This is a genomic window from Nocardiopsis sp. LDBS1602, assembly GCF_035818715.1.
Taxonomy (GTDB): Bacteria; Actinomycetota; Actinomycetes; order Streptosporangiales; family Streptosporangiaceae; genus Nocardiopsis; species Nocardiopsis alba.
Map to the genome: position 1 here is coordinate 230687 of NZ_JAYLVW010000005.1, position 57671 is coordinate 288357.

At 67.0% G+C, this 57671-nt stretch carries 40 protein-coding genes, 1 tRNA gene, 4 pseudogenes and 2 other annotated features (2 of these 47 running past the window's edge); of the genes and pseudogenes, 27 read left to right on the forward strand and 18 right to left on the reverse strand.

What is annotated here, in order from left to right; translation table 11 throughout:
• Positions 1-236, forward strand: partial view of an MFS transporter gene (locus U9J66_RS17895; protein WP_014910854.1) — the final stretch only. It extends 1108 nt beyond the left edge of the window; only the last 236 of its 1344 coding nucleotides appear in the window; the start codon falls outside the window, past its left edge; it ends in the stop codon at positions 234-236.
• Positions 233-1198 carry an ornithine cyclodeaminase family protein gene (locus U9J66_RS17900; RefSeq protein WP_326338198.1) on the forward strand — a complete coding sequence of 322 codons (966 nt, stop codon included), beginning with the start codon at positions 233-235 and terminating at the stop codon, positions 1196-1198. The genes U9J66_RS17895 and U9J66_RS17900 overlap by 4 nt, the downstream gene beginning before the upstream one ends.
• 131 nt (positions 1199-1329) lie before the next feature.
• On the opposite strand, the gene U9J66_RS17905 is transcribed toward U9J66_RS17900, so the two are convergent.
• Positions 1330-2190 (reverse strand): DUF3592 domain-containing protein, encoded by an 861-nt coding sequence (locus U9J66_RS17905; protein ID WP_326338199.1) that lies wholly within the window; start codon positions 2188-2190, stop codon positions 1330-1332.
• A gap of 176 nt (positions 2191-2366) precedes the next feature.
• Here U9J66_RS17905 and U9J66_RS17910 point away from each other — a divergent pair, with 176 nt between their 5' ends.
• Positions 2367-3461, forward strand: coding sequence for a hypothetical protein (locus tag U9J66_RS17910; RefSeq protein ID WP_326338200.1), 1095 nt, complete (start codon positions 2367-2369; stop codon positions 3459-3461).
• A 21-nt stretch (positions 3462-3482) separates the two neighbouring features.
• On the opposite strand, the gene U9J66_RS17915 is transcribed toward U9J66_RS17910, so the two are convergent.
• Entirely contained in the window at positions 3483-4478 is a 996-nt protein-coding gene (locus U9J66_RS17915) for a bile acid:sodium symporter family protein (protein ID WP_326338201.1), read from the reverse strand.
• A 76-nt stretch (positions 4479-4554) separates the two neighbouring features.
• Between U9J66_RS17915 and U9J66_RS17920 the strand changes: the two genes are divergently transcribed.
• The gene (locus U9J66_RS17920; RefSeq protein WP_237449991.1) at positions 4555-5436 is read left to right on the forward strand and encodes a LysR family transcriptional regulator; all 882 of its coding nucleotides are present in this window, start codon (positions 4555-4557) and stop codon (positions 5434-5436) included.
• 51 nt (positions 5437-5487) lie between these two features.
• On the opposite strand, the gene U9J66_RS17925 is transcribed toward U9J66_RS17920, so the two are convergent.
• Positions 5488-5859, reverse strand: coding sequence for a MerR family transcriptional regulator (locus U9J66_RS17925; RefSeq protein ID WP_161111442.1), 372 nt, complete (start codon positions 5857-5859; stop codon positions 5488-5490).
• Positions 5860-5914: 55 nt separating this feature from the next.
• Here U9J66_RS17925 and U9J66_RS17930 point away from each other — a divergent pair, with 55 nt between their 5' ends.
• The 4 genes from U9J66_RS17930 (at position 5915) to U9J66_RS17945 (ending at position 11713) form a co-directional block, all read left to right on the forward strand.
• Entirely contained in the window at positions 5915-7090 is a 1176-nt protein-coding gene (locus U9J66_RS17930) for an MFS transporter (protein WP_326338202.1), read from the forward strand.
• A 551-nt stretch (positions 7091-7641) separates the two neighbouring features.
• Positions 7642-8502 carry a TIR domain-containing protein gene (locus U9J66_RS17935; RefSeq protein WP_442789859.1) on the forward strand — a complete coding sequence of 287 codons (861 nt, stop codon included), beginning with the start codon at positions 7642-7644 and terminating at the stop codon, positions 8500-8502.
• A gap of 50 nt (positions 8503-8552) precedes the next feature.
• Positions 8553-10535: a hypothetical protein gene (locus U9J66_RS17940; protein ID WP_326338203.1), complete on the forward strand. Its 1983-nt coding sequence runs from the start codon at positions 8553-8555 to the stop codon at positions 10533-10535.
• Between the two features lie 14 nt (positions 10536-10549).
• Positions 10550-11713 carry a hypothetical protein gene (locus U9J66_RS17945; RefSeq protein ID WP_042284229.1) on the forward strand — a complete coding sequence of 388 codons (1164 nt, stop codon included), beginning with the start codon at positions 10550-10552 and terminating at the stop codon, positions 11711-11713.
• Between the two features lie 44 nt (positions 11714-11757).
• Here U9J66_RS17945 and U9J66_RS17950 read toward each other — a convergent pair whose 3' ends face one another.
• The 4 genes from U9J66_RS17950 to U9J66_RS17965 all read right to left on the reverse strand — a co-directional run bounded on the left by U9J66_RS17950 (position 11758) and on the right by U9J66_RS17965 (position 16924).
• Entirely contained in the window at positions 11758-13023 is a 1266-nt protein-coding gene (locus U9J66_RS17950) for a helix-turn-helix domain-containing protein (RefSeq protein ID WP_326338204.1), read from the reverse strand.
• A gap of 173 nt (positions 13024-13196) precedes the next feature.
• Entirely contained in the window at positions 13197-14750 is a 1554-nt protein-coding gene (locus U9J66_RS17955; RefSeq protein WP_326338205.1) for a cation:proton antiporter, read from the reverse strand.
• Between the two features lie 196 nt (positions 14751-14946).
• Positions 14947-16161 (reverse strand): MFS transporter, encoded by a 1215-nt coding sequence (locus U9J66_RS17960; protein WP_161112478.1) that lies wholly within the window; start codon positions 16159-16161, stop codon positions 14947-14949.
• Positions 16162-16318: 157 nt separating this feature from the next.
• Complete coding sequence (locus U9J66_RS17965; protein ID WP_326338207.1) at positions 16319-16924, reverse strand: TetR/AcrR family transcriptional regulator; 606 nt, start codon at positions 16922-16924, stop codon at positions 16319-16321.
• A 687-nt stretch (positions 16925-17611) separates the two neighbouring features.
• Between U9J66_RS17965 and U9J66_RS17970 the strand changes: the two genes are divergently transcribed.
• The gene (locus tag U9J66_RS17970; protein ID WP_326338208.1) at positions 17612-18757 is read left to right on the forward strand and encodes a DNRLRE domain-containing protein; all 1146 of its coding nucleotides are present in this window, start codon (positions 17612-17614) and stop codon (positions 18755-18757) included.
• Between the two features lie 423 nt (positions 18758-19180).
• Here U9J66_RS17970 and U9J66_RS17975 read toward each other — a convergent pair whose 3' ends face one another.
• Positions 19181-20587 carry a GH1 family beta-glucosidase gene (locus U9J66_RS17975; RefSeq protein WP_042284270.1) on the reverse strand — a complete coding sequence of 469 codons (1407 nt, stop codon included), beginning with the start codon at positions 20585-20587 and terminating at the stop codon, positions 19181-19183.
• Positions 20588-21210: 623 nt separating this feature from the next.
• On the opposite strand from U9J66_RS17975, the gene U9J66_RS17980 reads away from it, so the two are divergent.
• The 3 genes from U9J66_RS17980 (at position 21211) to U9J66_RS26085 (ending at position 23437) form a co-directional block, all read left to right on the forward strand.
• A complete protein-coding gene (locus U9J66_RS17980; RefSeq protein ID WP_326338209.1) occupies positions 21211-21810 on the forward strand; it encodes a hypothetical protein in 600 nt (199 codons plus the stop codon).
• A 353-nt stretch (positions 21811-22163) separates the two neighbouring features.
• Positions 22164-22967, forward strand: coding sequence for an IS3 family transposase (locus U9J66_RS17985; protein ID WP_442789860.1), 804 nt, complete (start codon positions 22164-22166; stop codon positions 22965-22967).
• Positions 22292-22403: a sequence feature (AL1L pseudoknot), on the forward strand. (Overlaps the previous gene by 112 nt.)
• Positions 22937-23437, forward strand: coding sequence for an IS3 family transposase (locus U9J66_RS26085; protein ID WP_387609876.1), 501 nt, complete (start codon positions 22937-22939; stop codon positions 23435-23437). The genes U9J66_RS17985 and U9J66_RS26085 overlap by 31 nt, the downstream gene beginning before the upstream one ends.
• 20 nt (positions 23438-23457) lie before the next feature.
• On the opposite strand, the gene U9J66_RS17990 is transcribed toward U9J66_RS26085, so the two are convergent.
• Entirely contained in the window at positions 23458-23646 is a 189-nt protein-coding gene (locus tag U9J66_RS17990; RefSeq protein WP_326338210.1) for a hypothetical protein, read from the reverse strand.
• A gap of 252 nt (positions 23647-23898) precedes the next feature.
• Between U9J66_RS17990 and U9J66_RS17995 the strand changes: the two genes are divergently transcribed.
• Positions 23899-28752: a DEAD/DEAH box helicase gene (locus tag U9J66_RS17995; protein ID WP_326338211.1), complete on the forward strand. Its 4854-nt coding sequence runs from the start codon at positions 23899-23901 to the stop codon at positions 28750-28752.
• A 474-nt stretch (positions 28753-29226) separates the two neighbouring features.
• On the opposite strand, the gene U9J66_RS18000 is transcribed toward U9J66_RS17995, so the two are convergent.
• Positions 29227-31326 carry a DUF262 and DUF1524 domain-containing protein gene (locus tag U9J66_RS18000; protein WP_326338212.1) on the reverse strand — a complete coding sequence of 700 codons (2100 nt, stop codon included), beginning with the start codon at positions 31324-31326 and terminating at the stop codon, positions 29227-29229.
• A 661-nt stretch (positions 31327-31987) separates the two neighbouring features.
• Positions 31988-33673 (reverse strand): TIGR04141 family sporadically distributed protein, encoded by a 1686-nt coding sequence (locus U9J66_RS18005; protein WP_326338213.1) that lies wholly within the window; start codon positions 33671-33673, stop codon positions 31988-31990.
• A gap of 229 nt (positions 33674-33902) precedes the next feature.
• Between U9J66_RS18005 and U9J66_RS18010 the strand changes: the two genes are divergently transcribed.
• The 10 genes and pseudogenes from U9J66_RS18010 (at position 33903) to U9J66_RS18055 (ending at position 45092) form a co-directional block, all read left to right on the forward strand.
• Positions 33903-35798, forward strand: a complete 1896-nt coding sequence (locus U9J66_RS18010; RefSeq protein ID WP_326338214.1) for a hypothetical protein — start codon at positions 33903-33905, stop codon at positions 35796-35798.
• 12 nt (positions 35799-35810) lie between these two features.
• Entirely contained in the window at positions 35811-37436 is a 1626-nt protein-coding gene (locus tag U9J66_RS18015; protein WP_326338215.1) for a class I SAM-dependent DNA methyltransferase, read from the forward strand.
• Positions 37429-38619, forward strand: coding sequence for a hypothetical protein (locus U9J66_RS18020; protein ID WP_326338216.1), 1191 nt, complete (start codon positions 37429-37431; stop codon positions 38617-38619). The genes U9J66_RS18015 and U9J66_RS18020 overlap by 8 nt, the downstream gene beginning before the upstream one ends.
• Positions 38619-41813, forward strand: a complete 3195-nt coding sequence (locus U9J66_RS18025) for a type I restriction endonuclease subunit R (RefSeq protein ID WP_326338217.1) — start codon at positions 38619-38621, stop codon at positions 41811-41813. Before U9J66_RS18020 ends, U9J66_RS18025 begins: the two co-directional genes overlap by 1 nt.
• 184 nt (positions 41814-41997) lie before the next feature.
• On the forward strand, positions 41998-42318 hold the full coding sequence (locus U9J66_RS18030; RefSeq protein ID WP_326338218.1) for a transposase: 321 nt from the start codon (positions 41998-42000) through the stop codon (positions 42316-42318).
• Positions 42276-42389, forward strand: a sequence feature (AL1L pseudoknot). Its footprint overlaps the gene before it by 43 nt.
• A 52-nt stretch (positions 42390-42441) precedes the next feature.
• Positions 42442-42906: pseudogene (locus U9J66_RS26090) on the forward strand (DDE-type integrase/transposase/recombinase); the annotation flags it as partial.
• Positions 42907-42965: 59 nt separating this feature from the next.
• Positions 42966-44321, forward strand: a pseudogene (locus U9J66_RS18040) (IS30 family transposase).
• Positions 44322-44328: 7 nt separating this feature from the next.
• A pseudogene (locus U9J66_RS18045) lies at positions 44329-44646 on the forward strand (integrase core domain-containing protein); the annotation flags it as partial.
• A 13-nt stretch (positions 44647-44659) separates the two neighbouring features.
• Positions 44660-44854, forward strand: a pseudogene (locus U9J66_RS18050) (WhiB family transcriptional regulator); the annotation flags it as partial.
• The gene (locus U9J66_RS18055) at positions 44832-45092 is read left to right on the forward strand and encodes a helix-turn-helix domain-containing protein (protein ID WP_326338220.1); all 261 of its coding nucleotides are present in this window, start codon (positions 44832-44834) and stop codon (positions 45090-45092) included. The pseudogene U9J66_RS18050 and the gene U9J66_RS18055, both read left to right, overlap by 23 nt.
• Here U9J66_RS18055 and U9J66_RS18060 read toward each other — a convergent pair.
• The 7 genes from U9J66_RS18060 to U9J66_RS18090 form a co-directional block, all read right to left on the reverse strand.
• Positions 44998-46434, reverse strand: a complete 1437-nt coding sequence (locus U9J66_RS18060) for a tyrosine-type recombinase/integrase (RefSeq protein ID WP_326338221.1) — start codon at positions 46432-46434, stop codon at positions 44998-45000. The genes U9J66_RS18055 and U9J66_RS18060 overlap by 95 nt on opposite strands.
• A gap of 309 nt (positions 46435-46743) precedes the next feature.
• A tRNA-His gene (locus U9J66_RS18065) sits at positions 46744-46819 on the reverse strand.
• A 67-nt stretch (positions 46820-46886) separates the two neighbouring features.
• Positions 46887-47537 carry an oligoribonuclease gene (orn, locus tag U9J66_RS18070; RefSeq protein ID WP_017534257.1) on the reverse strand — a complete coding sequence of 217 codons (651 nt, stop codon included), beginning with the start codon at positions 47535-47537 and terminating at the stop codon, positions 46887-46889.
• Positions 47538-47639: 102 nt separating this feature from the next.
• On the reverse strand, positions 47640-49433 hold the full coding sequence (locus U9J66_RS18075) for a DUF2510 domain-containing protein (protein ID WP_326338222.1): 1794 nt from the start codon (positions 49431-49433) through the stop codon (positions 47640-47642).
• A gap of 32 nt (positions 49434-49465) precedes the next feature.
• Positions 49466-50179, reverse strand: a complete 714-nt coding sequence (locus U9J66_RS18080; RefSeq protein ID WP_041561885.1) for a hypothetical protein — start codon at positions 50177-50179, stop codon at positions 49466-49468.
• 259 nt (positions 50180-50438) lie between these two features.
• Positions 50439-52199 carry a substrate-binding domain-containing protein gene (locus U9J66_RS18085; protein WP_017534255.1) on the reverse strand — a complete coding sequence of 587 codons (1761 nt, stop codon included), beginning with the start codon at positions 52197-52199 and terminating at the stop codon, positions 50439-50441.
• Positions 52200-52272: 73 nt separating this feature from the next.
• Complete coding sequence (locus U9J66_RS18090) at positions 52273-54006, reverse strand: substrate-binding domain-containing protein (protein ID WP_326338223.1); 1734 nt, start codon at positions 54004-54006, stop codon at positions 52273-52275.
• 425 nt (positions 54007-54431) lie between these two features.
• On the opposite strand from U9J66_RS18090, the gene U9J66_RS18095 reads away from it, so the two are divergent.
• The 4 genes from U9J66_RS18095 to U9J66_RS18110 all read left to right on the forward strand — a co-directional run.
• Positions 54432-55031 carry a hypothetical protein gene (locus U9J66_RS18095; protein WP_014912335.1) on the forward strand — a complete coding sequence of 200 codons (600 nt, stop codon included), beginning with the start codon at positions 54432-54434 and terminating at the stop codon, positions 55029-55031.
• 49 nt (positions 55032-55080) lie between these two features.
• On the forward strand, positions 55081-55923 hold the full coding sequence (locus tag U9J66_RS18100) for a TrmH family RNA methyltransferase (RefSeq protein WP_326338224.1): 843 nt from the start codon (positions 55081-55083) through the stop codon (positions 55921-55923).
• A gap of 93 nt (positions 55924-56016) precedes the next feature.
• Positions 56017-56934, forward strand: coding sequence for a 2-hydroxyacid dehydrogenase (locus U9J66_RS18105; RefSeq protein WP_014911568.1), 918 nt, complete (start codon positions 56017-56019; stop codon positions 56932-56934).
• Between the two features lie 136 nt (positions 56935-57070).
• On the forward strand, positions 57071-57671 hold the 5' portion of the coding sequence (locus U9J66_RS18110; protein ID WP_326338225.1) for a bifunctional 3'-5' exonuclease/DNA polymerase. It continues 1085 nt past the right edge of the window; only the first 601 of its 1686 coding nucleotides appear in the window; it begins with the start codon at positions 57071-57073; its stop codon lies off the right edge, out of view.

Genomic DNA, 57671 nt, shown 5'->3' on the forward strand with positions numbered 1-57671 from the left:
CCGGTGTGACCCTCGGCTACCAGATCGGCGCCGCGCTGGCCGGCGGCACCGCCCCGCTGCTGGCGACCTGGCTGCTCGCCCGCTTCGACGGCGCCTGGTGGCCGATCGCCGCCTACCTGGTGGTCCTGGCGGTCATCTCCTTCGCCGCCGTCGCCGTCTCGGGACGCGTCGTCCGCAAGGAGACCGCGGCCATCGCCCGACGTGAAGGAACCGAGAAGACCGAGGTCGAAGCATGAGCATCGAAACGAACACGACGACCGAGACCGCGCCGCCGACCGTGAACGGACTGCCGTTCGTCGACGCGGAGGAGGTCCACCGCCGCATCGACCCGGACCGCGCCCGCCGGCTCATCGAGCAGGCCCTGCGCGACGGGTTCGACCCGGCGGACGACCCGGCCCGCTCCCACGCGAACGCCGGATCGGGGCATCTGCTGCTCATGCCCTCGACCCTGGGCGACTGGGTCGGGGTCAAGGTCGCCTCCGTGGCTCCCGGCAACCCCGAACTCGGACTGCCGCGTATCCAGGCGACCTACGTGCTGATGGACGCGCGCACCCTCACCCCGCGGCTGTTCGTCGACGGTGTCAGCCTCACCTCGCTGCGCACCCCGGCCACCTCGGCCGTGGCCGCCGATCACCTCACCGCGCCGGAGGCCTCCCGCCTGGTGGTGTTCGGCAACGGACCCCAGGCCGTGGAGCACACCGTCGCGATGGCCGGGATCCGCGAGTTCACCGACATCAGACTCGTCGGTCGCACCCCGCACAAGGTGAGGGCCGCCATCGAGGAACTCGCCGGACGCGGTGTCACCGTCGAGGCGGGGGCTGCGACCGACGTAGCCGAGGCCGACCTCGTCGTGTGCGCCACCTCCAGCGCCGACCCGCTGTTCGACGGGTCCATGGTGCGCGACGGGGCGTGCGTCGTGGCGATCGGCTCGCACGAACCGGACCGCCGTGAACTCGACGCCGCCCTCATGGGGCGTTCCCAGGTCGTGGTCGAGGAGCGGAGCGCCGCGCTGCGCGAATGCGGGGACGTGGTGATCGCCATCGATGAGGGCACCCTGACCGAGGACGATCTGCTCGGCCTCGCCCCGCTCGTGCGCGGGGAGCTCTCACGCCGGACCGACCGACCCAACGTGTTCAAGGGATCGGGCATGTCCTGGCAGGACCTCGCGGTCGCCGTGGGTGTGGCCCCCACGGACTGACCCTTCCCAACGCGGCACCGTCCGCCGCGTCCGTCCGGGAGGGTCCTTCCTCCCGCCCCGGACGGGTCACACGGGGCTCGGCCCGGCGTCCTCCAGCGCCGCGGCCGGGCCCTTCTCCATGTCCAGAGGGGCTAGGGACGCAGGCCGGGGCCGAGGTAGTCCTCGGCCCGGTCCCCGCCTTCGAGGGCGACGAAGATCCGTGAGGTGTCGTGCGGCCGGGCCGGGTCGTAGAGCACGGTCACCGGGCCGCCGATAGAGAGGACACGGCCCCGGGGGAGACGTTGGATCCTCTGGACCCAACGGCGTTGTCCCCGAAGGTCGGTGAAGGAGAACGTCCAATGCGTCACGGAGGGGCCGGAGTCGTTCGAAACGGGAAGGGTGAGCTCGGTGACCTCACCGGTGGTGCGGGTTCCCTCGCGCAGCAGCCGGCCGAGGAGCTCCCGTCCTCTTCGTTCCCGGACCCGGGAGAGGAACCCGAAGACCAGGGACAGGACGAACACGATCGTCGCGAGGCCCGGCGCCCACCAGCGCATCGCGTAGGAGAACCAGGCACCGGTGCCCCAGGCCTCGTGCTCACCGAAGACCGGATCGATCGCGGTGCCCACCATGTCGACCGGGGCCCACAGGTAGGTCGTCGCCCACCACATCGTCACGGCGATGCCCAGGAACCAGAGGGTCACCGGACGGGGGTGGATGGAACGCCCGCCCGAATATCGGTGGCTCCAGTGGCTGTAGGCGAGGAAACCGATGATCGAGCCGATGGCGGCGATCGGGGTGACCCAGTAGGCCATCGTCGACTCGGTGTCGGAGAAGACGCTGTTGACCGTCGACACCCGGACCCGGTCCATGATCGCCGAGACGGCGTAGCCGACGGCGCCGCCGGCGAGGACGAGTGTCAGCCCGCCGACGAGGGTGAGGATCAGGGCCTTGGGGCTTCCGACCAGTCGCCGTAGACGGGCCTCCCGCGCGGCGGCGGGGTCGACGGTGCTCACAAGGGTCCTCCGGACGTCGGGGGAGCACTGACGTGTCCCGTTTCTCCTGATTCGAGACATCCTATGATTCGCGATCGACCCGCCTCTGTCTGGGGATACCCCTGGTGGGAGCGCCTGCCCGCGAGGATCGGGAAAACGGGTGGAGGGGCCGCCGAACCTCCCCCTAAGGTGACGGCATGATGCCGGTGGTGTGGTTGTCGGGGACGTCGGGCGTGGGAAAGTCCACGGCCGGCCATGGGATGTTGCGGGCCATGGCGGAACGGGGTGTGACCGCGGCCTTCGTGGACGCCGACCAGGTACGTCTGGCCGCCGGCGTCCTCGCCGAGGAGACCGAGCTGGTCGCCTCGGGTCTGGCCGCTCTCGCCCCTCGCTATCGGGAGGCGGGGGCACGACTGCTGCTGGTCGCCGGTCTCGTCGACGGCCCCGGCCATCTCGCCCGCCTTCTGCCCGGGGCGGACCGGGAACGGATCCTCCTCTGTCACCTGAGCGCCGACGCCGCCACGCTCCGCGAACGGATCCACCATCGCGGCTGGGCGGTCGAGCGTGCCGATGAGGCCGTCGCGTACGCCGAGCGGGTGGATACGGGTCGGGTCGACCTTCACCTGGACACCGGCGGGATGACCAGGGAGAGGGTGGTCGACCACCTGGCCGCCGTGACACTCGAACGCCTGGGACCCGTGCTCGCGGAGGCCGCGCCTTCGGAGAGGGCGGCCGACACCGCGAGGAGCGATGGGCGCGTGCTCCTGGTGACCGGTCCCGGCGGAGTCGGAACGTCCACGATCGGCTTCGGGGCCTTCTCCAGGATGGCCGGGGAGGGGCGCGCGGTCGCCTACGTCGACACACGACAACTCGGTCTGCTCGGCGCGGATCCGCACGGGAGGCACCTGTCCGGCCTGCGCGCGGACAACGCGCGGGCACTGATCGGTACTCTCACGGCGGGCGGTGCGAGGACGGTCGTGGTCGGCGCGGACCTCGACACGGCGCGGTCGCTGGGAGACGAGGCCGAGAGCGTCGTTCTGCGAGCCCGTCCGGCGACACTGGAGGAACGACTCCGACTGCGCTCCGAAGGCGTGGGGCCGCCCCTCCCCGGCGACCCGCGGAAGGGGATCGGCGGAGAGGGGTTGCGACGGGCGATCGCGAGGAGTGTCGAGGAGGGCGCTTCGATCGAGGCCCGTCTTCCGAAGGCCCGGACGCTGTCCACGGACGGCGTCGAACCGTCCGCCCTGGTGGAGGCGATCCTCGAGGCCCGGGACGAACCCGGGCCGCGGTGACGGGGGCGGCCGGGACGAGACTCAGCGGGCCGGGGCCTCGTCCGCCTCCTCGGTCTCCGGAACGGAGAGGGCCGCCCGGCGGGCGATCACCGCGCAGACGAGCAGTTGGATCAGATGGAAGACCATCAACGGGAGCACGTACATCCCGACCTGCTCCGACGGGAAGAGCAACATGGCCATGGGGAGCCCGCTGACCTGGCTCTTCTTCGAGCCGCAGAACATCAGCACGACCCGATCGGCCCGCTCCATCCGGACCAGCCGGCCCAGGCCGGTGAACAGCCCGAGCACGACGGCCAACAGCACGCACGAGACCAGGATGACCACGAGCAGCTGGGTCGGGGGAACGACCTGCCAGAGCCCCTGGGTCACGCCCACACTGAACGCCGCGTAGACGACGAGCAGCACCGACCCCTGGTCGACCACCGAAACGATCCGGCGGTGCTCCTTCAACCACGGTCCGATCCGGCCGTGCAGGAGCTGACCGGCGACGAAGGGCACCACGAGCTGTCCGAAGATCCCGAGGAGGGACTCGGTGGTGATCTCGACGGTCGACCCCAGCAGGATCGCGGCGAGCAGCGGGGTCAGGACCACGCCGAGCACGTTCGAGACGGACGCCGAACTGACGGCCAGCGCCACGTTGCCCCGGGCGATCGAGGTGAAGGCGATCGAGGACTGCACGGTCGACGGCAGGATGCACAGGAACAGGAACCCCGTAGCCATCACCGGGCTCAGTACCGAGGACGGCAACGCGACGATCGCCAGCCCCAGGAGCGGGAACACCAGGAACGTGCAGCCGAGGACGAGCAACTGGAACCGCCACCGGGAGAAACCGCGACGCGCCTCCAACGGGGAGAGCTTCGCCCCGTGCAGGAAGAACAGCAGACAGATCGCCGCGACGGTGATGTACTCCAGGGCGTCGGCCGCCGCCCCTCGGGCCGGGACCAGGGTCGCGACGACGGGGAGGAGGACCAGCAGGAGCAGGAACGGATCCAGGAAACGGGGTAGACGGGAGAGCATCCTTCGACTGTGCCGGCAGGGTGTTCATTCGGAAACGGGGATACCGTACTGACTGTCTGCACCTATCGTGATGACCATGCGGAACGAGCTCGACCTGACCCGGATGCGCACCTTCGTCGCGGTGGCCGGGCAACTCAGCTTCTCAGGGGCCGCGCGACGCCTGGGCCTGAGCCAGTCCGCCGTCAGCCAGCAGGTGCGGCGTCTGGAGGAGGAGATCGGACGCACCCTCCTGGAACGCGACACCCACACCGTGCGCCTGACCGCCGAGGGCGAGACCTTCCTCGGCTACGCCCACCGCATGCTCGACCTGAACGACGAGGCGATCGGCGCGGTCGCCTCCTCACAACCGCGTGGGCGCGTACGCTTCGGTGTCTCCGAGGACTTCGCGTTGACCCGTCTCCCGGACTTCCTACGCCGGTTCCGGGCCCGCCACCCGCACATCGATCTGGAGTTCACGGTGGAGCTCAGCGTCATGCTGCACCGCAGACTCCGGGCCGGGGAACTCGACGCGGTGCTCGCGATGCGCCTGAACGCCACCACGGGTGTGGACGCCTTTCGGCCGCGCACCCTGTTCCGCGACCCTCTGGTGTGGGTCTCGGCGCCCGGGGTCGAGATCGAGGAGGATCAGCCGGTGCCCCTGGTGCTCTACCCCAGGCCGAGCCTGACCCGGGACGCGGCACTGGACGCGCTGATGTCGGTCGGGCGCGCGCACCGTGTGGTCTGCACCTCGGGAAGTCTCAGCGGGCTTCGCGCCGCCGCCCTGGCCGGACTCGGCGTGATGCCGTTCGCGCGTTCGCTCACCCCGGACGGGCTCGTCGACCGAGACCACGGTCTGCCCGTCCTTCCGGAGACGACCTTCGTCCTGATGACCCGCGGCACCTCCCTGTCCCCGGCGGTACGGGCGCTCGTCGACGCGCTCCAGGACGACCACCGGGAACTACGCGTCGACCCTCGCTGACCCCGTTCGAAGGCCACCGCGGGGCGTCTCCACGAGCGTGGCGAAGGCCGCTCACAGTGGTTCGACGGTCCTTCGCGGGCTCGCGGCGATGACGGCCTCCAGGGCCTCCACCGAGGTGCGCAGCGTCTCGATGCGCTCCAACAGTCCGTCCCGTTCGGTCACGAGCTCGTCGTACAGATCCGCGCAGGCCAGACCGATCCCGTCCTCGTGTTGAGCCAGGCACGGCAGGATGTGCACGATCTTGCGGGTGCTCAGACCGGCTTCGAGGAGGGAACGAACGCGTTGGACCAGGACCACGTCGTGCTCGTCGAAGATCCGGTACCCGCTGGGCAGACGTTCCGGACGCAGCAGCCCCTGTTGCTCGTAGTAGCGCAGGGAGCGAACGCTCACCCCCGACCGTCGGGACAGCTCACCGATACGCACGACCCCGCCCTTCGACTTGACTCTCACATCGATGTCAGAGTCTAGCGTCGACGGCATGTCGCAAACCCTCGATACACCCCGTGCCACGGGTGTGCCCCGTCCTCTGGCCGGGGCCTTCGTACTCGGCGCGTTCGCCCTGGGGACCTCGGAGAACGTGATCGCCGGGGTACTCGCCCACCTGTCGACGGCCCTGGCGGTCCCGGTCTCCACCGTCGGTCTGCTCGTCACCGGTTACGCGGCCACGGCGGTCGTCGCCGGACCGCTCCTGTCCCTGGTGACGGGGGGACTCCCACTACGACGTCTGGCCCTCCTCGCGCTGTCCCTGTACGGAGCGGGCACCGTGGTGGCGGTCATCGCCCCCGCCTACACCACGCTCATGGCCGCGCGGATCATCACCGGGGCCCTGCACACCACGGTGCTCGTGACGTTCATGCTCTCCGCCGTCCGCCTCGCCCCGGAAGACCGCAGGGGGCGCGAGGTCGGCCGGATCACCCTGGGCCTCGGAGCGGCGACGGTTCTGGGGGTTCCGCTCGGAAACCTGCTGGCCCAGACCCTGGGATGGCGGTGGGCCTTCGGTCTCATCACGCTGTCCATCCTCGTCACCCTGGTGCTCGTGTTCATCTCCTTCCCCCGCGACGAGGCCCCTCGCGGTTCCACCGGTCCGGGCTCCCTTCGCGTGTTGGCCCGAGGGCCGGTCCTGGGCGGAGTGGCGATGAGCGCGGCGGCGGGGCTCGGCGCGATGACACTGCTCGCCTACGCCGTCCCGTTCCTCACCGACGGCGCGGGTGTGCCCGATCGGGCCGTCGCCCCGATCCTCCTGCTCCAAGGAGCGGCCTGCCTGGCGGGGAACCTCGTCGGCGGGGGCCTCGCGGACCGGAACCTGCCTCGGGCGCTCACCCTCTCCCTGTCCATGACCGCGATCGCCCTCGTCATCGCGGCCCTCGTCTCGGGGACGGGGCCGGGAGCGGCGATGGGTCTGGCGCTGGTCGGGTTCGCCTATTTCTCCACCCTTCCGCCCCTGAACACCTGGATCGCGACCAAGGCCGAGGGCATCGCGCCCGCCCTCGCTCTCGCCGTCAACAGCTCCGCCTTCAACGTCGGCATCGCCGCCGCGGGCCGGCTCGGCGGGGTGGTCTCGTCCGGCCCGCTCGGGCCGGGAACGCTCCCTCTCCTCGGGGTCGCGCCGCTCCTTCTGGCCCTGGTCATCGCCCGTTCCCCGAGAGCCCGATGACATCACCGCCCCCGGTGCCCGCGGGTGTTTCCCGAGATCGACGTTCCTTTCCGCCGACGAGGGCGATTCTCTCCCCGTGTACGGCGGGGCCGCCGGTTCCGACCCGAACCCGTGGACGGCGTCGACGATGAATCGGGTGAAGGGTTCGATGGTTTCCTCCTCGGGGGGCGAAAAACCCTTTCGGGATCGCCGGTGCGGAGGGGCGCGTTATCGGGAGTACGCACTATTCCGGTGACGATCGGCTCTCCTCTGGATGAACCGGGAGATGAACGCCGTGGGGTCGCCTCTCCGAAGGGGTGATGCTCTTGGAGACATCTACCCCTCTCGTGTCGAACGTGCATTCGATGGATCTCGTGTTCCGAACGGGGGCACAACTTTTCCGGTGGCCGAATGTGGCCGTTCACGGGTGAAACCGAGCTCCCCGGAAGGATTTTTCGCGGGGTTTCCCGTTTCCCACCGGACGGGCCTCGGGAAAACGGGTCCCTGGGCCTTTTCCGGCCGCCGAAGGCACTCCAGGATCGGTCACCGGGGTACGCGGCCCGCGTGCCCCGGTGACCGATCGGAAGGGGTTCTCCATGCCGGGATGTTTCATCAACTACAGGACGGGCGACGGCGAGCACGTGGCCACGCTGATCGACCGCGAGCTCGGCCGGCGTTTCGGGCCGGACGAGGCGTTCCGCGCGAGCCGCTCGATCGAGGCCGGACAGGACTATGTACGGACCCTCGACGCGGCCGTACGCCGTTGCGACGTCCTCATCGCGATCATCGGACCGGCCTGGCTGGACAGCCCGCACCGCTCCGACGGGGTGGGTCGGGCCCTCGACGACCCCGACGACTGGACCCGACGTGAGATCGCCACCGCCCTGTCCCTGGGCACCCCGGTGATCCCCGTCCTGTTCGACGACGCCCCTCGACTGCGCGAGGCGGATCTGCCCGAGGACATGCGGGGCCTGGCCCGGTGCCAGTACCGCCGGTTCCACCACCGCTCGGTCGACAGCGATCTGGAAGAGGTCATCGAGGCGGTGGAGGTGGTCGTGCCCCGGCTCGGCGAGATCGGCGAACGGCCCGCCGAGGAGGGGGCCGTTTCCTCTCCGATCGCGGAGGTGGCCAACACCATGCGCGACGTGAGCGGTGGAACGGTCGCCCAGGCCCGCGAGTTCCAGGGCGTCAACGAGATCAGCGGGACGACCCGCGACGTGGTTTTCGGCAACTCAGGGACGGTGAACACCGGCTCCGGAACCCAGTACAACGGTTCCACCGTGCACAACGGAACCGGCGATCAGTACAACGGTTCCACCGTGCACAACCGAAGCGGCGACCAGTACAATGGTTCCACCGTGCACCACGGCACCGGTGACCAGATCGGGGTCCAGAACCTCCACGCCCCGCGTCACCGTGGGGAGGCCGGGTGAAACCGGTGGAGACGCCCCCCACGAGGATCATCTCGGGTAACGACGGTGCGGTGAACACCGGCGAGGGGTCTCAGTACAACGATGCCTCCGTGCACCACGGCACCGGCGACATCAATCACCACCACTACTTCTCCGGCTCCGCCGAGGCCGCCAGGTTCGCCATGGACGACCGAGGACGACTGCGGCGCCCCCGCACCGTGGTCGCCTCGCAACGCCTGGAGGAATTGCGCGCCCACTACGTGGCCCCGCCCGGATACGACGAGGAGAAGCGTCGAAGGGAGCTGGAGGAGCACGGGGTCCTGGTCCTGACCGGACCTCCCGGCGTGGGCAAACGGACCTGCGCCCAGTTGACCCTCGTGCCGAAGGGGAGCGAAGGCCTCGTCGACCTGCGCGAGGTCCAGGTGGAGGTCGATCCGCGTCCCACCCTCGACGCCGGAGAGATCCAAGAGGGCGAACGGCTCATGGTGGAGCTGACCGGGCTCACCTGCTCGGTCTCCGAACTACGGACGAGCCTGGTCTCCCTCGCCTCCCAGGCGCAGAACGTGAAGGCGCGGCTGATCCTCCTCGCGGAGGAGGAGGATGTCCGCGACCTCCCCGACGAGCTGCGGGAACGGTCGGTCACCCTGCGCCGTCCCCACGGCACGAAGGTCCTGTACCGGCACCTGGTCCGATACGGGCTGTTGCCCGATCACCGGCACGAGAGCACCGCCCTTCCCCTGGAGCTCCCCCTGCTCCCCGGACCGGTGGTGGAGTGGCTCGGCCGGGCCTCGATGTCGGAGATCGAAGGTCTGGCGCGTCGCGCCGGAGAGGACCACCAGAGCGAGGGCGGGAGAGTCGGCCTCGGGGAGCGGCTCGAACGGGCGCTCGGGCAAGGTCACCCGGCCGCGGACAAGGCCGTGGCCGAGGCCGAGGGGCGGGGCCGCGCGATCCTGTTGGCCGCCGCCTTCCTCGAAGGAGCCGAGCTCGACCGCCACTCCGCCGCCGTCGAACGCCTCCTGCCGATCGTCCGTACCCCCGAGGACGAGACCCCTCCGCTGGAGAGGGCGGGTTTCACCGAGGAGATCGCCCGTGTGGGGGTCACCCTGGACGAGGAACGCCGGATCGGGTTCTCCTCGCCGGGCTACGGTCGTGCCGTCCGCGAGGCCTTCTGGGACTCCTATCCGCACCTCCAAGGCGAGTTCGCCGCGTGGATCGACACCTGCCTGGACGATCCGGGGCTGTCCCCGGTCGATCGGGACGCCGTCGCCGAACGCTGGGCGGGCCAGGCGTTGCGCGCCCAACGGCTGGAGGAGCTCTTCGAACGCGTCTACAAGTGGTCCTTCGAACACGGTCCGCAGGCGGCGCTGTTGCTCTCCTCGGTCCTGGAGGACACCCGGCACGGAGGGGCCGCGCGGCAGCAGATCTACAGGTGGGCGCGGACCGAGGCCCTTCCGGGCGCCACGGCCTACGTCCTGGTCGCGGTCTGTTCGGAGGTCCTGGTCACCACCCACCCCGATCAGGCCCTGGTCCGGTTGCACCACCTGGCGGGCAACAAGGACCCCGACGCCGCGGCGGCCGCCCGTTCGGCGCTGCTCCGGTTGGCCGAGGACCCCTTCCTGTACCGACGGCTGCTGCGCCGGGTGAGCAACAAGCTGGCCGGCCCCGATCGGAGGAACAGGCCGATCGACGGGGACCTGTTCGAGGATCTGACCACACCCGCCAGACTCGTCGACGGTCCTCGACCGCAGGCGAGGAGGCCCGACGTCGGAGCGTGGACCCGCGCGGGGCTTCCCGTCGTGCTCTTCCGTGATGCCGCGGCGGCCTCCCGCTACTGCGAGCGGCTCCTGGAGCATCCCGGAGCCCTGGCCGACATCCTCGCCCGGTGGCTGGTCACGGCGGCGATGGACTCAGGACGGCTCTCCTCCCTCTACGCGGCGGCCCTGCGCTGGGCCTCCGGCGGCGAGTCCGGTTCCCGCCGTTCCCGGGCCGACGCGCTCCTTCGACACATCGACGCGGCACAAGGGCTCGATCTGTCCCCCCGACCCCTCGCATGAAAGGAACCCCCCTCGTGAGCCCCAAAGCGCGCAACCGCCTCCTGATCATGGTGGTGGCGGCCGTGGTCGTCCCCCTCGCCGTCCACCCGCTGGCCGGGCCATGGACGTGGGTGTGGGCGCCGCTGCTGCTCATGCTCCTCGCCCTGGTGCTGCTGATGACCGCCATCGGCGGAGAGGACCCCCGCCTGACCTCGACGGCCATGACGATGGGACCCCCGCCCGTACCCGACCGCCCGGACGAACGGCGGGAGACCCGGTCGATCCGGGTACGCGATACACGAATGGCGAGCCTGACCGAGGACTACGAGTTCGTGTTCTCCGCCGACGTGCGATGGCGATGGGTCGGTGAGCCCGACGAGAGGCTGCGCAACCCGGAACGGGCCGCGGCGAACGTGATCGTGACGAAGGCCCAGGCCGAGGTGGGACGCTACCGGGCCGACGAGGTGGACATGGCCCTGCACTCCCTGGCCGCGAGGTTGGGCGAGGCGGCGTCGGTCTACAACGGCCTCTTGGAGGTGTGGGCGGACGACGTGACGCTCGGCCTCATGGAGGAGGACGCCGAACGGCTCAGGCGGATCGCCGACATGCGCAAGGAGAACAACCGGTGGGAGATGGAGCGTTTCGTCGAACGGACCAAACGCACCTACTTCGCCGAGGACGTCTTCTCCACGCCGGGCAACGCGGTCATCTGGGACCTGGTGCGCAACGACGCCGACGTCGAGACCACGATGAGGAGGGTGGGTTCGCTCGCCCACCTGTCCGAGGCGGGCAAGGGCAAGGACCTGGACGACCTGCGTGAACGGCTGCGCGGATGGGACCCCGATCTGGCCTCGGCCCTGGAGGGGATCGGAGCGGAGGAGGGCTCGGGCCTCAGGACGGAGGGGGACAGGGGCCCCGGAGGGTGGTACGTCGAGGAGGAGATCCCGGGGACCACCGTCGTCCGTGAGGACCCGGAAGAGACCCTCGTCGATCTGATCTCCTCCATCGAGGACGACGACAAGCGCACCATGACCGCCGACCGGATCACCCGTGTCCTGGAACAGAGCCCCCTGGCCCCCATGGCGCCTCGGCTGCGCGAGAGGTTCGGTCTGCCCGGCGCCGCCGGGAACGAAGAGCGGTCCGAACCTCGCGAGGACGACGACCCTCCGGAGGAGGCGGGGTCCGTTCCTCCGTTCTAGACGAGGACCGCGCCCGCCCATCGACGATGGGCGGGCGTCCCCTTTCAGGGGCGGTGCAGGGCGGCCACGAGCCGAGGGCTCAGGTCGCGCACCGCCCCGTGCCCGTGATAGCGGGTCAACGCCTGGGACAGCCGGCGGAGATCGGCCGTGACCGTGGCCGAACCGGAGGCCGCCACACCGTCCAGCAGCTCTCCGGTCAGGGCACACGCGTGGTCGACCTCCCCGGCCAGGGCGTGGGCCAAGGCCCGACGCACCCCGAACCTGGTCCGTGCCCGCACCGCCGACCCCGGCAGCCGGGCCACCTCCTCGTCCAGGACCCGCGCTCCCTCCTCGAAACGGCCCAGGTCCACCAGGCACCACCCCCGGGCGACCCCCACGGGGTCGGCCACGTGGGAGGAGCCGAGGACATGGGGAGAGGGCGTTCCCTTCGGCACCGGCAACAGTTCGCGGGCGCGTTCGAGGGCACGTTCGGACGACACGAGGTCGCCCACGAGAGCGTGCCCTTGGGCCTCACGTTTGGCGGCCAGCCCCAGGACCCTCGCCGAGGCCCCCGGTTCGGAGCGCACCCGCTCGGCGAGTCCGATCGTCCGGGCCCCGTCGTGGGCGTACATCGCGACCAGAGCCCGGCGCACGTGCACATACGCGCACATCTCACGATCGCCGGCGGTCGCCGCCATCGTCGCCGCGGTGTCGGTCCACCACAACGCCGCCGAGTCGTCGCCCGCCTCCTGCGCCATCCAGCCCGCGTACTCGGCGAACCGGGCGGCCAGGCCCAGGGCCTCCTCCGCCGAACGTCCGTTCGTCCCGGCCGCCAGTTGTCGCAACGCGTTGGCCTGAGCCACCGCCAAGGGAAGGACGACCCGGGGCGCGGCCCGCTGTCCGAGGGCGCGAAGCGCCGCGAACTGCTCGCGGAACCAGACCAGGGTCTCGGGGGAGGCGGGAGAGACGGGGGAGGGCCCGGCCGCCGCCGTCACCAACGACGCGGCCCCCGCGGACAACGCGGTACGACGGTCCATCCCACTGAATTCGGTACTGCCATCGGCTTCCATGCGAAGGATCCACACCTCCTGGCTGTGGGAGGGCACCTTCGGCTCGGGGTCTCCGGACGGGGTCCGGGAAGGGGCCAGCGCGCGTAGCGCTCCGCCCGCGTCGAGCGCGTTGTCACAGATGACGGCGGTCTCGGAGGTCGGTGGTTTGGCCCCTGTCTCCAGTTTGCTCAGGTACCCCTTGCTGTAGTGGGTGACCCCGGACAGATCGGCCAGGGACATCCGGGCCTCCTGCCGTCGTCGGCGGAGCTCGGCACCGAACATTCTCGTCGCCTTCCTAGGGGAGGAGGAGTGGTTGTCCGGTGCCCGCGCGGGGGGAAACGGACGACGCCGGGGGTGCCCGAGAGGCGGAGCGGGGAAACGGGCCGATGGTCCCTCGAACGGCGAACGTCCCCGCCCCGCCGAGGTCCCGAGGCGTCGTGAGGCCGGGCCGGGGGTCAGCCCCTTCCCGGGTCGGTGAGGTGTTCGTGCAGCAGCACGGCGCGCATGTCCAGGTCGGACTCGATCTCACGGAGGATGTCGTCGCTGATCCGGCCGTTGCGACGCATATCGATGGCGGCCCGTCGCTCGGCGGCGATCATCTCCAGTTCGGCCCGATGGGCGCGCGCGGCGTCCTCGCCGCCGTGATTCCGGTAACCGGACCGGAGGCGCGCCTCCTGTTCCTCGGAGATACCTCCCTCCTCCGAGATCTCGTCCAGGCGGTCGAGTGCCGCCTCACGAGCCTCCTGACGTGCGCGTATCCGTTCTCTGGGGGAGACCTCGTCGCGTTCGATGGGCAGCCGTCGGATGAGGATCGGCAGGGTCAGGCCCTGGCCGATGAGGGTCGCGAGGATGACCGAGAAGGTGATGACGATCGCGAGGTCGCGGTACGGGAAGTCGAGCGGGAGGATCAGGGCCATGACCAGGGAGAAGGCACCGCGCATGCCCGACCAGCCCACGATCAGGCTCTCCGCCCACGGCCATCGCCTGCGCGTGACCGTCATCCGTCGCGCTATGGGGGCCGGGACCAGACCGATGCCCAATGAGAAGACCAGGCGTAGGGTCACGACGGTCCCGATGACCGCGAGGCAGATCATCGCGGTCATGGCGATGTCGGTGAGGCCGACGAGGGCCACCGGGAGTTGGAGCCCGACGAGGACGAAGAGCACGGCGGTGAGGAGGAAGGTCCAGGTGTTCCAGAACCCGTAGCCGACGATGCGCCCTTCCGGACGGTCGACGATGGGGGAGCGGGCGCCGGCCGTCCGCCCGGCCACACCCGCGGCGAGCACGGCGGACACGTGCAGCGCCTCGGCCGGAAGGAAGGCCAGGTAGGCGCCCGCGAGCGTGACGATGGGGGGAAGTGATGGTGTGGTGATACGACGGTTGACGGTCGAGATCATGAACCCCACCACCAGGCCGATCGCGGCGCCCGCGAATGCCGTCAGGACGAACCGCGAGAGCGCGTGCGGAGCCGACCAGGTGTCGGTGAGGGCCGCCTCGACGGCGACACCGTAGATCACCAGCGCGGTGAAGTCGTTGAGCAGGTTCTCCCCGTCGAGCAGTCCCACCAGGCGTGGTGAGACCCCGAGGCGTCGGGCGACGGTGAGGAAGGCGATGGGGTCGGTGGGGGCGAGGACCGCGCCGATCGCGATCGCGACCGGCCATGGAAGGTCCAGGAGCAGCTTCAGGACGCATCCCACGGTGAGGGCGGTGAGCGCGACGAGGAAGATCGCCAGGAGGGTGACGGCCGGGGCGGTGGCCTTGATCTCCCGTGGAGAGACGATGAACGCGTGCCAGAAGAGCAGGGGAGGAAGGACGAGAAGCAGGAGCAGGTCGGGTTCCACGATGACGGTGGGCAGGCTGGGAATGATGGCGAGCACCACCCCCAGAACGATCAGCAGGATCGGATCGGCGATGCGCAACCGCCGCGCGAGGAGGGTGACGGCCAACACCGCGGCCACCATGATCGTCGCGGCCCACTCGATCCCCATGGCCCCCCGCTTTCCGCGCATCCCCGCCGAGCCGCGCCTTCGTTCCGATCAGGGGGTCGACCAGCAGGATGGTACGTGAGGACCCTCATGTTGCCCGGGCATCACACGACGGCGCGCGATTCGTGTCCGGACCGGTTCCGCCGCCCTCCGAGCACGATGACCGAGGGGAGGGCGTCGAGGGCCCGGATCCGGCGGGTCCGGGCCCTCGACGGAGCGATCAACGGCCGACGAGTTCGCCTTCGACCGGAGCGCTCTCGGTCTCCTCACGCCGGGTTCCGTTGCGCAGGTAGGGGTCGGCGAGCGCCGGGAGGATGGCCAGGACGGCCAGTAGCGCCAGCCCGATACCGAGGACGATGGGCGCGCGAAGGCCGTAGTGCGGGATCAGCGCCGATCCGAAGGCCGAACCGACGATGACCCCGAGCGTGATGAACGAGCTGTGGACCGTGTTGACCAGCGGTGTGGTGCTTCCCGCCCGCTGGACACGGACCGCCATCGCCGGGTTCATGGTCACTCCGACCAGGCCGATACCGAGCATGAAGGCCAGGGCCAGTGGAGGAAGGTCGGTGAAGAGGGCGAACCCGGTGAGGAAGAGGACGTTGAGTCCGGTGCCGATCACCAGGGTGGAGATGGTGTGCCGGTCGGCCAGCCGGCCCACGACCGTGTTGCCGATGAGGGTGGCGGCGCCATAGGCCAGCAACAGGAGCGGCACCGTGCCCTCGGAGAAACCGGTGACCCGGGTGAGGATCGGCGTGAAGAAGCTGAAGACCGAGAAGGTCGCGCCGATGATCAGGGTGCTGGAGACGATCGCGAGAAGGAAACGCGGTCGGCGCAGCACGGCGAGCTCCTCGGTGACCGAGGCGGTGGGCCGGGCGGCGGTGCCGTCGGTGGCGGGGGTCTTGACAAAGGCGAGGGTCAGGATCGCCGCCACCACCGTGAGCAGGGAGATCGTCCAGAAGGCGGACTGCCAGCCGAAGCGGCCGCCGATGAACGTCGCGAAGGGTAGACCGAGCAGGGTGCCGAGCATCAGGCCGTTCATGGCGACCCCCACCGCGCGGCCGCGCATGCGCTCGTCCACGAGTCGGGCGCACAGGGACAGGGAGAGACCGAAGAAGGCCTGGGAGGCCATGCCCCCGATGACGCGGGCGACGACCATGACGGGGTAGGTGGTGGCGAGCGCGGCGAGGACGTTGCCGACGAGGAAGACGCCGAAGATCACCATGAGGGCGCTCTTCGGTGGAAGCCGGAGGAGGACGAGGGTCATGATCGGGCCGCCGACGGACATCGCCACGGCGAAGACGGTGACGAGGTAACCGATCTGTTCGATGCCGGTGCCCAGGGTCTCGGCGAGTTGGGGCATGAGTCCGGCGACGGCGAACTCGCTGGTCACCATGGCGAAGATGCCGGCGGCGAGGACGTAGACCGCGGTGGGCACGCGCCCTGTGGTCGGTGTGGTGGTCACTTGGGGTTCCCCAGTTCTGGAATGATCGGTTCAAAATCGAGCGACGGAGGCGCGCGAAGTGGGCACCCTTGTTCTGGAATGGAATGACCAGAATGAGGGTGAGATGTGGGACGAGTGGTCGAAGTGGAGGTCAGGCGGGGCGCAGGCCGCGGATCGTGGTGTGGACGATCTCCCGCAGGGCTTCGGGAGAGGCCCCGCCCTGGGAGGAGATCCGGAGTCCGGCGATCGCCGCGTTGAGGTAGGCCGCCAGACCTTCGGCGGAGGAGGCGGTGGTGACCTCTCCGGTGGCCTGGCCCATGCGCAGGACGTCGGCGAACAGGCTCAGGCGCGTCTCGGTGTCCTGGCGAACGCTCCGCACGCCGGCCGCGCGGTCCGGATCGTCGGCCAGTTCCGCGACGGTGTTGACCGCCAGGCAGCCTTTCGGGTCGCCGTTCTCGGCGCGGTCGGCCTCCTCCTCGGCCATCATCGTGAGCAGGGACTCGATCCGTTCGAGCGGGCCCCGTGAGGGGTCGCCCAACATCTCGGCGGTGCGTGCGCCGGTGGTGGAGAGGTAGCCCTCCAGGCACGCGGCGAACAGTCCGTCCTTACTGCCGAAGGTGTTGTAGAGGCTGCTGCGTCCGAGGCCGGTGGCTCGACAGAGGTCCTCGGCGCTCGTGGAGTGGAAGCCGTGCCGCCAGAACTGTCGCGTCGCGGAGCGTATGACTTCCGCCTGGTCGAAGGCTCGTGGTCTCGCCATGGGCGTCACCCTACACGGTTCTGGAACGAATCGTCCATAACCGGGTCGGGGTGGTGTCCTTCGAGGGCGCTCCTCGTGTCGGCCCGTCGGGGCTCGTCCGGGTCATGGTCGAAACGGGCGCGTGTGTCCACCGGCGGATCCCGTCTCGTTCTTCGATTCCCCTTCGGTGCTTATCGCGAGAAGGGGGTCGCGTGCTCGACCCCCTTCTCGTGGGGATGGGGTTTCCTTCTTCTCGGAATGGGGGGTCGGTGGGGAATGGGGGTGTGTCATTCGATGGCTTTTGTCGGTTATGGGGAGATTCCCCTTGCTTCATGGTCGGGGTGGGGGTGGGGTGGGTCGGCGTTCGAGTGGGAGGGGGGCTCGCGTGCCGGATCGACTCGAGAGTCGCCGCTGTGCGGGCGGTTCGGTTGGAGCTCGAGGGGGAGGGTTTTCGGCCGGATGGGAATCCTGATTTGGCGATCGCCGAATGAAATTCGCTCATGTGTTCGATCTTTCGCGGCGTCTCCGAGGCCTTGATGGGTCCGGGTTTCTGTTGATGCTCATCGTGTTTTTTGGTCGGTGTTTATGTCGCCATCGTTTGTCGTCCACTGGGGGAATTTGATAACTTCTTTGCAGTTGGAAGGGGGCGGAAGAGCCCCACCCGAATTCTTTTTCGGTCATAGCTTGAATGTGTAGGCACCATCCGTAATGCGTCGTTCCCTGACCCGCGCGACGGCGGTTCTGTCGGCCTGCTCCCTGCTTCTCTCGCTGGGGGCGACCGCCCCCGCCACGGCGACCGAACAGCCATCCACCCTCGATGACGTCACGGCGGCCTCGAAGAACCGGGCCGTCGACACGACGGGGACCTCCCTCCACCACGGAGAGGCTCAACGACCCGATGACCTCGACGTCGCCCACGCGGCCGACACGTCGGTCTCGGAGGGCACCGGGAGCGGCCGGACCGAGGTCGAGAGTTCCTCCTGGACCTACGTGGACCGTGCCTTCCCCGACCGTTCCTACGAGGACGCCGAGATCTCCAGTGTGGGTATGGGGCACCTCGAATGGGACCGCTCCTACACACGCAGGATCCTCTTCCGCTTCCCGGTCGACCCCGACCTCGGAGCGGTGGCGGACTCGGTCGTGCTCCGCGCCGAGGTGGTGTGGTCCTACGACTGCGCCGGCTCGTCCTCCATGGAGTTGCACCGGGTCGACCCCTTCGACACCGGGGTCACCTGGAACGACCAGCCCGAGGCCCGCACCCTGCTCGACACCCGGACCCTCCAGGGCGGGCGGAAGGCCTGCTCCGTGGACGGCGGCGTCGAGTTCGACGTGACCGAGGCCTATCGCCGGGCGGCGGAGGCGGGGGAGAGCCACCTCCACCTTCGACTCGGCGAACGCGACGAGGAACGGAGCGAGGCATGGCGCCGCTTCGACGTCGAGGAGGCCGCGCCGACACTACTGGTCGACCACGACGTGCCTCGAAACCCCGACCCTGACAGGACACGAGACGAGGCGGTGGACACCGCACCGGTCGTCCACCAGGCCGCGGCCTCGCACGAGAGCCACTCCATCCCCTCGACCCCCTCGACCGTGTGGTCCCCGGCCCTCTCGGACGATGCCGTCCTCAGAGGTGGGGGAGTCGACGGCGTTCGTGTCGTGGACGTCGCCGACGAGGGCCGGTCGCACGGTGGGTCCGCTCTCCGGCGGTACGAACGGGTCGGCGGCCCGATCGTTCCGACGGCGGAGCGGGTCCAGGACGAGCCGTCCTCCCCTTGTGCACGAGGCCCCCCGAGACCCGGGCCTCACACAGACCTCTCCCGATCCACGGATCGAGGGAGAACGGTCGACGGATGACGGCATCCCCCCTCTACGACGCGCCCTCCGGTCGGGCGGAGCGACGTGTCGATGGCGGCCCGAGGCGAGAACGGGCCGACCGACCCCGAGCCCCCAGGGTGGGAAGGGCTCGGAGGCGGTCGAGGAGGCCGTACCGTCACCGCGCGCCGGTCGCAGGGCGCAGTGACCGCACGCGGAGACGGCACGTTTCCACGCCGGTACGAGGGACGCGCGTCCCGAAGCCGGACACACCCGCGACGGAGCCCGGTGGGGGCTCCACCGCGGGAGGCCGTAGCGGTTCGGAACCACCTGTGCGCACGGGCACCGCACAGGAGGGTTCCGGACCGCCGTCGGCGCGTCCGCGCGAAGGGCCGCCGGTCCTCGGTTCGGCGTCCCCGCGTCGAGCGTGCGCGCTCTTCGTCCGACCGGGATCGCGGCCGGGGGTCAGCCGATCGAGGCGCGGCGCCGCTTGTGCTCCCGGATCAGGTCCCGGTACCAGTGGTAGCTGTCCTTGGGGGTGCGTGTCAGCGTGTCGTAGTCCACGGAGACGATGCCGAAGCGGCGCTCGTAGCCATAGGCCCACTCGAAGTTGTCGAGCAACGACCAGACGAAGTAGCCGCGCACGTCGACCCCGGCCGCGATGGCGTCCGCGAGGGCGGAGAGGTGGTCCCGGAGGTAGGCGATGCGGTCCGTGTCGTGCACGACCCCATCGGGGCCGGGCTCGTCCGGTTCGGCGGAGCCGTTCTCCGTGATGTGGATCGGAGGCAGTTCCGGGTATCGGCGGCGCAGGTCCACGAGCAGGTCGGTGAAGGAGGAGGGGACCACCGGCCAACCCATGGTGGTGTGCCGCACCCCTTCGATCGGCACCTCCTCCACCCCGATGTCCACGGCGGTGCGGTCGGGCCCCTCGGGGACCGGAGCGTCGCGGAGCCGAATGGGCCGGTAGAAGTTCAGACCCAGGAAGTCCAAGGGTTGGGCGATGACCGACAGGTCTCCGGGCTCGCGGTAGCCGCCGTCGGCCATCGGACCCCAGGTCGCCTCCTCGTTGTCGGGGTAGACGCCGCGCAACAGGGGGTCCAGCCACACGCGGTTGTGCAGGGTCTCGGCGCGGTCGACCGCCGCGGCGTCCTCGGGGGAGTCGGTCGCGGGCAGTAGCCGGTCGGGGTTGAGGGTGATGCCGACCTCGGCTTCGCGTCCGTGTTCGGCGGCGGAGGCTCGCAGTTCCCTCGCCGCGAGCCCGTGGGCCAGCAACAGGTGCTGGGCCACGGCCAGGGCGGGTGTGCCCTCACGGGTCCCGGGGGCGTGACGTCCCACGGCGTGGCCGACGAACGCGGTGCAGTGGGGCTCGTTGAGCGTGATCCAGCGCTCGACGCGGTCGCCGAGGTGGTCGGCGACCACGCGCGCGTAGGCGGCGAAGTGGTGCGCGGTCTCGCGGACCCTCCAACCGCCGCCGTCCTCCAGGGCCTGGGGCAGGTCCCAGTGGTAGAGCGTGGCCACCGGTTCGATGCCCGCCTCCCGCAGGGCGTCGACGACTCTGTCGTAGAACGCCAGGCCTTCGGGGTTGACCTCGCCGGCGCCGTCGGGGATGACGCGAGGCCAGGCGATGGAGAAGCGGTAGGTGTCCACGCCCAGCTCCTTGAGCAGGGCGACGTCCTCCTCGTACCGGTGGTAGTGGTCGCAGGCGACGTCGCCGCTCTCGCCTCGGGCCACTTTTCCGGGGGTGCGGGAGTAGGTGTCCCAGATGGAGGGCCCTCGTCCGCCTTCTCGGGCGGCGCCCTCGATCTGGTAGGCGGCCGTGGCCGTGCCGAAGAGGAAGTCCGGGGGGAACCGGGGCGGTGACTGGTCGGTCATGATGCCTTCCGTTCGCGTCGGGTTCGGCCGGTCCACCGTCATGGAAGCGCTCCCAAAAATGTTCGCACTGCGCCTTCGCCCAGTTCGGGTCACCTCGGGTCGCCTTCTCTTCCTCGAGCCCGAACCGTCCGCCGGTACTGGTCCGTGCTCGGACACGAGCGATTTCGAGGTCCGACCGATCCGGTGAGTATAGGGACGGCGGACGCGGGATGTCACGAGGGGGAGCCCGGCCTTCCGAGACGGAGGGGCGTGACGGGCGCTTCGGCCGGAGGGGGTGGAAACGCCGGAGGGCCCTGATCCGCTGGATCAGGGCCCTCCGGCTCTGGGGTGAGTGACGGGACTTGAATGCTGGTGGGGGAGTGGTCTGACCTGCGACGATGTGAGAATTTGCAGGTCGTGGGGGAGGCGGCTGCTTGGTTGTGCCGGGTTGCCCCGCGTTGCGCTGGGTGGTGTGCACCCCCAGGGTGCACGCCGTTGGCCCGTCCGGTGCACCTGCTGAATTTTCTCAATGTCATGGTGTGCCACTCACGTTGCCTCAGATTCACCCTGACAGTCTTTAGCGCGATTTGTCAGTCCCTTCTGTCATTCTGAAGAACCCCTTACCGTCGTTGCTGGAGAAGCACATGGTCACTGAACTCGGTCCGCTGGACATCAACCGACGAAGCGGCAAAGACCCGATTTTGGCCGATGGTGAGGATATCGGCACTCTTGGTGATTTCTGGAGCTGGGCATGTTCGGACCTGGTCGGCAACACCATGCGCGGTACCTTGGCCGAGTACCTCGTGGCCACGGCCTTGGGCGCTGCTGCTGGTGTTCGCACCGAGTGGGACGCCGTCGATGTCAGAACGCCCGAGCAGTGGCTGGTCGAGGTGAAGTCGGCGGCGTACTTGCAGTCGTGGAAGCAGGACACGCTGTCGAGAATCGCGTTCTCCATAGCCCCGGCCACAGGCTGGGATGCGCAGACTGGCTCTCAGATGGTCGATGTGCTTCGCCACGCTGACGTGTACGTCTTCTGCCTGCTGCATCACAAGGACAAGCAGAGTCTCGACCCTCTCGACCTGAGTCAGTGGACCTTCTTCGTGTTGACCACCCGAGTCCTGGACGAACACTGCCTGACCCAGAAGACAATCACTCTCTCGAGCCTCTTACGGCTTCAGCCTATGGAGACTGATTTCTCTGGCCTGCGCAAGACAGTGGCTGCCTGCTTTGATGACTACAGCTAACGAGTTGGTGCGTGATGGCGGACGAGGGAGTGGGACACCGATGCGGAACCTGACGGAGCGTACGGGGTACTCCAATTCCAAGGCGGCACTGATCTACCTGCACGCCCGGGAGGAAAGGGAGAGGATCCCTGGTTTACAGGAAGTGACTCACATCTCACCCCAGTCCATGTCTCGTGCCGGGTGTGATGGAGGCTCTCAAACCTGGGAAGGATGAGAGACATGCCCGCACCGAGAAAGTACCCCGATGAGCTGCGCGAGCGTGCCACCCGGATGGTCGTGGAGGCCCGCCGGAACCCGGCCACGCGCCCCGGGGCGATCAGCTCGGCATCAATCGCGAAACCCTGCGCAACTGGGTGAGCCAGGCCGAGGTCGACGCCGGAGACCGGCCCGGAACCACCACCGTCCAGGCCCAACGTCTGGCCGCGCTCGAGCGCGACGTGTGCGAGCTCCGGCGGGCGAACGCGATTCTGAAGTCAGCGTCGGCTTTCTTCGCGGCGGAACTCGTCCGCCCACACCAGGTAGTGGCCTACATCGACCTGTACCGGCACCAGTTCGGGGTCGAGCCGCTCTGCGAGGTGTTGCAGGTCGCCCCGTCCACCTACTGCACGGCCAAGAGCCGGGCTCCGTCGCTGCGTTCGCGCGCCGATGAGGCCACCACTGAAAAGATCCACCAGGTGCACGCTGATAACTACGGCGTCTACGGGGTGCGCAGGGTCCACGCTGAGCTGAACCGGCAGGGCCACCGGGTGGCCTGCTGCACCGTTCACCGGCTGATGCGCCAAGCCAGTTTGCGCGGCATCACCCGCGGCAGGAGCCCTCGAACCACCGCGCCTGGCGCGGTTCCCAATACCCGACCGGACCTGGTAGAGCGCGCCTTCACCGCGAACGCTCCGAACGGGTTGTGGCTCGCCGACATCACCTACATCCGTACCTTCGCCGAGTGGGGCTACGCCGTGTTCGTGATCAAGGTGTTCTCCCGCCGGGTGGTGGGCTGGCAGGTGTTGAAGTCGCTGCGTACCGACCTGGCCCTGGATGCGTTGGAGATGGTGGTGTGGAACCGGTCCCATGTGAGCCGGAGGATCGATGGGCTGGTCCACCACTCCGACCGCGGGTGCCGTATCTCGCGGTGCGCTATACCCAGCGCCTGGCCGAGGTAGGTGTGGTGGCCTTGGCCAGGTCCACCGGGGATTCCTATGACAATGCTCTGGCTAAGGCGTTCCACTCGCTGTTCAAAGCGGAGCTGGTCCGCAACCGGGGCCCGTGGAGGAACCTTGACCATCTGGAGATCGCGGTGGCCGAGTACATGGACTGGTTCAACCCCCGTCGTCTGCGCGGCGAGATCGGCTTGGTCCCGCCGGCGGAGTTCGAGGACGGCTTCTACCGGCAGCAGGCCGGGTCAACAGAAGGCGAAGCGTTGGTTTCGAGCCTTGATACGAGACACTGCCCGTGCACGGCAAACCCCAAGTCCTCGCGGATCTCGCTCTCCGGTCCGTCCGGTGAGAATCGGCGCACGTTGTTGGGCAGCGTCAGCTTCCTGGTCATCTTGTTCTCGGTGTCGTGGTCACCCGAGATCATGAAGACCGGGATGTCCGCCTCACGCAGTCGGTGCATCTGCTCGGTGAAGTAGAGGCCGGTCCGATAGTTGTCTCAGGAGCCGTCATAGACGTCCCCAGCCAGCAGGGCCGCGGTGACTTCCTCTTCTAGAGCGATAGCGACGAGGTTGTCGACAGCATTGCGGGTGGCGTTGCACAACTGTTCGGCGGGGGCGCCCGGGTAGCGGTCCAGGCCACGTAGAGGACTGCCGATGTGCAGATCGGCGGCGTGGAGGGGTTTCATGGCACCTCGCCTTCTTGGGGGAGTGACCTACAGGTTTGCACAGGAGTCACTTCCTCCACGCTGATTTCCCGGGTAATCCTGGTGCTGCCCGGGACCACCAGAGATCGAGTGAAACCCGGAGCCCTGGGTCCGGGTTCCACCGGTACGGTTAGGCTGATCCCCGGCTTCGGACAGCAGGCTCCAGCGGGCAGAAAACACGGCGCATCAAGCGCTGCCGACGGAAGCGGGAAATCAGGCGCAGTGGCGACTTCAGTGCACGACATCATCGACTCCATCCGCCAGCACTCGTCTTCGAATCATGAGCGCGGCTCTCGCTTCGAAAAGCTGATGGTTGCCTACCTGACCCATGATCCCTTGTATGCTCAGCGCTTCACACAGGTATGGTCATGGACTGAGTGGCCTGGCGCGGCGGGAAACAAGAAGGACATTGGGATCGATCTGGTCGCCGAGACCATCGATGGTGGCTATTGCGCCATCCAGTGCAAGTTCTACGAGCCGCAGCACACGGTGCAAAAGCCTGACATCGACTCCTTCTTCAGCGCATCTGGGAAGGCTCCCTTCACCGAGCGGCTCATCATCTCCACTACGGACAAGTGGGGTCCCAACGCCAAGGAAGTCGCCAGCCAACAGCAGATCCCGGTCAGTGTGATCGGTTTGAGCGAGATCGATGCGAGCCCCATCGGCTGGTCCTGGATCTTCCCGCAGTTCGCCACTGAACTTGAGGGTTCGTGGGACCTGCACCGCATCCCGCCCAAGGAGCCCCGCCCGCACCAGGTCGAGGCGATCGAAGCGGTCTTCGATGGTTTCACCGCACACAGTCGTGGCAAGCTCATCATGGCTTGCGGCACAGGCAAGACCTTCACCTCACTGAAGGTTGCCGAACGGCTTGCCAGGGAGCAGGCAGCGGAGAAGGACGGGGAGCCCACCCGGGTGCTGTTCCTGGTGCCCTCGATCTCTCTGCTGTCCCAGACTCTGCGCGAGTGGTCGGCCCAGTGCCAGGTTTTGTTGCGCAGCTTCGCCGTGTGCTCAGATACCAAGGTCAGTAAGAAGAACCAGGCGGACGATTTTCAGGATCTGAGCTCTCAGGACTTGGCCCTGCCCGCAACCACGAACGCGACCAAGTTGGTGGAGCAGGTCGAAGCCGTCTCAGCGGTTACCACCCGGGTTCCGGCGGACGGTGCCCTGCAGGTGGTGTTCTCCACCTACCAGTCCATCCAGACCATCCACGAAGCGCAGAAGGCCGGGCTGGCCGACTTCGACCTGGTCGTCTGCGACGAGGCGCACCGAACCACCGGGGTGACCCTGGCCGGGACGAGCGAATCGCACTTCGTCAAGGTGCACGACAACAACTACCTGCGGGCTGACCTTCGCCTGTACATGACTGCCACCCCGCGCCTGTTCAACGAGGACACCCAATCCGCGGCCAAGGCCAAGGACGCCGTCCTGTGCTCCATGGACGATGAGAACCTCTACGGCCCAGAATTCCACAGACTGGGCTTCGGCGAGGCGGTGGAGAAGGGCCTGCTCACCGACTACAAGGTCCTGATTCTCAACATCGACCAGGAATTCCTGTCTGCCTCCCTCCAGGAGCAGATGTCCCAGGACGGTGAGCTCAACATAGATGACGCCGCGCGCATCATCGGTTGCTGGAACGGCCTGGCCAAGCGGGCGGGTAAGACCCCGGAGGGGCAGGGTTTCAGGTCCGGTGAGGCGCCCATGCAGCGCGCAGTGGCCTTCGCACGTAACATCGCCGACTCCAAGAGCATCCAGAGCCGCTTCAGCACAGTCGTGGATGCTGTCAACAAGGAACGGGACGATCGGGGGGAACCCCGACTCCGTTGCGAGGTCGAGCATGTCGACGGTGGTTTCAACGCTATGGAGCGCAACCGGCTGCTGGACTGGCTGAAGGCCGACCCGGGCGAGGGCAACTGCCGGATTTTGTCGAACGCCCGCTGCCTGTCCGAGGGCGTGGACGTCCCCGACCTGGACGCCGTGCTGTTCCTGAACCCGCGTAACTCGGTGGTGGACGTGGTCCAGTCCGTGGGCCGGGTGATGCGCAAGGCCGACGGCAAGGACTTCGGGTACATCATCCTTCCGGTGGGTATCCCCAGCAACCAGAAGCCGGAGGAGGCGCTGAGAGACAATCAGCGCTACAAGGTGGTCTGGCAGGTGCTCCAGGCTCTGCGTGCCCACGACGACCGGTTCAACGCCACCGTCAACCAGATCGACTTCAACAAGAAGAAGCCCGATAACATCATGGTGGGTGTGGTCGGTGCTGAAGACTTCGACGGCACCCGTGAGGGCGTCGAGGGCCAGGCGGAGAGCGACACCGCGGGGCAGTTCCAGCAGACCATGCTCTCCTGGGATGTGGAAGAGCTCCAGGAGGCCGTCTACACCCGGATCGTGGAGAAGGTCGGAGAGCGCCACTACTGGGAGGACTGGGCGAAGGACATCGCACAGATCGCCGAGCGGCACGTCTCCCGGATCAAGGTGGCGATCGCCGACCCGGCCTCGGACAAGGGCAAGGCCTTCGCACGATTCGTCGTCGAGCTGCGCGCCAACCTGAACCCGGGCGTGACGCACGAGTCAGCGATCGACATGCTCGCCCAGCACATGATCACTAAGCCGGTGTTCGACGCGCTGTTCGGCGACTACGCGTTCTCCAAGCAGAACCCGGTGTCGGTGGCCATGGACGAAATCCTCCAGATCCTGGAGGATGAGTCGATCGGCAGCGAGGCCAAGGCCCTGGAGGGCTTCTACGCCTCGGTGCGCAAGCGTGCGGAAGGCATCGACAACCACGAGGGCCGCCAGCGGGTCATCACCGAGCTGTACGAGAAGTTCTTCAAGACGGCGCTGCCCAAGACCGCCGAAGCTTTCGGGATCGTGTACACCCCGGTGGAGGTCGTTGACTTCATCCTTCGTGCGACCAACCAGGCGCTGTACAAGCACTTCAACCAGACCCTGTCCGGGGAGGGTGTGCACATCATCGACCCGTTCACGGGGACGGGCACGTTCGTGGTGCGGTTGCTGCAGTCGGGGCTGATCAAGTCCGAGGACCTGCTCCGCAAATACACCCAGGAACTGCACGCGAACGAGATCGTGCTGTTGGCGTACTACATCGCCGCAGTCAACATCGAGGCTGCTTTCCACGAGCGGCACGAGGGCGATTACACCCCGTTCGAGGGGATCGTGCTGACGGACACCTTCCAACTGTCGGAGGACCTGGGCGCGGCGATCAAGAGCAGCATGCTGGGCGAGAACAGCGAGCGGGCCACCCGACAGCAGGGCCAGGAACTGCGGGTGGTGATCGGGAATCCGCCGTACTCGTCGGGGCAGACGAGCCAGAACGACAACAACCAGAACCAGAAGTACCCGGTGCTGGATGGTCGTATCACTGACACCTATGCGGCGCTTTCCAGTGCTCAGAACAAGAACTCCCTGTACGACTCCTACATCCGCGCGATCCGCTGGGCTTCGGACCGGATCAACGACACCGGGGTTATCGCCTACGTCTCCAACGGCGGATACATTGACGGGAACACCGCTGATGGCCTACGCAAGAGCCTGGCCGAAGAATTCGACACCATCTACTGCTTCAACCTGCGTGGAAACCAGCGCACCGCTGGGGAGCAGTCTCGAATGGAGGGCGGCAAGGTCTTCGGCTCGGGAAGCCGGAGTACGGTGGCGATCCTGATCCTGGTGAAGGACGGCAGCAAGTCGGACGGCTGCGAGCTGCTGTACCGGGACATCGGTGACTACCTGACCCGCGAGCAGAAACTCAAAATCGTAGACGAGAGTGACCTGGACACGATCACCTGGCAGAAGATCACCCCAAGCGCTGAGGGAGACTGGGTCAACCAGCGCGACCCGAGGTTCCCGACGTTCCGGGCGATCGGCGATCGGGACAGCGACCGTGGGGTCTTTGCCTCATATTCCTCAGGGCTGAAGACCGGGCGTGATGCCTGGGTCTACAGCTACGATGACGCTAATTTGCGCCAGAACGTGGGGCGCATGGTGGACTTCTACAACTTGCAGGTCGAAACCTTCAAGAAGCATAGCCAGGCGGCAGGGATCGTTAACCCCACGTCATCGGATGTCGAGTCCTTCATCAGCTATAACTCCGAGAAGATCAGCTGGAACCGGGCAGATAAGACAGGAGTGAAGAACGGGAAGAAATACTCGTTCAATGAGGAGAACCTTTTCACGGGCACCTACCGGCCATTCAACAAGCAGCGGGTCTGCTTTGATCGGCGTCTGAACGACATGGTGTACCTCTTGCCCTCGATGTTTCCCGCGCCTGAGCTGGAGAACTTCGGTTTCTATGTGACGGGTACTGGGAACAACGAACCCTTTTCAGTGCTCATGATGGACACGTTGCCAGATCTTCACGCGGTTGGAACCATGAGTGTCGGACCTCTCTTCCCCCGTTACACCTATCGGGAGACCGGGAATGGGGACGACCTCTTCAGTGGTGGTGAGGAGCCTGGTTGGGAACGGGTCGACAACATCACCAACAAGGCTCTCGCGGACTACCGTCAGACCTACGGGTCCGAGGTCACTGAGGATGACATCTTCTTCTACGTCTACGGGCTTCTCCACTCCCCGGACTACCGCTCCCAGTTTGCGGCGGACCTGAAAAAGTCACTTCCCCGAATTCCCAAAGTTGCGGGCTTCCACGACTTCGCCGAAGCTGGGCGTAAGCTCTCCAAGCTTCACATCGGGTACGAGAACGTTCAGCCGTACGCGTTGGAGGAGAAGGTCACCGGCCCCACCCTCACGCCTCTGGTTGAGCTGTACCGGGTCCAGAAGATGAAGTTTCAGAGCAAGGACGATCGGTCCTCGATCATCTACAACAGTCGAGTAACCGTGTCTGGGATCCCTGAGCGTGCCTATCAGTACCAGTTGGGTGCCCGCTCGGCGATTGAGTGGATCATCGACCGCTACCAGGTTAAGACTCACAAGGACAGCGGTATCGTCAACGACCCCAACGACTGGTCGGACGACCCCCGCTACATCATCGATCTGCTGGGCCGGATCGTCACGGTGAGCCTGGAGACGGTGGACATCGTGGAAGGCTTGCCCGAACTGGAGATTTTGAAGAACTAGATCTCTCCGGAACGTGCCCGCGATGAGGAAGCCCCATCGCGGGCTGGGCCCTCCAGGAGTTGGAGAGAGACCTTGGGGAAACTGGTCTATTCGGAGGAGAGGAAGAGAAGGTGCCATGGGTTGGGGCGCTTGGATCACAGATGGCGGCACTGTAGGGAAAGATGGCCATCTCGAAGTACTCCTAGTCTCCTTATATAGCTCCTACCGGGAAGGCCACTCCGGACGTCTGCTCAAGCTGGGGCACCCCCTCCTCCGCTCTCGCGGCCTGGCGGCCCCGGCCTGCGCCTGGAAACCAGGCCGCTCCCCGAAAGCACTAGCGATCGGTTACGAAAGCAACGGGCGCACTTTCACCAGAATATTCGGGACCGGTCTCTCCGGCAGGTTCGCAAGAAGGCGTCGGCGACGACCAGGAGCCGAGACGTCAGGTATCGGACATCGGACACACGGGTCCCGGTGCCCTGGTCTTAGGCTGGCCTACTCGGCGGTTCGGAATTCGTAGGCCTGCCGTACCAGCCCCAGGACCTGGCCCAGGTCGGTGTCCTTGGTCAGGTCGATCTGGACGCTGCCGTTCCCCCATTTGCCCTTGCCGGTCACATCGATGGCCAGCCCCCGGGTGTCGTGCAGCATCTCGAAGGGCATGTTCAGGGTCAGCCTCAGACGCTTGGCTTGGGGGACCACATCGACGAAGTTGGTCTCGGTCTTGTAGGCGACGTAGTTTTTCAGGAACGTCTCACTGATGGCTTCGTCGAGAGCGAGGACCTCACTCCTGAACCTCTCGAAGAGGGCGCGGGGGACGGGGCGTGACAGGTGCGGGTGATCGTTGATCGTGTAGGCCGATTCAGGTCGGGGCTCGGACTGTTGGAAATCCGCGGGCAGAACCGGGCGCGGCCAGATCTCCAGGGCCTGGGCCGCCAATGTCTCGGCCCGATGGATGATCGCTTCCTCGTTCCAGGCCTCCAAGGTCCCCAACCCTTGGTTCAGACGGAGTGGACTCTCCCGGAATCCGCCCCTCACGTCCCGTTTCCTGGTGAACGGGAGGTCTCCGTATTCGGAGTTGTAGCCGGTCAGAGTCAGGTTGCCGAGGGTGTGCAGTCGCCGGGCACGGACATCGACCCAGTCCGGGCCGAGTTCCTCACGCCATCGCTGTGAGAGGTTCTCGTTCTGCGGAAGGATGTGCTCGATCGTGTACTCCTCGATCGATACCCGTTCCTTTCGCCCGAAGTTCTCCAGCTTCCGCAGCAGGTGTGACCTGCGCTGAAACTTGTACATGTTGTGGTTGATCAGAGAATCGGTGAACTCCTGGTCGGTGGGGAACGACCGGTAGCTTGTCAGCCCCGCTAGGTGCGCCTGCACACTCTCGACGTATCGGGACTTGTCGATCGACTTCGTGAAGGTGCTGAACGTCCTGTTGAGGGAGTTGGTCGGAACACGGCACACGGCTCGGCGGAAGATGTAGGACGTGACCATACCGACGATGGAGAGCAGGTCATCGCGGTCCAACGTCCCGTTCCTGTAGTCGGCGTAAAGCTCCAACAGCAGGGGGTAGACCACATCCGCCTTGATTTCGCGCAGATCCTGGAACGCCTCAGCGAGTTCCTTGTCCTCCTCGTGGTCCAAGGCGACTGCGCAGTACCACGACGCGTAGGAGCGCATCTCCTTGACCAGTGATTCGGTTGTCTCTCCGCGCTCGCGACGGAGGTTCGAGTAGTCCTTGAACGCCCCGTACACGTCTCCGAAGCGGGGGATCTCCCCGGTCACGACCGTCAGGTAGTGCCGTACGAAGTCATCGAACTGCTTCTCATAAGCGGCCTGGGCGAAGTCTGTCTCCATGGGACGCCAGTAGTTGTTGTACAGCACTTTCTGTGTCCTTGGCTCTTGTCCCATGAGCACGTAGTTGCGGATGAGGTCCGCTTGGGTCAGTTGCCGGCCGGTCGAGTTCATCGACTCGAAGATCAGTTGAGGGTTATCGTGGGTGCGGTCCAGTCGGATGTCGACCACTACCAGCTTCGCGAGTCCTCGGCAGACCTCGGCCAGGTCCTTGCCGGGCTTGGCGAGCCGTTCCCGGAACCGCTCGAAGTTCTGTCGCACTCTCTCTGAGGAATCGGACGGCGGTTCGGTCCGGCCGACGATGGCTTTCAGTGTCGCCTCGTCCTTCGCGCTGAGCAGGAGTCGGAAGTACTCGTCGCTTCCTTCCTCCTCCTCGCTGTTCACCAGGTACCTGTGGCGCAACTTCTTAGGTGAGAACTCCTTCCACGGTTCGCGTTCCCCCTCGGGTAGCCCGTCCAGCACGGCGGCCAGTGCTGCGATCAGCAGGGTCACCGTCGTTAGGCGCTGCTGGCCATCGATGACCAGGTTGGGCTCTTCCGCGGTCAGGTTGGACAGCCCGTTCTCCACGTGCACGATCGACCCGGTGAAGTGGGAGTTCAATTCCGGATCACGTCCGGCCCGCTCGATGTCATCCATGAGCTGATCGCACTCGTCCTCCGTCCAGGAGTAGGCGCGCTGGTAGATCGGAATCACGAACCGACTGCCCTTCGCGAGCAGTTTGAGCAGCTGAGTCTCAGAGGCCTTCACGGTGTGGGGCATCCTTCTGATCTGATGGGGGATGTGTGCCCTCACCTTGCCACGGCTTCGCCTTGGCCGCGAAGCCGAGCTCTCCAGATGCTTTCTCCGGACCTGAGGTGGTGCGGCGGGCGCTTCGGCCGGAGGGGCGGAAACGCCGGAGGGCCCTGATCCAGCGGATCAGGGCCCTCAGGCTCTGGATGAGTGACGGGACTTGAATGCTGGTGGGGGAGTGGTTTGACCTGCGGTGATACGAGAAGTTGCAGGCAGGGGGGAAGTTGGCGCTCGGTTGTGCTGCGTTGCCCCGCGTTCGGCTGGGAGGTGTGCACCCTGGGGGTGCACGTCCTTGGCCGCTGTGATGCACCCTCGCGGGTGCACCACAGCGGCCCTGCCGCCCCGTGCCGTGTCGGGACGTGCACTGGAACGTTTGGCACGGGGTGCATCCCAGATGTGGGACCCAGCCCTCCGGTGTCAGCTCCCTGAAGCAACTTCAGTTTGATCCAGGGCACCTTCGTGGCGCCGTCGTAGCCATTTAGGACGACCGGTCACTGGCCTTGAAGCTTTGGAAGTCGATGGTGCCCGCTGAGGGACCGGAAGTGCGTCCGGCCTGCACCCGCTATCGTTCGCGCAGGTGGTACAGGATATTTCCTCGGCTTCCCGCGATGCTTCACCTTTACATTGGGCGGCTTGGGATGCTCGTTACCTGGAGTTCCACACCGCGCCTGTGGAGGTCCTCCGCCAATGCGGCAAGGGCGACCTGGGAGGACGGGAACAGAGTCCGGGGCGTCAGTGAGTGGTGCGTCTTGAGCCGGATGGCGAGAACGACTGTGCGAGGACGCCAGCCGTCGCCCAGGTCGCGTCCGGGGGCGGCGGCATTGACCCGATCGCGAAGCCACTTTCGGGCATCGGCCTCGTTATTGAGGGACTCCACGGCCGCCTGTGCTTGGACAAACAGGTGGCTGAGGGCGCCAGCGGAGCCGGCCTGTTTGACGAGGATCAGCTCATCGTGCACGCCCAGTAGGTCGCACAGCTCCACGCCGTTGCGGTTGTGCAAGGGCGTGCCTGCCAGTTTGCGATCCAGGGCGATCATGCCAGGAACAGCCTGTGCGACGTTCTTGACGTATTCGGGCTCGGCTTGGTCTCGGGCCCAGTCGGGGAGCCGGAAGTGCGTGCCATTGTCAATGAGCCGCTGCACCGTGTTGTGCAAGGTTTCCGCATAGTCGGCGCCGAGCTCGAACCAGTGGCCGTCAGTGAGCGTGTAGATGCGGTCCCCGTGCGGAAGGAGTGCATCAATGCATGGAAGCAGGCTGGTGTAGTTTCGCAGCTTCTCCCGCCCGATCCGGTCCTGATAGAAAGTGAGCTTTGCTTCGCGCAGCGCCTGGACACGTGTACCGGGTCGCTGCACCCGCAGCCGCGACCAAATCTCGTCGATATCCAGTTGCTCACGCACAGGGCCAGCCGCCCCGCCGATGTGTACGCGTACAGACCGAGCACGTTCTTGGTCGTCCAGCATTTGCGGGGTCGGTGCGATGGCGATTTCCAGCTCTCCACGCCCACCCAGGGTGTCGTCCAAGAGCAGGTTCAGAAGCTCCAGATCATCTGGATTATTGACCTCCTGGAAGGCATTGAAGTCGGCGAAGGCCTCGTGGGGCTGCCCCTCCCGCTCGATCGCGGCGATGCGTCGGATATCGGCCACAAGGTCGGCGGGCTCGATGCCGAACTTGGTGGTCACGCCCTTGGAGCAGTGGATCCGCGGGCGCCGTCCCGTGCGCTTGGTGTGGGTGAGCTTCCCGCTGTGGTTCCGTGCGCTGATTCGGTCTACACGGTCTAGGTGCGGGCGCAGGCCAAAGTCGCGCCAGCGCAGCCCTGCGGTGGACACTGTGGAGTCGCGACGTCCAGGAGTGTCGGTCGGGCGCCGGTGGACGCTGGTGACCTCCTCGGGGTCGCATGCCCGGGAGGCGAGGCGTAGGCCGAACCCGCGGTCCTTGAGGGAGTCGGGGATCAGATAGTGCCCATCGCCGTAAGTCCAGGCATACACCCTGTCGTCCACGGCGATGAGTACGACTACCGCAGGGTTCAACTTACGCAGGTGAAATTCCATGCGAGTCGAGCGCTGGGCGTCACGGAGCCACTCCGGCTCCTGCAATCCGCGGCGCTGGCCGTGGGCTACGACCGCGGCTCGGCCATCGATCGAGATTTGTTCGATGCTGAGCTCCTCTTCGCGGGTGCACTGTTCCTCTAATGCATGCCGCATCCCCGCATAGGTGGGCTCGACGGCGGTTGTCAGTCGGTGCAGAGTCAGGTCTCGGGTGGGGCACAGGCGGCGTCTGCGGTCGGCGCCGCCTACCGGATCGTTCATCACAACTCCTGGGGAAGCCGGTTCGCTGAGTGCGCCCGCATGACTGCCTGGCGGCGCGGCGCCACCGTTTGTCCGGCGAGCCATTCCCCCTCTGTGGGCACAGCCGCAACATACGCCCGCTCAAGAATGTTCATAAAGGTGAAGCTCTGATAAGCCCCTTTATCAGTAGCTCAAATCGAAGAAGAGTCCGTCATGCCGCTAGTCTGGACAGAGTTGAGAGAGGAGGGGCATGTCAGGCACGACACAGACGCTCACTATGCAGGACATCGCCGACCTTGCCCGTGTGCAACGCCCGGTCGTGAGCATGTGGCGCAAGCGGTCAACCGTGCGCGGCGAAGAGATCCCCTTCCCGAGCCCGGTTCACAGAACCAGTGGAGTCGAGCACTTCGACCGTAGCGCGATCGTCGAGTGGCTCCAGCGCACTGGCCGTGGGAACAACAGCGAAGTAGATCTCGACGCACCGGCACTCAGCGTGCCTGACGAGGCGAAGCTCGAGGATTTGGTGACTCTGCTGTGTCTGGCCACCGGGACCGGCACTGAACTTGCCGAGACCACAACGCAGCAGCGGCATGACCTGGCGTCAACGCTGGACCAGCACGACGAGTTCCTGCTGAGTGAGGTTGACGCCATGGCGCCGTCACATGCCACGTTGATCTTCGCCGACGAACTTATCGAAGCCTCCTTCGGTCCGGCTGAGGCGTTGGACCGGCTGGAGAACGGTCGCCTTGGCCGCTCGACAGGTGCGCGTGATCTCACGACGGAGGCCATCGATCTAGTCCGGCACGTCGTGGAGGCCTGCATTCTCCATCTCGATGCTGATGGCCTACCGCTGCTTCACAGCGGCGCGAGCGACAAAACGCGGCTAATGTTCGAGCTGGTCAGGGACTTTCGGCACCTCATCGTGGCAGGAGACGCATCGAAACAGAGGGCTTTGCGTCGGCGAGCTTTCATTCGAGGGATCACGATGACGGCGGAGCGAACGAGCCCGCATGTGCACGTGCTCTCCGTTGTCGATGTGGAAGCTTCGGAAGCGCTGGACACCATCGACGATCTCGTGCTCGATCTCGGGCCGTCAGATCTCGCGGTAATCCTCGGTCCTGCGGCCGTGCTGTGTGACGACCTGCGCGGAAAACAAGAGCAAGACCGGGCCCAGACCTTGCGGCCGGGAAAGCTGGCTGTGGCGCTCCGTCTGCCTCGGGGGCTGTGGCGGGAGGCGTACCGACAGTCGCTCGGCCTGTGGGTGTGCACCGGCGATGCCTCGCGTGAGCGTCCCCTCGTGGCCGATCTCGCGGCTATGACCACTGACGAGCTCGAACTGGGCGACCTCACCTCCGATGTCACCGGAGCGCTCGAGTCTGAGAAAGCTCGTGCCTACCGTTACCTTCGGCCACACAACCTGACTCAAATCCTCAGCTCACGCCTTCCCGTCGTTCCGCGCGGCGTCCGCGCACCGCAGCTGGCCACGAAAGACGTCACTGAGCACCTCACGCGCATCAACGCCGCCACCTTGGTCACGAGTGCCCCTGTTCCAACGTTCGACGTCCTCGCTGAGGCCGCACCCGGCTCAATGCTGCTGCGGCGACATTCCTTGGGTGAACTCGGCCAGCTCAAGCGGATCATGGTCAAGCGGGGCAGTAGGTTCGACCCCACGCGGGCGGATCCTACAGGCTCCGTGCGTGTGCTTTCGGCGAGCGTGGGCGGCGAGCTCTTCCGCCTGGATCCATTCGATGCTGCCGAGCACCACCTGCGCGCGGCCCGTACCGAGCCCGGCGATGTCGTCTTCACGGAACGTCCACGTCCAGCCGCATTCGTCGACGGTGTAGGCGGCTCACTGATCGCCACACCATCCAGGCTGCTACGTATCGCACCGAATGCCGGCATCGGACCGCATACCATGGCCGCCCTCATCAACCGCAGACCGGACGACGCGAACGAGTGGCGCACCTGGAACGTGCCCATCGTCGACGCAGAGTTTGTCGAGCAACTTGAGGACGCGCTCATTGCCGCAGCCGAACACGAAGCATGGCTTCGAAAACACCTCGTCGCGACCGGCGACCTGGTGTCGGCGATGATCAACGGGGTTGCCGCAGGAGCGGTAAAACTCACCGTACCACCAGCAGGATAGGAACTACGTCCCATGCCACCGCGCACAAAGAAGGAAACGTCGGCGCCGTCGACGATGCAAGAACTCAAGGACATGCTGTGGAAAGCGGCGGATCGCCTCCGCGGATCGCTGTCCGCGAGTCAGTACAAGGACGTCATCCTCGGCCTGGTCTTCCTGAAGTACGTCTCGGATGCCTACGACGAGCGCCGCGAGGCGATTCATGCTGAGCTGTCCGAGCAGGGATACGACCAGGGTCAGATCGACGACCTTATCGACGACCCCGAGGAGTATCAGGGCTATGGCGTGTTCGTGGTGCCGCCTGCAGCGCACTGGACGTATCTCGCAGAGAACGCGAAGGGCAAGCCCGCGACCGGTGCCGAGCTGGCGAAGAACGTCGGCCAGTTGGTCGACGAGGCGATGGAACTGGTAATGAAGGCCAACCCCACGCTCCAGGGCACTCTTCCCCGACTGTACAACCGGGACAACATCGACCAGCGCCGCCTCGGCGAGCTGCTCGACCTGTTCAATAGTGCCCGATTTAGCAGGAAGGGTCAGTATCGCGCCCGCGACCTGATGGGCGAGGTCTACGAGTACTTCCTCGGAAACTTCGCACGCGCCGAGGGCAAGCGGGGCGGAGAGTTCTTCACCCCGCCGAGCGTGGTTAAGGTGCTTGTCGAAGTGCTCGAGCCATCGAACGGCCGCGTCTACGACCCGTGCTGCGGCTCCGGCGGCATGTTTGTGCAGACAGAGAAGTTTATCTACGAACACGACGGCGATCCGAAGAGGGTTGCTATCTACGGCCAGGAGAGCATCGAGGAGACCTGGCGGATGGCGAAGATGAACCTCGCCATCCACGGTATCGATAACAAGGGCCTCGGCGCCCGCTGGGGCGACACCTTCGCACGTGATCATCACGCCGACGTGCAGATGGACTACGTGATGGCGAATCCGCCGTTCAACATCAAGCACTGGACACGCAGCACCGAGGACCCGCGCTGGCAGTTTGGAGTTCCTCCAGCCAACAACGCGAACTACGCCTGGATTCAGCACATCCTGTCGAAGTTGAACTCGACTGGCAGCGCCGGCGTGGTGATGGCTAACGGTTCCATGTCGTCACAGGCCAACACCGAGGGCGAGATCCGCGCGGGCATCGTCGAGGCTGACCTCGTGTCATGCATGGTGGCGCTGCCGACGCAGCTGTTCCGCAGCACCGGCATCCCAGTGTGCCTGTGGTTCTTCTCGAAGGACAAGAGCGAGGGGCCGAACGGCGCGATGGACCGCACAGGCGAGGTGTTGTTTATCGACGCCCGCGACCTCGGGTTCATGGTCGACCGCGCGGAGCGTGCGCTATCTGAGGAAGACATCACCAAGATTGCCGACACATACCACGCCTGGCGCGGCACACGGTCAGCCGCGAAGAAGAAGCTCATGTACGAGGACGTGCCAGGTTTCTGCAGGTCGGTGGGTCTAGCCGACATCAAGGATGCTGATTACGCGCTGACACCCGGACGGTACGTCGGCGTACCGGAGGTCGAGGACGATGGCGAACCGATGGAAGAGAAAATCCAGCGGCTAACAAAGGAGTTGTTGCAAGCGTTTAATGAGTCAGCACGAATGGAGAAGGTTGTGCGGGAGCAGATGGAGCGTTTCGATGGGTGAGACGAGTTCTCTAGGTGAAATGGCTGACCTGCAAGTAGGATTCGCTTTCAAAAGTTCCGAATATTCTACAGACCCATCCCACGCACGCTTGCTGCGTGGTGACAATATTGCACAGGGAGAACTCCGCTGGGATCGGTGTGCCTACTGGGGGGGCGATGACGTCGATATGCGCTATCGCCTCTACCCCGGTGATGTCGTCCTTGCGATGGATCGACCATGGATTGATGCTGGCCTCAAGTTCGCATCAGTGAGGGAGGAGGACACCCCCAGTTACCTTGTTCAGCGTGTGGCGCGCCTCCGTGCGAAGCCAGGAACGCACCAACGCTATCTGCACTACCTGATCGCTAGTGGTCAATTTTCGAGTTACGTGCTGTCGGCGCAAACGGGGACAGCAGTTCCGCATATTAGCGGGGCGCAGATACTTGAATTTCGCACCTCGCGGCGCAGCTACTATGAACAGCAAGCGATCGCGGAGGTGCTGGGGGCGCTCGACGACAAGATCGCCGCAATTCACAGGGTGCGCCGGGTGACTGGCGAGCTGGCTCGTACAAAATTCGCAAAGGCTGCGAAGTCTGGCAATAGAAATAAAATTCTGGACGTTTCGACACTCGTCACGCGTGGGATCACGCCGAAGTACACAGATTCTGATGGTGTGACCATCCTGAATCAGAAGTGTGTACGCAAGCAGTGGGTCAGCTTGGATGCTGCTAGGGTGACCGACAGCTCAAAGACACGTTCGAGCAAGATGCTTCAACGCGATGATGTGCTCGTCAATTCGACTGGATTTGGAACGCTGGGTCGGACCGCGCGCTGGATTCGTGACATTGATGCAACTGTCGATTCCCATGTCAGTATTGTTAGATTTGATCCGAATATCATTGACCCTGTCTGTGCTGGCTTTGGCCTTTTGCGGATAGAGAATCAGATCGAAAGCTTGGCCGAAGGAAGTACGGGGCAGACCGAGCTTCGGCGTGATCTCCTTGCATCACTTGAGATCCTCGTGCCTTGCAGGGAGGATCAGATTGTCTTGGGAAAGGAGCTGGCGGAGCTCGATACTAACGCCCTCATTCTTGAAGATGAATCCCGAATCCTCGCAAAGGCCCGTGACGAGCTACTCCCCCTGCTCATGTCCGGAAATATTCGTATTCGGGACATGGAGAGAGCTGTCGAGGAGGTTGTCTAATGGCGACAGAAAATGGCTTTAACGAGGCCGACTGGGAGAACGTCGCTCTCGAAGCGCTGGCCGATCAGGAGTGGCAGCCGCTGCCGGGCACGGCGATCGCACCTGGCAGCGAGAACGGCCGCGACTCGTGGGACGACCTGGTGCTTCGTAGACGTCTGCTGGCCAAGATGCGCGAGCTCAACCCCCGAGTGCCCGCCGAGCACCTTGAGCCGGCGCTCGCGGAGATCCTCCAGCCGACCTCGCAGGACGCGATCACTGAGAACCGCCGATTGCACGAAATCTGCGTGAACGGCCACCGCATCTCCTACATCGACTATAACGGCGTGGAGCAGAATCCCACGATCCGCCTTATCAGTGAGAAGGTCGAACACAACGAGTTTCTCGCCGTCAACCAAGTGACGATCCGTTCTATCGACGCCGAACGTCGCTTCGACATCGTGCTATACCTTAACGGCATGCCGGTCGCAATCGTCGAGCTCAAACAGGCAGGGGCCGAGAAGGCCGACATCGCCGCCGCCCACGCACAGCTTGCGACCTATCGGCACGATTTCCCCATGGCGTTCCGGTTCGCCGTGACAACGGTGATCAGTGACGGCATCACCGCCCGCTATGGCACGCCCTTCACACCACTTCACCACTACTCACCGTGGAACGTCGACGATGACGGTGTACCCGTCGCAATGGACGCCCCGGACGCTTATTTCGAGCTGGAGCTTCTCATTCACGGCGTATTTAACGCCGAGCGGTTTTTGCAGCTTCAACGCAACTTCACGGCCTTTGACGAAGGCGCCGAGGGTTACGTCAAGCGCATCGCTAAGCCACACCAGTACTTTGCGGTCAACAAGGCCGTGGGTAGCACGGTTGCGGCGGTGCAGAGCCACGGCAGGGCCGGTGTGGTCTGGCATACGCAGGGCTCCGGAAAGTCGATGGAGATGGAGCTGTATGCCCACCTCATCAGCAAGAAGCCCCAGCTCAAGAATCCTACAGTCATCGTGGTCACCGATCGCAAGGAACTCGACGGCCAACTGTTCGAGGCCTTCCGCCGTTCCCAGCTGCTGCCCGAGCAGCCTGTGCGGGTGACCAGGCGGGCCCAGCTGCGTGAAGAGCTGGCTAACCGAACCACCGGTGGCATTTACTTCACGACGCTGCAGAAGTTTGGTCTCAGCAAGGAAGAAAAGGACGCCGGGCTCGACCACCCGCTGCTGTCTGACCGGCGAAACATCATCGTCGTCGCTGACGAGGCGCATCGCAGCCACTACGACGACCTCGATGGCTATGCCCGTTATCTCGCGGACTCCCTGCCGGGCGCCGCGCTAATCGCTTTCACGGGGACACCGATCTCCTTCGAAGACCGCAATACCCGTGAGGTCTTCGGTGACTACATCGATATCTACGACCTGACTCGCGCGGTCGACGACGGGGCCACCGTTCCTGTCTACTTCGAGCCACGTCTGATCAAGGTCTCACTATCCGAGGAGGTGAGCGAGGAGGACCTGGACCGCGTGGCAGACGAGGCCACCACGGGGCTTGACGACGTCGAGCGCGCGAATCTCGAGAAGTCCGTCGCCGTCATCAACGCCATCTACGGAGCTCCCACCCGTCTCGAGGCGCTCGCGGCCGACATCATCAAGCACTGGGAACACCGCTCGACCGAGATGCGGAAGTTCATCGAATCCCCAGGCAAAGCCTTCATCGTCGGCGGCACCCGTCGGATCTGTGCCGATCTCTACGAGGAGATCATCAAGCTCCGGCCTGAGTGGCACGACGACGCCCACGACAAGGGCGTGGTCAAGGTCGTCTACTCGGGGTCGGCAAGCGACACTGGTGCGATCGCGAAGCACGTCCGACGGGAAGGGCAGAACAAGGCCATTCAGCAACGCCTTCGCGACCCGGACGACGAGCTCCAACTCGTCATCGTCAAGGACATGCTTCTCACTGGGTTCGATGCTCCTCCCCTGCACACCCTGTATCTCGACCGGCCACTCAAGGGCGCCCAGCTCATGCAGACGCTCGCCCGGGTCAATCGCACCTTCCGCGGCAAACCCTCTGGCCTGCTCGTCGGGTACGCGCCTTTGGCGGAGAATCTCACTCAGGCACTGGCCGAATACACGAAGACCGATCAAGCGCAGAAGCCTGTCGGCAAGCACATCGATGAGGCCGTTGCCCTCACCAAGCAGCTCGTCGAGACGCTCGATGAACTGTGCGCGGGGTACCCGTGGCGGAAGAAACTCGATGGTGGCGCAAAGAGCTGGCTCAAGGCAGCTCATGGACTCACTGGCCACCTGCGTTCGCCCGCCACACCGGGCAACCAGGTATCTGACGACGAGGAGCCCCTAGGCGCCAAGTTCCGCCGTTTCGCAGGTCAGCTGTCCCGCGCCTGGGCGCTGTGTTCCGGCAGCCAGGACGTGCAAGAGCTGCGCCCGGTGGTGCGATTCTACGAAGAGGTCCGCGTCTGGATGGGCAAGTTCGACGCGGCCGAGCGACAGGCCGAGGGCAAGCCGGTACCCGAGGAGATCCAGCGGATGCTGTCGTCGCTGATCGCCACCTCGACGACACCGCGCGAAATCGTCGACATCTACGACGCTGCGGGTCTGGCGAAGCCGTCGCTATCGGATCTCGGACCGGACTTTCAGGTCAAGGCCCAGTCCGCGTCGAACCCGCACCTCGCAATCGAGGCGTTGCGAGCGCTGCTCACCGAGGAGTCGGGCAAGGTCACCAAGCACAGCCTGGTGCGCCAGCGCGCGTTCTCCGAACGCATCGCCGAGCTCATGCGCAAGTACACCAACCAGCAGCTGACGTCGGCCGAGGTCATCGCTGAGCTGATCGAGATGGCTAAGGAGGTCGCTGCCGAAGGCAACCGTGGGCAGCACTTCTCGCCCCCGCTCTCCACCGACGAACTCGCCTTCTATGACGCGGTGAGCACCAACGAGTCGGCCGTCAAGCTGCAGGGCGAGGAAGTGCTCGCGCAGATCGCGCGCGACCTCGTGGGCATCATGCAGCGCGATGTGAAGACTGACTGGACCGTCCGCGATGACGTGAGAGCCAAGTTGCGATCGTCGATCAAACGGTTGCTGGTGAAGTACAAGTACCCGCCCGACAAGCAGCTGGAGGCAATTCGCCTCGTCATTGAGCAGATGGAAGCGTTGGCCCCCCGCCATGTCGATAACGGTCCCAACACGCGGACGGCTGGCTAAGCACAATGTCGTTGAGTTACGGAGGTTGAAGACCAACGGCGTCGCGGGGTTGCAGGGTGGTGGCGGTGTCTGGGACCCTTGACCCGGTACTTGGACATCTTGTATTTGGCCACCCGAGGCAGGCGGCAGGGCAGCAGTTGTTTCGTGCCGGGTGTGATGGAGGCTCTCAGGAAGGATGAGAGCCATGCCAGAACCGAGGAAACACCCCGATGAACTGCGAAAACGCGCTACCCGCATGGCCGTGGGAGCCCGACAGAACGCGGCCACACGACCCGGAGCGATCGCACGTGTCAGCGATCAACTGAGCATCAACCGCGAGACTCTGCGCAACTGGGTGAGCCAGGCCGAGGTCGATGCCGGACATCGGCCCGGTACCACCACCGACCAGCCCCGACGCCTGGCCGAACTGGAACGCGAAGACCGAGAACTGCGCAGGGCCAACGCGATCCTGAAGTCCGCGTCGGCTTTCTTCGCGGCGAAGCTCGACCGCCCACACACCAGATAGTCGCCTTCGTCGACATCCACCGACACCAGTTCGAGGTCGAGCCGATCTGCCACGTCTTGCAGGTCGCCCCGTCCACCTACTGCGCCGCCAAGAGCCGAGCCCCGTCGCTGCGCTCACGCACTGATGAGGCCACCACCGCCAAAATCCACCAGGTACACGCTGACAACTAACTACGCCGTGTACGGAGCACGTAAGGTCCTCGCCGAGCTGAACCGGCAAGGCCACCGGGTGACCCGCTGCACGGTCCAACGGTTGAGGAAACGGGCCGAACTGCACGGAATTTCCCGCACCGAGCAGCACCGCACCACAACGAGATCCACAGCCCCGGACACTCGGCCCGAACTGGTGGAACGAGCGTTCACCGCCGATGCACCCAACCAGCCGTGGGTCGCCGACATCACCTACATCCGCACCTTCAACGGCTGGGTCTACGCCGCGTTCGTCATCGACGTGCACTCGCGCCGAGTGGTGGGCCGGCAGGTCTCACGATCGCCGCGCACCGACCTGGCCTTGGACGCGTTAGAGATGGCGGTGTGGAACCGGTCCCACGTGGGCCGGAGGATCGATGGTCTGGTCCACCACTCCGACCGCGGGGTGCAGGGCGGATTCAACTGGTTGTCGCAACACCTCGATCAAGGGGTGTTGAAATGGGACGACCTCGAGGCTGGGGTGCTGCTGTCACCGGTAGACCGCCGATGCGCTCACCAGGGCGACCGACCACCAACGCGCGCCAGGTCCAGCGCCGGTTCTGGGCCCGAATCGCTGAAGGCCTGTCGACCGAGGACGCCTCAGCAGCGTGCGGCGTTTCAACGCCGGTCGGATCACGGTGGTTCCGTGAGGCTGGTGGAATATCGCCTATCGCCTTGTATGCGCTGTCTGGCCGATACCTGTCGTTCGCTGATCGCGAGGAGATCGCGCTGTGCAAAGCGCGGAACATGGGTGTTCGCGAGATCGCTCGGCACGTAGGCCGCGATAAATCGACGATCTCCCGCGAGCTGCGCCGTAACGCCGCCACCCGTGGCGGTCGCATCGAGTACCGGGCCTCGGTCGCCCAGCGGCACGCAGAACGCCGGTCCCACCGTCCCAAGGCCGCCAAGCTCGCGATCAACGAACAGCTTCGGGACTACGTCCAGGAACGGCTCGCGGGAACCGTGACCGACGCCGAGGGAAGGCCGATCCCGGGCCCCAATGTGCCCTGGAAGGGACGACGGCACGGCCGTCGGGCCGACCGGCGGTGGGGAACCGCCTGGAGCCCGGAGCAGATCAGTCACCGCCTGAAGGTCGACTTCCCCGAAGATGAGTCCATGCGGATCTCACACGAGGCGATCTACCAGGCGCTCTACGTTCAGGGGCGCGGGGCTCTGCGGGTTCCGCGCTCCCGCACGCGTGGGCGCGGCAAACACTTCGTCACCCCTGATGTGCTGATCAGTGCCTGCCCGGCCGAGGCCGACGACCGTGCCGTGCCCGGGCACTGGGAGGGTGACCGGATCATCGGGCTGGAAGGGTCGGCGATCGGCACGCTGGTCGAGCGCACCACCAGGTTCACGGTGCTACTGCACCTGCCGAGGATGGAGGGCCATGGCGAGACGGCCCTGGTCAAGAACGGGCCGCCGCTGGCGGGGCACGGGGCCGAAGCGGTCCGGGATGCGATCGCGGCGCAGTTCGGAGAGCTGCCTGAGCAGTTGTGGAGATCGTTGACCTGGGACCAGGGCGCTGAGATGGCTCAGCATGCCCAACTCCGGGTCGATACGGGGTTGGAGGTCTATTTCTGCGACCCTCACAGCCCGTGGCAGCGGGGCGGCAACGAGAACACGAACGGGTTGCTGCGCCAGTAATTTCCCAAGGGCACGGACCTGGCCCGGCATAGTGCCACCGACCTTGAGGCGATCGCGAGGACGCTTAACACCAGGCCTCGTAAGACGCTCGGCTGGAGGACACCCGCAGAGGCCTTCGATGAGCATCTACAGTTGGTTGCACGAGCCGGTGTTGCGAGGACCCCTTGAACCTAAGCAGTATCTCGCGGTGCGCTATACCCAGCGGCTGGCCGAGGCGGGCGTGGTGGCCTCGGTCGGCTCCACCGGGGATTCCTATGACAACGCCCTGGCCGAGGCGTTCCACTCGCTGTTCAAGGCCGAACTGATCCGTAACCGCGGGCCCTGGAAGAGTCTGGACGAGGTCGAGATCGCGGTGGCCGGGTACATCGACTTGTTCGGCCACCGCCGCCTGCACGGCGAGATCGGACTGGTCCCGCCAGCGGAGTTCGAAGACGACTTCTACCACCAGGAATCCGTGTCAGCACACGACGAAGCGTCGGTTCCGAGCCGCTAAAAACCCGGCACGAAACAGGCTGGTGCGTGCGGCCAAACGGGTGTGCCGGGTGTGTCCGGTGCAGCTCAACTGTCTGGCCGAGGCGATGCACCGGGGTGAGCAGTACGGGGTGTGGGGCGGTGCCTCGGAGGAGGAGCGTCGCCGCTACCGGGGCGCACTACGGGGAGAACGCGAAGGGAGCACGCGTGGGCGAAACCGAGCGGCGTGATGAGGAAACCGAAGATGCCCAGCTGGAGCGGTTGCTGACGATCCCCGAGGCGGCGCGGGTGCTGGCGGTGCCCGAGTCCTGGCTGCGGGAGCGGGTGCGGTTGCGCAAGGTTGCGCACCGCAGGCTCGGCAAGCACGTGCGCTTCAGTGTGAGTGACTTGGAGGCGATCGTGGGCGGGGCGGCCCAGCACGCCCTCGCTCCCAGGCGAATGGCCCACCGGTGGAGACAAGAAGGGTAGGGAGGGAGCCGACGACGGGGCCGGTGCGCGGGACCGGGGGAGTGGGCGGGCCGTCGATGGCCTCGATCATGGTGTCGTCGATGTCGGTGACCAGGTGCCCGTAGCGGTCCATGGTCGTGGTGATCGAGGTATGCCCCAGACGGCGCTGGATCTTGAACACGTGCACGTCCTTCTCGATCAGCCACGCCACATGGGTGTGGCGCAGGTCGTGGATACGCGGCTTCTTGCCCAGCCCGCGCCGTTGGGCCTCCTTGACACCTGGCGCCCAGCGGCGGCCGTAGAAAGAGGAATGCCGCCACCAAGACCCCAGGTCGGTGGTGAAGACGAACTCCTCGGGCTTCTTTCCCTCCAAACGGGGACGCAGCAGGTCGATGGTGCGCGGTGAGAGCGGCAGTCGCCGCCGGGAACTGCGGGTCTTGGGCGCCCCCAGATGGAAGGTGTTGTTGGGTCCGCGCTTCCAGGCCCGGTGCACGTCCAGGTGCCCGCGCACCTGCTGCTGTCCTTCCGCGTCGATGGTCGGAGTGAAGCTGACGTCGCGGACCTGCAGGGCGACCAGTTCGCTGTAGCGCATGCCGGTGCGCACGAACACCTCGACCATGTCGCGTACGTCAGGGTGCATCGAGTCCCGGAGCAGGGTGAACTCCTCACGGGTCAAGAAGCACATCTCGGTGTCGGCCTCGTGGTCGGCGCGGGGTAGCCGGGTGCGGGCGGCGGGGTTGGAGGGCCGAATCGGCGGGTCCTCGCGTACGGCGGCCTCGCAGATGGAGAAGAGCAGCCCGTGCAGGTTGTGGATGAACTTGGCCGAGAGGGGTTTGCGTAGCCACCCGGGTTCCTTTCGGCGGCCCCGACTGGGGTTGGGAGTGCGGTAGGAGGCCTTGGGGTCGGGGAGGCCGGTGCGTAGCTGGTTGATCCAGGCGCGGACGTCCTTGGGTTTGAGCTGGGCGGGGTCGCGCAGGTCGACCTGTCCGAAGTGCGGGATCAGGTGGAGTTCGAGTTCGCGGTGGTAGTCGGCGCGAGTGCGTTCCTCGATGCCGGTCATGGAGTCGATGAGCTCGCGGGCGAAGTCGGCGAAGACGACGGGTTCGGCTGCGGGTTCCTCTTCTTCCTTGACCTTGATCCATCCATGGCCGGGGATCCACCCCGCGGCCCAGCCCTGGCGGGGGATCCAGTTCTCGGGCCAGTGGTGTCCGGCGTCCTCGACGTGGAGTTTGAAGGTGTGGGCGTCGGCGCGGGTGTCGAAGGGTTCGGACTGGGGCGGGCCGCCACGGGTGCCGCCGAGCCGCCATTTGACCCAGTAGCGGGTGCGTCCGTCGGCCAGGGTGCGCTGGTTGATGGTTGCCATGGGTGGACCATCGCTTGGGTGTGGGCCAAAGCGAAGGGAATCCGCGAAGGTCCTCGAAGATCTTTACACAGGCCAGGACGGGTGACCGACGGATGTACTGATGCCCGTATGCGGCGGGTCTGTGTAGTTTCGGAGCGGGTCCGGTTCGGGGGTGCACGGCTGTGTGCCCCCCAACATCGGTGAGTGACGGGATGGGTGGTGGACACTCACCGGCCCGGGTTGGGGGTCCCGTGCACCCGCTGGTGCACCCCCGGTAACGCAAAAGCCCCTGACCACTTTGCGTTTCCGCTGGTCAGGGGCTTGAGCCTCTGGGGTGAGTGACGGGACTTGAACCCGCGACTTCTTGGACCACAACCAAGTGCTCTACCGGCTGAGCTACACCCACCATGTCCGCCGGGCCTCTCGGCCCTGCGTACGTATGAAAGCTTAGCGGACTCCGAGGAGTGCTTCGATCATTTTTCGGGGGCGGATTCGGCGAGAGCCACGTCACGCGCCTTCATGCCGGTGCCGCCCTCGACGATCTCGGCGGCGATCGCGCGGGCGGTGGCCGAGTCGGGCCCGGGTTCGGGTACGAAGGCGGCGGCGCGGAAGTAGCGCAGCTCCTGGATGCTCTCGGTGATGTCGGCCAGGGCGCGGTGGCCGCCCTTCTTCTCCGGGCTCGCGTAGTAGACGCGCGGGTGCCAGCGGCGCAGTAGCTCCTTGATGGAGGAGACGTCGATCATCCGGTAGTGGAGGTGGGAGTCGATCCGCTTCATGTCGCGGGCGAGGAAGGTGCGGTCGGTGGCGATGGAGTTGCCGCACAGGGGCGCCTTGCCGGGCTCGGACACATAGCGGCGGATGTGCTCCAGGACGATGTCCTCGGCCTCCTGGAGGGTGACGCCGTCGTCCAGCTCGGCGAGCAGCCCGGAGGTGGTGTGCATGTCCCGGACGAAGTCGCCCATCCGGTCCAGAGCGTCCTGCGGAGGCTTGATCACGACGTCGACACCCTCGTCGAGGATGTTGAGTTCGCTGTCGGTGATCAGACAGGCCACCTCGATCAACGCGTCGTTCTCGAAGTCGAGGCCCGTCATCTCGCAGTCGATCCACACCAAGTTGTCGTTCATACGGGTCAGCTTAGGCGTTTCGGATCTCGGAACGGACGACGAAGGGGGCGGCGGGCCACCGAGGCCCACCACCCCCTTCGTCGGAGCGTCACCGCCGGACCATCAGATGTGGACGGCGAAGATGTCGTACATCCAGTCCCACGTCCCCGAGAGCTGGAGGTAGCCCAGCAGCCCGAGGATCAGCACGATCAGGATGAGGGTGAAGCACCCGCATCCGCATCCGCGCTTCTTCTTTTTCGGCGGCTGCTGCTGGGGAGGACCGTAGGGGTGACCGTGGGGTCCCGCCGGACCGCCCCATTGGGGGCCGCCGGGCGGCGGACCGCCATGGGGGCCGCCCATCGGGCCCTGAGGGTGCCCCGGGCCTCCGTGCGGGGGGCCTCCCATGTGGGGCTGCCCCGGGCCGAAACCCGGAGGCGGACCCTGCGGCGGGCCCGGAGGCCGGCCGGGAGGCGGACCGAACTGTTGGGGCGGCGGAGCGCCGAACTGCTGATGCGGGGGCTGCCCCTGGGGGGCGAAACCCTGCGGCGGGTAGCCGGGAGGCGGGCCCGCCGCAGGACGCTGACCGTAGACGGGCGCCTGCTGGGGGCCGGACGGAGGCTGGTGAGGGGCCACCGGGGGTTGCTGAGGGGGCGCGGGGGGCCGGTGCCCGAAGGAGGGCGCCTGTTGCGGTCCCGAAGGCGGCTGCTGGCCTGGGGAGGGCGCCTGCTGGGGGCCGGACGGGGGCTGCTGCCCGAAGGCCGGTGCCTGCTGCGGTTCCGACGGCGGTCGCTGACCGAAGGCGGGGGCCTGGCCCGGCTGCGGACCGGAGGCCGGCTGCGGTCCGCCGGCCTGACCCGGGTTCTGCGGGGTCCACGCCGCGGGCGGGGAACCGGCGGAGCCCTCCGGGGTGCTCGGCTGTTCGGGAGCGTTCTTGCGCGCCTCCTCGGCCCGCTCGCGTTCCTCCTCCGCGCGCTTTCGGGCCTCTTCGGCCTGCTCGGCCGCCTCGGCCTCCTTGCGGACCCGTTCCTCTTCGCGCTTCTTCGCGGCCTCGGCCTCGGCCTGGCGCCGCTGTTCCTTGCGCTCCTCGGAAAGGTCCGCCCAGCCCTCCTTGAGGTTGCCGAGGAACTTGTTGAACTTGCCGCCCTTCTGGTCCTCCGCGTCGGAGCCCTCGGCCGCGCCGCCCGAGAACATCGGGTCGGAGGGGTCGAAGATCGCGGTGCCGCCGGGCGACTGTTCGGCGGGGCCGGGCTCGAAGACGGCGGTACGCGGGGCGTCGCCGATCCGGTCCGGGTCGAAGACGGCGGTGCGGGGGGTGTCCCCGATGGCGCCGCTCAGGTCCGCGGTGGGCTCCTCGTCGTCGTCCGTCGAGGGGGAGGGGGCCGGGGCGGCTCGGCCGGGCAGGTCGGAGGGGTCGACCCGGATGGTCGCGCCGGCGCCGCTCAGGTCGGCGGTCGGTTCTTCGTCATCGGGGTCGGACCCCCACGAGGAGGGGCTGATGCGCATGGTGCTCGGCTCGTCCTCCACCGGGGCGGGGGACGTGGGGGATCGCCGAAGGGAGGGGTCGTTCCGTCGGGAGGGATCGATGCGGATGGTGCCGTGCTCGTCCTCTGGGGCGCTCGGGGCCCCGGGGGCGGAGGGGCCCAGCCGGACCGTTCCCTCGTCATCGTCGTCGGGGGCCGTGCCTCCCTTGTGAGCGCTCAGGTCGGCGGTGGGGAGTTCGTCCTCGCCGGAGGGAGCGCCTCCGGCCCGACCGCTCAGGTCGGTGGTCGGGAGCTCGTCCTCGGGGTCTTCGGCCCCGCCTTGGAGCTCGCTCAGTGAACGGGTATGCCGCGTCCACTCCTCACCGTTCCACCATCTGAGTGTTTGCGCGTCGCCCTGCGGGTCCGCATACCAACCCGGCTCGATAGATCCACCCATGGCCGACAGACTAAGGGGTTTCGGTACCGCACTTAACCAGTGGTATCCGATTCGCTGAGCCGACGGTGGTTCGAGAGGTCCACGTCTCTCTTTTCGTGTCCGTCCTGTGACAGGGAGTTGTGCTCCGGATGCTCTCCGGAGGCCGGAGAGCTCTCGGGGACCCGCGCGATCACCCGTTCCCCCGTGGCCACGCGCTCCGGGCTGATGTGTCCCGGTGCGGTGGAGACCGATCCCGGGACCTGGTCATGGCCGAAGTGGCCGCCTCGGGACCAGGCCCGGGTGGTCTCCTGGCGTGTGGGGCGCCGTCCGTTCCGCCGTCCGGGGGCCCCGGCGGGCCAGTGTCTGGAGACCCCCCAGGAGTCCAGCCATGCCAGGAGAGGGTCCAGGCCGACCATGGGACCGTCGGTGAACGGTTCCGGCTCGGTGGCCACCACGGCCACCACGAGGCACACACGTCCCTCGTCCCCGTGGTCGAGGAGGCGCCGTTCCAGCGGTGTGCCGCCCAAAGGGAGAGCGCCGCGTCGGGTGGCGGCCAGGAGCTGGACGATCTCTCCGCTCACCGGGTTCCACACCAGGTGGGTGGTCCGGCCTTCGCGGATCAGTCTGCGTGCCTCCTCGCGTGCCGATCGGGTCCTCGGATCGGATCCGGTCACCGTCCAGACGGCACGGGGGGCACCGGCCCCCGCGGCGGTTCGGGAGGTCCCGCCGTCGATCCTCTCGGCACCGGGCATCCACACCTTGGCCATGGCACTCTCCCATCCGGTCACACCGGTTTCGAGGCGGGGGATCCGGGGCGGGAGCGCTGAAGGGGCCCGGATCGCGGTTCCCTCCCGTGGTACGCCACCCCCGGGGGAGAAGTCCAGAGCCTTTGGTGCGTTGGTGAGGTTCATGTCACCTTCTGTTCCGCCCCACGCACCCGAGAGTCACGGTCGGCCTTCGCGGGGAACGGAGAAGGGCCGGAACGCGGTGGTGTCCGCGTCCCGGCCCGGGGAGGAGGCACGTGGGTCAGTCCCGGTCGTCCTCGGTGTCGGCGATCCGCAACGAGAACGCCTGGAGGAAGATGTCGCCGATCTCGGTGGGGTCCTCGGTCATGTAGGCGGCGCCTCCCGTGGCGGCGGCGATCTCCTGGAGGGGTTCCAGGTTCCGTACGTCCGGACCGAAGGCGATCGTGATGATGGGGATGGGCCGTGAGGGGCTGGAGAGGGAGTCGAGTTGGGAGAGCAGTTCGTCCAGCTCCATCCCACCGGGGTTGTCGTCGTCCCCGTCCGTGAGCATCAGGATCACGTTGGTGCGATCCGGCCGGTAGGTACGGGACATCTCCTGATAGGCGGCCAGGTAGGTCTCGTACAGCGCGGTGTCGCCCTGGGGCAGCGGTTCCAGGTTCTGGAGCGCGGAGGCCAGCACGTCACGATGCTCGTTCCCCGATCCGTCGGTCGCCTGGAGCTCACGGACCGGGGCGATCTCCTGGTGGTGGAGGTCGCCGTTGACGTTGGTGGAGAACTCCCACAGGCCCAACTCGGAACTGTCGGAGAACATCTGGAGCCCCTCGGCGGAGGCGGCGCCGGCCACCTGCATCCGGGTCAGCCCCGTTCCGGGGACCTCGGCCAGCATCGACCCGGAGATGTCGACGATGGTCAGGACCCGGGAGTCCATTTTGAGCTGGTTCCAGGAACGGATCAGGTCTTCGATGGAGCTCTCCGACGGGGAGGAGAGTTCATCACGCGGTTCGGGGAGGAACCCGGCCTCCTCGGTCAGGACGGAGGGGTCCCTCTCCCCTTCGGGGCCGCGGAAGCCCTCGGCCAGTAGACGGTCCGCGGCCGACTCGGAACGCACCGCCGTCCGGAACATCTCGGCGGCGCGGGTGATCGCGCTGTCCTCGCTGCGCACGATGTACGGATAGTCGAGGTAGTAGGTGCCCTCGTCCGGGTAACCGGCGCGCGCGGGCGCGTCGCCGTGGACGGAGTTGTAGCGCCACACGGCCTGTTCGGACATCACCATCACGGGAGAGGCGGACTCGCCGCCGCCGCTCAGGGCGAGGAAGGCGGCCTCCTCGTCGGCGGAGGCCCCTCTGTGCAACGACTGGAGGGCGGCGGTCATGCTCGCGTTGAAGGTGTCGGCGTCGGAGCCGGTCCCCTCGAGGGCCCCGTGCAGCAGGTGGAGGGTGCCCAGACCGCTGGAGCTGCGGGCCGGGTCGACCACGCGGACCGTGCGCCCGTCCTCCTCGCCGGGGGCGTCCGTGGGGACGACGTCCATCCAGGTGGTGGGGGCGTCGTCGGCCTCGGAGAGGTCGGCGCGCTCGGCGACGACCAGGGGTGTGCGGGCGACGGAGGTGCCGGTCTCGGTGACGACGGCGTCCCCGGCCTGCCCTTGGACGATACGGGTCCACATCGAGGAGTCCGGGATCCACACGTCGGACTCGGTCTCGCCCATGGTGGCGCCCGCCCCGGTGATGCCGAAGGCGACGTTGGCCGAGTCGATCTCCCGTACCGAGGCGCGTACGCAGTCGCCGTCGACGGTGTGCTCCTCGGCGTTGAAGTCGTCGGCCACGTCGCCCAGGGCCGGCCCCAGTTCGGGGCTGACCGCGATGTCCAGGGTCAGGTCGGAACCGCCGCAGCCGTCGCCCTTACCGAACATGTACACGCCCGCGGCGGCGATGACGATCACGATCGCCGACGCGGCGGCCAGAGCGGCGATCGCGCCGCCGCGGCCTCGACGGCGGCCTCGTTCGGCGGGTTCTTCTGTGTGCTTTCCGCGGTGACGTCCCACAGCTTTCCTCACTGGGTGGTGTACGCACGGGGTCGTACAAGGGGGTGAGCGGGTACAGGGGGAGGGGTAGGGCTCAGTTGTCGCAGTCGGGCACGCACAGGCGCCGGGAGATCGAGCTCAGGAAGAAGTCGCCGATCTCGTCGGGGTCGTCGGTGACGAACGACGAACCGCTGGTGGCCCGGGCGATCGCGGCCAGTTCCCGCTCCTCGGCCCCGTCTCCGAACCCGATGATGAACATCGTGACCGGCCTGCGGGGGTCGAAGCGGTCCTGGAGGGCGGCGACCAGCTCCTCGTGGGAGATCTCGCTGGAGCCCTCGTCCTGGCCGGCGGTCAACAGGATGACGCTGTTGATCTTGTCCTCCTGGTATCCGGCCTGCACCTCGTCGTAGGCGGCCAGGATGTTGTCGTACAGACGGGAGCCGCCGCCCTCGACCTCCAGGTTCTCGGCGACGTCCACCATCTCCCGACGGCGGGTGACGTCCCCGTCGTCCGCCGCACCCAGCGGGTGCATGTCCGCGGCCTTGTCCCGTCCGCTCGGCCCGTAGCCCTCCGCCATCAGCCACAGGCCCATGTCGGTCTCGTCGGGGAACAGGGACAGGCCCAGGAGCGCGGCCCGCTTGGCGATCTCGATGCGGGGGAGCCCCCCGTCGAGGCTCTCGGCCATGCCGGCGGAGGCGTCGGCCAGCACCAGGGTGCGGCTGGGCATCGACAGCCGGTTCCAGTCGGTGATCGAGGCCAGGAGCGCGTCCCCGGTCAGGTCCTCGTGGGTGGGCGGCGCCGCGGCGATGACGCCGGGCTGGGAGGCCAACAGTGACGACGCCTCGCCACCGGGGTCTCGGAAGCCGAGTTCGCGCAACCGGTCCCGGTACTCGTCGCCGCGCACGACCTCGTACAGGTCGGCGGCGGCCGAACCGAGGGCGGAGTCGTCGGTGGTGGTCACGTACGGGTAGTCGAGCGAGACCGTCCCGTCGCCGATGTAGTACGCCTGGAGTTCGGGGGCCGAATCGGCGCGACGCAGGTTGTAGGAGACCACCGCCTGCTCGGGGACGGCGATGACGGGGGCGGTGCGATCCCGGGCGGCCGCCGATCCGGTGAAGACGGACGTCAGGTCGATCTCTCCGAAGGTCGAGTCGAGTTGGACGTCGCGTACGAAGTCGGTCATGGCGGTGTCGGCGTCGTCGCCGGTGCCCAGGTGTGCGCGCACGGCCTGCATGACGGTCATGCCGTCGGCGCCGCGGTTGGGGTCGACCATCACGACGGGACGGTCGGGGTCGCGTTCACCGGGAAGGAGCAGGGTCCAGTCGGCGTCGTCCTGGGCGGGCATGCCCTCGGCGTCGGGCGGAGCGGCCAGGACGACGGGGGAGGAGGCCAGCGAGGGCGGATCGGTCTCGATGCCGTGCGCTCCGCCCGACGAGACCCGGGCCAGCTCCACCCAGGCGGAGGACTCGGGGACCCACACGTGCGGGGTGATGGTCGAGTCGCCCGGCCGGTTCCCGGACAGGGAGTCCATGATCCGGTGCGGGGCTATCTCGTCGACCTGTGCGTACACGCAGGTGCCGCCGTAGGAGGGGTCGTCGGAGTTGAACTCGGTCGCGGCCTCCCGAAGGACGGGGGCGATGCTCTGGGTGGTGGACACGCGCAGGTAGCGGGTCTCTCCACAGCCGAGCGCGTTCAGACCGGCCGGCACGGCGATCGCCGCCGTGGCGATGAGGGCGACGACGATCGCGGTGATTCCCAGGGGCGACCGCACCGCCTTGCGCGTGGTGGCGGCGGCCGGTGAGGCGAGACGATGACGTCCAGTGGACACGGGCACTCCGGGTGTGACGATTCCGGCCCCGGGCGGGGGTTTCGGGCCGGGTTCAAGGGGCGGCCGCGGGTCGCGGCGCCCGGCACCCGCGGAAGGAAGGGAACGAACCGTCGTCCCATGAGCGGCGTCCCACAAGGTGTGAAGACGAACGATCATCACGAACGACCGATTCCTCCACCGGACCTTACTTGTTGGTAATGGGAGAGTGGAAGGGGACGGGTGGTACCGCTCACATCGCCGCCCCCGTAGGCGTCCGGTGACCGCTTTGTTACGGCGTATGTCGGATGGCGGTCCCCGCTCACGGATACCATTGGCCCCCGGTCAGCGTTTGACCGATACTTGACGTCCGCTTTGCGGATGCCCCGCAGTGGCGGGGGTGCCCTCCACGGAACCCTCGCGACCAACCGACCCCCGAGGGTTTTGGCATGTCCCATTCGCACAGTGATCGACGCGGCCGAGGCGGGCCCGGAACCGCTCTGCTGGCCGGAGCCTGCTGCCTCGGCGCGGTGACCTACGCCGTGTTCGTCGGCCCGTCGATGCTGCCGCCCCAGGACGTGGAGGCGGCCAACGCCTCCAGCCCCGAGGTGCTCGGCAGCGTCATCGAGCCGAGCGCCGAGGAGCCCGAGACCAGGGCTCCGGTCGGTTCGTTGCGTGTTCAGGTGATCGACCGACACCACGCCTGGGTCCAGACCCTGGAGTGCGAGGGGGACCCGGAGGGGGACCCGCAGGCCTGCGCCGCGTTGGCCGAGGCCGCGGAGGGCACGGCGGGGGATCCCACCGCCTCGGTCCCGCCCGAGGACGAGGAGGAGATCGACCCCGAGGACGACCCCGGAGCCGACACCCTGTTCGCCGAGGTCCGGGACGGCACCGTGTGCACCGACAAGGTGTACGGCCCCCAACAGGCCGTCATCGAGGGCACATGGGAGGGCCGCGAGATCGACACCACCCTCTCGCGTCGAGGCTCCTGCGAAGAGGCCCGTTGGCAGCGTCTGACCTCCGTCACCGACCGGTTCGAGAACGAGTAGGGGCCGCCGACGTGCGGCGGGGGCGAACGGGTCGGGATAATCGACGACCATGAACGTCATCAGGGTCAGTGACCCCGCCGACCCCCGTCTGGCCGACTACACCCGTCTGCGCGACGTCAATCTGCGCCGCCACCTGGAGGCCGAACACGGCCTGTTCATGGCCGAGGGCGACAAGGTGATCCGCCGCGCGGCCACCGCCGGCTACGTTCCGCGCAGCTTCCTGCTCACCGAACGTCGGGCCGAGGCCCTGGACGACGTGGTCGCCGCCACCGAGGCACCGCTGTACGTGGTCTCCGAGGAGACCGCCGAACGCCTGGTCGGCTTCGACCTGCACCGCGGTGCCCTGGCCGCCTACCACCGCAAGCCCCTGCCCTCTCTCGACGAGGTGTTGGAAGGGGCGCGCGCGATCGTGGTGCTGGAGGACCTGGTCGACCACACCAACGTGGGCGCGATCTTCCGCAGCGCCGCCGGGCTGGGCGTGGACGCGGTGATCCTGGCCCCGCGCTGCGCCGATCCGCTCTACCGGCGCTCGGTGAAGGTCTCCATGGGGTCGGTCTTCACCCTCCCCTACACCCGGCTCGACGACTGGTACGGCGGACTGGACACCCTGAGCGAGGCCGGTTTCGACCTGATGGCCCTCACACCGGGCGAGGGCTCCCTGCCCCTGGCGGAGGCGATGGGGCGACTGGCCCCCGACGCCAAGGTGGGCCTGCTGCTGGGAACCGAGGGCGACGGGCTGTCCGCGCGCTGGCTGGAGCGGGCGACCTCACGTGTGCACATCCCGATGGCCGACCGCGACGTGGACTCCCTCAACGTGACGGCCGCCGCGGCCGTCGCCTGTTACGAACTGGCCCGGTTCGGAGCGGTCTCCGGCCGGGACCACGGGGTCTGACCGGCCTCGGAACCCTCCCGGTCGAGGTCGGCGCCGAGGTGAGCGTCTAGGGTGTCGCGTGACACGGACCAATACCGAGGGAGGACGCACGTCATGGGCGGCCGAGCACTGGTGCAGTGGGAACAGAACAGGGACAACGCTCCCGACTCGCTCCACGTCGACCTGTACGCCGGAGGGCCGGCTCCGGCCGAACTGGAGGACGTCACCTTCTACCAGGTGCCCTACGTCCCCTCCACCCAGGGAGTGGACGAACGGCTGGACATCATCGGCCGAATGCCGGAACTGCGCGTCCTCCAGTTGGTCTCGGCCGGGTACGAGCAGGTGCTCGACCTGGTGCCCGACCACGTCACCCTGTGCAACGGGCGGGGGCTGCACGACGCCAGTACCGCCGAGCACACGCTCGCTCTCATCCTCGCCGCGCAGCGTGAACTGCCGCGGTGGGCGATCGACCAGCGCGAACGTCGGTGGACCCCGAGCCCGCAGCGTTCCCTGGCCGACTCCCGGGTGATGATCGTCGGATACGGCAGCATCGGCCGGGCGATCGAACGGCGCCTGCTGCCGTTCGAGACCGAGGTGGTCCGGGTCGCCGGGCGGGCACGGCCGGACGAGGACGTGCACGGCGTGGACGAATTGCACGCGCTGTTGCCGGAGGTCGACGTGGTCGTCCTGGTCACCCCGCTCACCGAGGCCACCCGCGGCCTGTTCGGTCGGCGCGAGTTCTCCCTGTTGCGCGACGACGCCCTGGTCGTCAACGTCGGGCGCGGCCCCGTTCTGGACACCGAGGCCCTGATCGCCGAGAACGGGCGGATCCGTGCGGCGCTGGACGTCACCGATCCCGAACCGCTGCCGGTCGAACACCCGCTCTGGGAGGCCCCCGGCGTGTACTTCACCCCGCACGTGGCGGGCGGTTCGGCGGCCTTCTATCCGCGGGCCCGCGCCTTCATGGACGAGCAGCTGGCCCGGTGGGCGAAGGGCGAGGCGCTCGCCAACGTCGTGCGCCCCGGACGCTGATCGACCGCCGCCCCGCCCGGAGAGAGCCCTCCGGGTGGGACGGTCGCCTCGCGTGGCCGCGTGGCCGCGTGACCAGGGGGCGATGTTCGTCGCGGGTCTCCTCCCGTTCGTCGTACCCGAGGAGGAGACTGGCGGTATGCGTATCGCGGTGGTCCCCGACGGGGAGGGTGGAGGCCGGCTGAGGGAGCTCGACGGCGGTGCGCCGGTCGGCCCGGCCCGTCACGTGGACGACCTGGCGGCCGAGGTCGGCCGGATCGAGGGAGAGGCGGGGGAACCGCCGCGCTGGATCTGGGCGGCCACCGAGGACGTCTACCCGGAGCTGGTCCGGGCCGGGGTACGGGTGCGCCGTTGCCACGACGTCGAGCTCACCGAGGCCCTCCTGCTCGGGCACGCGGCCCGGCACGGCGAACCGCGCTCGCTGGGCGCGGCCTGGGCCCGGGCCCATGACCTCGCCGTCCCCGACGATCCCGTGCGACGGTCGGGAGAGGGGACGACGGCCCAGCCGACCCTGTTCGAGGCCGACCGTTCCACCCTGCCGCCCGGCACGGACCGGCTCGACGCGCTCATCGAGGTCCATCGTGGGCAACGCGAGCGTGTGGCGGAATCGCCCGCCCCCGCTCGGTTCTCGCTCCTCGTCGCGGTCGAGTCGGCCGGGGCGCTGGCGGCGGTGGAGATGAGTCACGACGGCCTTCCCTGGCGGCCCGACGTCCACGACCGGATCCTCACCGAGATCCTCG

Bases quoted from the DNA above. Each gene is read 5' to 3' on its own strand.
- U9J66_RS17900 (WP_326338198.1), top strand. From the start codon at position 233: ATGAGCATCGAAACGAACACGACGACCGAGACCGCGCCGCCGACCGTG.
- U9J66_RS17910 (WP_326338200.1), top strand. From the start codon at position 2,367: ATGATGCCGGTGGTGTGGTTGTCGGGGACGTCGGGCGTGGGAAAGTCC.
- U9J66_RS17915 (WP_326338201.1), bottom strand. From the start codon at position 4,478: ATGCTCTCCCGTCTACCCCGTTTCCTGGATCCGTTCCTGCTCCTGCTG.
- U9J66_RS17920 (WP_237449991.1), top strand. From the start codon at position 4,555: ATGCGGAACGAGCTCGACCTGACCCGGATGCGCACCTTCGTCGCGGTG.
- U9J66_RS17930 (WP_326338202.1), top strand. From the start codon at position 5,915: ATGTCGCAAACCCTCGATACACCCCGTGCCACGGGTGTGCCCCGTCCT.
- U9J66_RS17950 (WP_326338204.1), bottom strand. From the start codon at position 13,023: ATGTTCGGTGCCGAGCTCCGCCGACGACGGCAGGAGGCCCGGATGTCC.
- U9J66_RS17955 (WP_326338205.1), bottom strand. From the start codon at position 14,750: ATGCGCGGAAAGCGGGGGGCCATGGGGATCGAGTGGGCCGCGACGATC.
- U9J66_RS17965 (WP_326338207.1), bottom strand. From the start codon at position 16,924: ATGGCGAGACCACGAGCCTTCGACCAGGCGGAAGTCATACGCTCCGCG.
- U9J66_RS17970 (WP_326338208.1), top strand. From the start codon at position 17,612: ATGCGTCGTTCCCTGACCCGCGCGACGGCGGTTCTGTCGGCCTGCTCC.
- U9J66_RS17975 (WP_042284270.1), bottom strand. From the start codon at position 20,587: ATGACCGACCAGTCACCGCCCCGGTTCCCCCCGGACTTCCTCTTCGGC.
- U9J66_RS17980 (WP_326338209.1), top strand. From the start codon at position 21,211: ATGGTCACTGAACTCGGTCCGCTGGACATCAACCGACGAAGCGGCAAA.
- U9J66_RS17990 (WP_326338210.1), bottom strand. From the start codon at position 23,646: ATGAAACCCCTCCACGCCGCCGATCTGCACATCGGCAGTCCTCTACGT.
- U9J66_RS18005 (WP_326338213.1), bottom strand. From the start codon at position 33,673: ATGAACGATCCGGTAGGCGGCGCCGACCGCAGACGCCGCCTGTGCCCC.
- U9J66_RS18010 (WP_326338214.1), top strand. From the start codon at position 33,903: ATGTCAGGCACGACACAGACGCTCACTATGCAGGACATCGCCGACCTT.
- U9J66_RS18015 (WP_326338215.1), top strand. From the start codon at position 35,811: ATGCCACCGCGCACAAAGAAGGAAACGTCGGCGCCGTCGACGATGCAA.
- U9J66_RS18020 (WP_326338216.1), top strand. From the start codon at position 37,429: ATGGGTGAGACGAGTTCTCTAGGTGAAATGGCTGACCTGCAAGTAGGA.
- U9J66_RS18025 (WP_326338217.1), top strand. From the start codon at position 38,619: ATGGCGACAGAAAATGGCTTTAACGAGGCCGACTGGGAGAACGTCGCT.
- U9J66_RS18030 (WP_326338218.1), top strand. From the start codon at position 41,998: ATGCCAGAACCGAGGAAACACCCCGATGAACTGCGAAAACGCGCTACC.
- U9J66_RS18060 (WP_326338221.1), bottom strand. From the start codon at position 46,434: ATGGCAACCATCAACCAGCGCACCCTGGCCGACGGACGCACCCGCTAC.
- orn (WP_017534257.1), bottom strand. From the start codon at position 47,537: ATGAACGACAACTTGGTGTGGATCGACTGCGAGATGACGGGCCTCGAC.
- U9J66_RS18075 (WP_326338222.1), bottom strand. From the start codon at position 49,433: ATGGGTGGATCTATCGAGCCGGGTTGGTATGCGGACCCGCAGGGCGAC.
- U9J66_RS18080 (WP_041561885.1), bottom strand. From the start codon at position 50,179: ATGGCCAAGGTGTGGATGCCCGGTGCCGAGAGGATCGACGGCGGGACC.
- U9J66_RS18095 (WP_014912335.1), top strand. From the start codon at position 54,432: ATGTCCCATTCGCACAGTGATCGACGCGGCCGAGGCGGGCCCGGAACC.
- U9J66_RS18100 (WP_326338224.1), top strand. From the start codon at position 55,081: ATGAACGTCATCAGGGTCAGTGACCCCGCCGACCCCCGTCTGGCCGAC.
- U9J66_RS18105 (WP_014911568.1), top strand. From the start codon at position 56,017: ATGGGCGGCCGAGCACTGGTGCAGTGGGAACAGAACAGGGACAACGCT.